The organism is Streptomyces sp. NPDC002671 (assembly GCF_053592475.1).
Genome location: NZ_JBSFVU010000005.1, coordinates 54048 through 110419 on the forward strand (window position 1 = coordinate 54048; position 56372 = coordinate 110419).

General features: G+C 71.0%; 52 protein-coding genes, 1 tRNA gene and 1 pseudogene (2 of these 54 cut by a window edge). 35 read left to right on the plus strand and 19 right to left on the minus strand.

Features of this window, described 5'->3' with window-relative positions; genetic code table 11:
- Positions 1 to 449 carry the 3' end of a CAF17-like 4Fe-4S cluster assembly/insertion protein YgfZ gene (ygfZ, locus tag ACWD35_RS09000; RefSeq protein ID WP_451350494.1) on the plus strand. Its footprint begins 517 nt before the window's first position, so only the last 449 of its 966 coding nucleotides appear in the window; the start codon falls outside the window, past its left edge; it ends in the stop codon at positions 447 to 449.
- Positions 450 to 495: 46 nt separating this feature from the next.
- Here ygfZ and dtd read toward each other — a convergent pair whose 3' ends face one another.
- Positions 496 to 921 (minus strand): D-aminoacyl-tRNA deacylase, encoded by a 426-nt coding sequence (gene dtd / locus ACWD35_RS09005; RefSeq protein ID WP_451350495.1) that lies wholly within the window; start codon positions 919 to 921, stop codon positions 496 to 498.
- A gap of 159 nt (positions 922 to 1080) precedes the next feature.
- Between dtd and ACWD35_RS09010 the strand changes: the two genes are divergently transcribed.
- The 12 genes from ACWD35_RS09010 (at position 1081) to ACWD35_RS09065 (ending at position 13781) form a co-directional block, all read left to right on the plus strand.
- Positions 1081 to 1695 (plus strand): RsiG family protein, encoded by a 615-nt coding sequence (locus ACWD35_RS09010; RefSeq protein ID WP_451350496.1) that lies wholly within the window; start codon positions 1081 to 1083, stop codon positions 1693 to 1695.
- A gap of 77 nt (positions 1696 to 1772) precedes the next feature.
- Positions 1773 to 3023: a GNAT family N-acetyltransferase gene (locus ACWD35_RS09015; RefSeq protein WP_451350497.1), complete on the plus strand. Its 1251-nt coding sequence runs from the start codon at positions 1773 to 1775 to the stop codon at positions 3021 to 3023.
- A gap of 365 nt (positions 3024 to 3388) precedes the next feature.
- A complete protein-coding gene (locus tag ACWD35_RS09020) occupies positions 3389 to 4297 on the plus strand; it encodes a winged helix-turn-helix domain-containing protein (RefSeq protein WP_451350498.1) in 909 nt (302 codons plus the stop codon).
- 191 nt (positions 4298 to 4488) lie between these two features.
- Positions 4489 to 5340 (plus strand): GntR family transcriptional regulator, encoded by an 852-nt coding sequence (locus ACWD35_RS09025; protein WP_451350807.1) that lies wholly within the window; start codon positions 4489 to 4491, stop codon positions 5338 to 5340.
- Positions 5340 to 6053, plus strand: coding sequence for an HAD family hydrolase (locus tag ACWD35_RS09030; RefSeq protein ID WP_451350499.1), 714 nt, complete (start codon positions 5340 to 5342; stop codon positions 6051 to 6053). Before ACWD35_RS09025 ends, ACWD35_RS09030 begins: the two co-directional genes overlap by 1 nt.
- 279 nt (positions 6054 to 6332) lie before the next feature.
- Positions 6333 to 8579, plus strand: coding sequence for a phosphotransferase (locus ACWD35_RS09035; RefSeq protein WP_451350500.1), 2247 nt, complete (start codon positions 6333 to 6335; stop codon positions 8577 to 8579).
- A gap of 9 nt (positions 8580 to 8588) precedes the next feature.
- The gene (locus ACWD35_RS09040) at positions 8589 to 9203 is read left to right on the plus strand and encodes a TetR family transcriptional regulator (RefSeq protein ID WP_451350501.1); all 615 of its coding nucleotides are present in this window, start codon (positions 8589 to 8591) and stop codon (positions 9201 to 9203) included.
- A gap of 83 nt (positions 9204 to 9286) precedes the next feature.
- The gene (locus ACWD35_RS09045) at positions 9287 to 11320 is read left to right on the plus strand and encodes a HelD family protein (protein ID WP_451350502.1); all 2034 of its coding nucleotides are present in this window, start codon (positions 9287 to 9289) and stop codon (positions 11318 to 11320) included.
- A 285-nt stretch (positions 11321 to 11605) separates the two neighbouring features.
- A complete protein-coding gene (locus ACWD35_RS09050) occupies positions 11606 to 12091 on the plus strand; it encodes an HAD domain-containing protein (RefSeq protein WP_451350503.1) in 486 nt (161 codons plus the stop codon).
- Between the two features lie 70 nt (positions 12092 to 12161).
- Positions 12162 to 12662 carry a helix-turn-helix domain-containing protein gene (locus tag ACWD35_RS09055; protein WP_451350504.1) on the plus strand — a complete coding sequence of 167 codons (501 nt, stop codon included), beginning with the start codon at positions 12162 to 12164 and terminating at the stop codon, positions 12660 to 12662.
- Positions 12663 to 12749: 87 nt separating this feature from the next.
- Complete coding sequence (locus ACWD35_RS09060; RefSeq protein WP_451350505.1) at positions 12750 to 13346, plus strand: hypothetical protein; 597 nt, start codon at positions 12750 to 12752, stop codon at positions 13344 to 13346.
- Between the two features lie 108 nt (positions 13347 to 13454).
- On the plus strand, positions 13455 to 13781 hold the full coding sequence (locus ACWD35_RS09065) for a DUF2516 family protein (protein ID WP_451350506.1): 327 nt from the start codon (positions 13455 to 13457) through the stop codon (positions 13779 to 13781).
- Positions 13782 to 13823: 42 nt separating this feature from the next.
- On the opposite strand, the gene ACWD35_RS09070 is transcribed toward ACWD35_RS09065, so the two are convergent.
- From ACWD35_RS09070 to ACWD35_RS09080, 3 genes are all read right to left on the minus strand, one after another.
- Positions 13824 to 15125: a SpoIIE family protein phosphatase gene (locus tag ACWD35_RS09070; RefSeq protein ID WP_451350507.1), complete on the minus strand. Its 1302-nt coding sequence runs from the start codon at positions 15123 to 15125 to the stop codon at positions 13824 to 13826.
- Between the two features lie 323 nt (positions 15126 to 15448).
- Complete coding sequence (locus ACWD35_RS09075) at positions 15449 to 16573, minus strand: NlpC/P60 family protein (RefSeq protein WP_451350508.1); 1125 nt, start codon at positions 16571 to 16573, stop codon at positions 15449 to 15451.
- 177 nt (positions 16574 to 16750) lie between these two features.
- Positions 16751 to 17539: a class I SAM-dependent methyltransferase gene (locus tag ACWD35_RS09080; protein ID WP_451350509.1), complete on the minus strand. Its 789-nt coding sequence runs from the start codon at positions 17537 to 17539 to the stop codon at positions 16751 to 16753.
- Positions 17540 to 17792: 253 nt separating this feature from the next.
- Here ACWD35_RS09080 and mshA point away from each other — a divergent pair, with 253 nt between their 5' ends.
- On the plus strand, positions 17793 to 19130 hold the full coding sequence (gene mshA, locus ACWD35_RS09085; protein ID WP_451350510.1) for a D-inositol-3-phosphate glycosyltransferase: 1338 nt from the start codon (positions 17793 to 17795) through the stop codon (positions 19128 to 19130).
- Positions 19123 to 19623 (plus strand): YbjN domain-containing protein, encoded by a 501-nt coding sequence (locus tag ACWD35_RS09090; RefSeq protein ID WP_451350511.1) that lies wholly within the window; start codon positions 19123 to 19125, stop codon positions 19621 to 19623. Before mshA ends, ACWD35_RS09090 begins: the two co-directional genes overlap by 8 nt.
- A gap of 266 nt (positions 19624 to 19889) precedes the next feature.
- On the opposite strand, the gene ACWD35_RS09095 is transcribed toward ACWD35_RS09090, so the two are convergent.
- A complete protein-coding gene (locus ACWD35_RS09095) occupies positions 19890 to 21149 on the minus strand; it encodes an MDR family MFS transporter (protein WP_451350512.1) in 1260 nt (419 codons plus the stop codon).
- Positions 21150 to 21311: 162 nt separating this feature from the next.
- Between ACWD35_RS09095 and ACWD35_RS09100 the strand changes: the two genes are divergently transcribed.
- Positions 21312 to 22073 carry a phosphoglyceromutase gene (locus tag ACWD35_RS09100; protein WP_451350513.1) on the plus strand — a complete coding sequence of 254 codons (762 nt, stop codon included), beginning with the start codon at positions 21312 to 21314 and terminating at the stop codon, positions 22071 to 22073.
- Positions 22074 to 22673: 600 nt separating this feature from the next.
- Here the strand turns inward: ACWD35_RS09100 and ACWD35_RS09105 are convergent.
- Together ACWD35_RS09105 and ACWD35_RS09110 are read right to left on the minus strand one after the other, a co-directional pair.
- Positions 22674 to 22967, minus strand: coding sequence for a YciI family protein (locus ACWD35_RS09105; RefSeq protein ID WP_451350514.1), 294 nt, complete (start codon positions 22965 to 22967; stop codon positions 22674 to 22676).
- 134 nt (positions 22968 to 23101) lie between these two features.
- A complete protein-coding gene (locus tag ACWD35_RS09110) occupies positions 23102 to 24001 on the minus strand; it encodes a Vgb family protein (RefSeq protein WP_451350515.1) in 900 nt (299 codons plus the stop codon).
- 299 nt (positions 24002 to 24300) lie between these two features.
- Between ACWD35_RS09110 and ACWD35_RS09115 the strand changes: the two are divergent.
- Together ACWD35_RS09115 and ACWD35_RS09120 are read left to right on the plus strand one after the other, a co-directional pair.
- A pseudogene (locus ACWD35_RS09115) lies at positions 24301 to 25283 on the plus strand (DUF1152 domain-containing protein); the annotation flags it as partial.
- Between the two features lie 949 nt (positions 25284 to 26232).
- Positions 26233 to 27579 carry a vanadium-dependent haloperoxidase gene (locus ACWD35_RS09120; RefSeq protein WP_451350516.1) on the plus strand — a complete coding sequence of 449 codons (1347 nt, stop codon included), beginning with the start codon at positions 26233 to 26235 and terminating at the stop codon, positions 27577 to 27579.
- Positions 27580 to 28033: 454 nt separating this feature from the next.
- On the opposite strand, the gene ACWD35_RS09125 is transcribed toward ACWD35_RS09120, so the two are convergent.
- Positions 28034 to 29542, minus strand: coding sequence for an FAD-binding oxidoreductase (locus ACWD35_RS09125; RefSeq protein WP_451350517.1), 1509 nt, complete (start codon positions 29540 to 29542; stop codon positions 28034 to 28036).
- Positions 29543 to 30011: 469 nt separating this feature from the next.
- Here ACWD35_RS09125 and ACWD35_RS09130 point away from each other — a divergent pair, with 469 nt between their 5' ends.
- Entirely contained in the window at positions 30012 to 30956 is a 945-nt protein-coding gene (locus ACWD35_RS09130; RefSeq protein ID WP_451350518.1) for a hypothetical protein, read from the plus strand.
- On the opposite strand, the gene ACWD35_RS09135 is transcribed toward ACWD35_RS09130, so the two are convergent.
- From ACWD35_RS09135 to phoU, 4 genes are all read right to left on the minus strand, one after another.
- The gene (locus ACWD35_RS09135) at positions 30922 to 31707 is read right to left on the minus strand and encodes a calcium-binding protein (RefSeq protein WP_451350519.1); all 786 of its coding nucleotides are present in this window, start codon (positions 31705 to 31707) and stop codon (positions 30922 to 30924) included. The two genes, ACWD35_RS09130 and ACWD35_RS09135, sit on opposite strands and share 35 nt — an antisense overlap.
- 106 nt (positions 31708 to 31813) lie before the next feature.
- Entirely contained in the window at positions 31814 to 32062 is a 249-nt protein-coding gene (locus tag ACWD35_RS09140; RefSeq protein ID WP_451350520.1) for an SCO4226 family nickel-binding protein, read from the minus strand.
- Between the two features lie 167 nt (positions 32063 to 32229).
- Entirely contained in the window at positions 32230 to 32385 is a 156-nt protein-coding gene (locus ACWD35_RS09145) for a hypothetical protein (protein WP_451350521.1), read from the minus strand.
- 98 nt (positions 32386 to 32483) lie between these two features.
- Positions 32484 to 33173, minus strand: a complete 690-nt coding sequence (phoU, locus tag ACWD35_RS09150) for a phosphate signaling complex protein PhoU (RefSeq protein ID WP_451350522.1) — start codon at positions 33171 to 33173, stop codon at positions 32484 to 32486.
- Positions 33174 to 33404: 231 nt separating this feature from the next.
- On the opposite strand from phoU, the gene ACWD35_RS09155 reads away from it, so the two are divergent.
- Entirely contained in the window at positions 33405 to 34664 is a 1260-nt protein-coding gene (locus ACWD35_RS09155; protein ID WP_451350523.1) for a sensor histidine kinase, read from the plus strand.
- Positions 34661 to 35341 carry a response regulator transcription factor gene (locus ACWD35_RS09160; RefSeq protein WP_010358452.1) on the plus strand — a complete coding sequence of 227 codons (681 nt, stop codon included), beginning with the start codon at positions 34661 to 34663 and terminating at the stop codon, positions 35339 to 35341. The genes ACWD35_RS09155 and ACWD35_RS09160 overlap by 4 nt, the downstream gene beginning before the upstream one ends.
- Positions 35342 to 35447: 106 nt before the next feature.
- On the opposite strand, the gene ACWD35_RS09165 is transcribed toward ACWD35_RS09160, so the two are convergent.
- The gene (locus ACWD35_RS09165; protein ID WP_451350524.1) at positions 35448 to 36143 is read right to left on the minus strand and encodes a DUF461 domain-containing protein; all 696 of its coding nucleotides are present in this window, start codon (positions 36141 to 36143) and stop codon (positions 35448 to 35450) included.
- Between the two features lie 635 nt (positions 36144 to 36778).
- Here ACWD35_RS09165 and ACWD35_RS09170 point away from each other — a divergent pair.
- The 7 genes from ACWD35_RS09170 (at position 36779) to ACWD35_RS09200 (ending at position 43768) form a co-directional block, all read left to right on the plus strand.
- Positions 36779 to 37261, plus strand: coding sequence for a CarD family transcriptional regulator (locus ACWD35_RS09170; protein WP_003953493.1), 483 nt, complete (start codon positions 36779 to 36781; stop codon positions 37259 to 37261).
- A gap of 365 nt (positions 37262 to 37626) precedes the next feature.
- Complete coding sequence (gene ispD, locus ACWD35_RS09175) at positions 37627 to 38415, plus strand: 2-C-methyl-D-erythritol 4-phosphate cytidylyltransferase (protein WP_451350525.1); 789 nt, start codon at positions 37627 to 37629, stop codon at positions 38413 to 38415.
- Positions 38405 to 38902, plus strand: coding sequence for a 2-C-methyl-D-erythritol 2,4-cyclodiphosphate synthase (ispF, locus tag ACWD35_RS09180; RefSeq protein ID WP_451350526.1), 498 nt, complete (start codon positions 38405 to 38407; stop codon positions 38900 to 38902). The genes ispD and ispF overlap by 11 nt, the downstream gene beginning before the upstream one ends.
- Before the next feature lie 130 nt (positions 38903 to 39032).
- A complete protein-coding gene (locus tag ACWD35_RS09185; RefSeq protein WP_451350527.1) occupies positions 39033 to 39437 on the plus strand; it encodes a PPOX class F420-dependent oxidoreductase in 405 nt (134 codons plus the stop codon).
- Positions 39438 to 39482: 45 nt separating this feature from the next.
- A complete protein-coding gene (gene cysS, locus ACWD35_RS09190) occupies positions 39483 to 40886 on the plus strand; it encodes a cysteine--tRNA ligase (RefSeq protein ID WP_451350528.1) in 1404 nt (467 codons plus the stop codon).
- An 86-nt stretch (positions 40887 to 40972) separates the two neighbouring features.
- Positions 40973 to 41926 (plus strand): 23S rRNA (guanosine(2251)-2'-O)-methyltransferase RlmB, encoded by a 954-nt coding sequence (rlmB, locus tag ACWD35_RS09195; RefSeq protein ID WP_451350529.1) that lies wholly within the window; start codon positions 40973 to 40975, stop codon positions 41924 to 41926.
- A gap of 129 nt (positions 41927 to 42055) precedes the next feature.
- Positions 42056 to 43768 carry a DoxX family protein gene (locus tag ACWD35_RS09200; RefSeq protein WP_451350530.1) on the plus strand — a complete coding sequence of 571 codons (1713 nt, stop codon included), beginning with the start codon at positions 42056 to 42058 and terminating at the stop codon, positions 43766 to 43768.
- A 139-nt stretch (positions 43769 to 43907) separates the two neighbouring features.
- Here the strand turns inward: ACWD35_RS09200 and ACWD35_RS09205 are convergent, their stop codons facing one another.
- The 3 genes from ACWD35_RS09205 to ACWD35_RS09215 form a co-directional block, all read right to left on the minus strand.
- A complete protein-coding gene (locus ACWD35_RS09205; protein ID WP_451350531.1) occupies positions 43908 to 44639 on the minus strand; it encodes a nucleotidyltransferase family protein in 732 nt (243 codons plus the stop codon).
- A gap of 133 nt (positions 44640 to 44772) precedes the next feature.
- Positions 44773 to 45234, minus strand: coding sequence for a hypothetical protein (locus tag ACWD35_RS09210; protein WP_451350532.1), 462 nt, complete (start codon positions 45232 to 45234; stop codon positions 44773 to 44775).
- 172 nt (positions 45235 to 45406) lie between these two features.
- Entirely contained in the window at positions 45407 to 46543 is a 1137-nt protein-coding gene (locus tag ACWD35_RS09215; protein WP_451350533.1) for an ABC transporter ATP-binding protein, read from the minus strand.
- 216 nt (positions 46544 to 46759) lie between these two features.
- On the opposite strand from ACWD35_RS09215, the gene ACWD35_RS09220 reads away from it, so the two are divergent.
- A tRNA-Thr gene (locus ACWD35_RS09220) sits at positions 46760 to 46833 on the plus strand.
- 71 nt (positions 46834 to 46904) lie between these two features.
- Here ACWD35_RS09220 and ACWD35_RS09225 read toward each other — a convergent pair.
- Positions 46905 to 49319: an N-acetylmuramoyl-L-alanine amidase gene (locus ACWD35_RS09225; RefSeq protein ID WP_451350534.1), complete on the minus strand. Its 2415-nt coding sequence runs from the start codon at positions 49317 to 49319 to the stop codon at positions 46905 to 46907.
- Between the two features lie 289 nt (positions 49320 to 49608).
- On the opposite strand from ACWD35_RS09225, the gene ACWD35_RS09230 reads away from it, so the two are divergent.
- Genes ACWD35_RS09230 through ACWD35_RS09250 form a run of 5 tightly spaced genes read left to right on the plus strand, consistent with a single transcriptional unit; the run spans position 49609 to position 53581 of the window.
- A complete protein-coding gene (locus ACWD35_RS09230; protein ID WP_451350535.1) occupies positions 49609 to 49821 on the plus strand; it encodes a hypothetical protein in 213 nt (70 codons plus the stop codon).
- Between the two features lie 24 nt (positions 49822 to 49845).
- Complete coding sequence (locus tag ACWD35_RS09235) at positions 49846 to 51012, plus strand: site-2 protease family protein (RefSeq protein WP_451350536.1); 1167 nt, start codon at positions 49846 to 49848, stop codon at positions 51010 to 51012.
- A 16-nt stretch (positions 51013 to 51028) separates the two neighbouring features.
- A complete protein-coding gene (locus ACWD35_RS09240) occupies positions 51029 to 51502 on the plus strand; it encodes a hypothetical protein (RefSeq protein WP_451350537.1) in 474 nt (157 codons plus the stop codon).
- Positions 51503 to 51510: 8 nt separating this feature from the next.
- Entirely contained in the window at positions 51511 to 52164 is a 654-nt protein-coding gene (locus ACWD35_RS09245) for a rhomboid-like protein (RefSeq protein ID WP_451350538.1), read from the plus strand.
- Positions 52165 to 52174: 10 nt separating this feature from the next.
- On the plus strand, positions 52175 to 53581 hold the full coding sequence (locus ACWD35_RS09250; protein ID WP_451350539.1) for an NAD(P)/FAD-dependent oxidoreductase: 1407 nt from the start codon (positions 52175 to 52177) through the stop codon (positions 53579 to 53581).
- A 58-nt stretch (positions 53582 to 53639) separates the two neighbouring features.
- Here ACWD35_RS09250 and ACWD35_RS09255 read toward each other — a convergent pair whose 3' ends face one another.
- Positions 53640 to 55190 carry an MFS transporter gene (locus tag ACWD35_RS09255; protein WP_451350540.1) on the minus strand — a complete coding sequence of 517 codons (1551 nt, stop codon included), beginning with the start codon at positions 55188 to 55190 and terminating at the stop codon, positions 53640 to 53642.
- A complete protein-coding gene (locus ACWD35_RS09260; protein ID WP_451350541.1) occupies positions 55187 to 56185 on the minus strand; it encodes a zinc-binding dehydrogenase in 999 nt (332 codons plus the stop codon). The genes ACWD35_RS09255 and ACWD35_RS09260 overlap by 4 nt, the downstream gene beginning before the upstream one ends.
- A 157-nt stretch (positions 56186 to 56342) precedes the next feature.
- Between ACWD35_RS09260 and ACWD35_RS09265 the strand changes: the two genes are divergently transcribed.
- Positions 56343 to 56372, plus strand: the start of a protein-coding gene (locus ACWD35_RS09265; protein WP_451350542.1) for a pentapeptide repeat-containing protein. The gene runs 648 nt beyond the window's last position; the window shows 30 of its 678 coding nt (coding positions 1–30); the start codon lies at positions 56343 to 56345; the stop codon falls past the right edge of the window.

Genomic DNA, 56372 nt, shown 5'->3' on the forward strand with positions numbered 1-56372 from the left:
ACTTCGCCGCCGCGCACGGCCCGGCCGCCGGTCTCCTCGCCCACGAGGCGCTGCGCGTCGAGCAGCACCGGCCCCGCCTCGGCTTCGAGACCGACCACCGGACCATCCCGCACGAGCTGGGCTGGATCGGCACCGCCGTCCATCTCCAGAAGGGCTGCTACCGGGGGCAGGAGACCGTCGCCCGCGTGCAGAACCTGGGCAAGCCGCCCCGGCGGCTCGTCTTCCTGCACCTCGACGGCAGCGAGGTGCACCTGCCGGTGCACGGCACCGAGATCCGGCTCGCGGACGAGGGCCCCGACGGCCGCAAGATCGGCTTCGTGACGACGTCCGTACGCCACCACGAGCTGGGCCCGATCGCCCTCGCCCTGGTGAAGCGGAACGTGCCGGTCGACGCCCGGCTGATCGCCGGGGACACGGCCGCCGCCCAGGAGACGATCGTCGAGCCCTGAGGCACCTGGGAGTGCCTGGATCTTCAACGATCTTCAACAGCAGTGCCTAGATCTCCAACAGCACCGTGAACGGGCCGTCGTTCGTCAGCGACACCCGCATCTGTGCGCCGAAGCGCCCCGTCGCCACCGTCGCGCCCAGCGCGCGCAGTTGTGCGACCACCTCGTTCACCAGCGGCTCGGCGACTTCGCCGGGCGCGGCGGCGTTCCAGGTGGGGCGGCGGCCCTTGCGTGCGTCGCCGTACAGGGTGAACTGGCTGATGACGAGCAGCGGGGCGTCGATGTCGCTGCACGACCTCTCGTCGTGCAGCATCCGGATCGACCAGAGTTTGCGGGCCAGTTGGGCCGCCTTCTCCTTGGTGTCCTCATGGGTCACGCCGACGAGGACGCAGAGCCCCTCGCCCTCGATCGCGCCCACCGTCTCGCCGTCCACGACGACGCTCGCGCCGTCCACTCTCTGCACCACCGCACGCATGCGGACCATCATGCCGGGTGCTCCGGGCGCGGCCGGCGGGGGCCCACTATTGATCCTTAACACCCTATCTGGGGCCGTTCGGGGGCACTCGGTCACATAGTGGCCACTTGGGGTGGCACGATGCTGTCACACGCCGGGTCGAGGGGACGTCACACGCACATGAGCACACCGAGTGCCGGGCAGCCGTTGCAGGGGATCTACCGGACGCCCGCGCAGCGCGGCGACAGCCTGCCGGCTCCGTCGGCTCCGCCGGCGCCGGCGCTGCCCGCCGAGTCTCCCGAGCCCCAGCTGGCCCCGCTGAGCCTGCCCGAGCTGCGCGCCCTGCGCCGTGACGCCCAGCGCGACGAGGCCGACCTCAGCTATGTGCGGCGGCTGCTGCAGGGCCGGATCGACATCCTGCGCGCGGAGCTGGCCCGGCGCGGCCGGGCGTCCGTGCCGGCCCCGGCGGACGGCTCGGTCGTGGACCGGCTCCCGGAGATCCTCAAGGACGCCCCGGCCCGGCACCGCTCCTCGGCCCGCCATGTCACCCTCGGCACCCCGCACAACGAGGAGTACCGGCAGCTGGCCGCCGAGATGCTCGCCGAGGTCGAGCTGTCGGACCTCCAGGCGCGCACGGATCTCGAACTCACCACCGCCATGGGCCGGCTCGTCCGCTACGAGCAGGAGGTCTCCCGGCGCCGCCAGTGCCTGCAGCGCACGACCGACGACTGCAGCGGGGAGATCGCGCGCCGGTACCGGGTGGGCGAGGCGCAGGTCGACGACCTGCTGGAGTGAGGCCTGCCGGCCGGGTGTGAAGTGCGCCGGGTGAAATTGAGGCGACATCCGGCGTGCCGCGTGCCTACCGTGTGCCCATGATCGAAGTCCGAGCCGTGAATCCCGTCGACGAGGCCGATTTCGCGGACTGGCGGCGCGCCATGAGTACCGGTTTCACGCGCTCCACGAGGCTGGCCCCGGAGCAAGTGGAGGCCCGGCGGCGGCAGTGCCTCGGTGACCGGCTGCTCGGCGCCTTCGACGGCGACGGCTGTGTGGCGACGTATCGTTCCTTCGCCCAGGAAGTGACCGCGGTGGGCGGCGCGCTCGTCGCCTCGAACGCGATCTCCCACGTCAGTGTCAGCCCCACCCACCGGCGGCGGGGCCTGCTGACCCGGATGATGAGCCGGGATCTGGCGGCGGCGCGGGAGCGTGGCGACGTCGTCGCCGCCCTCGTCGCGGCGGAGTACCCGATCTACGGCCGGTTCGGCTTCGGGCCGGCGGTCTCGGCGGCCGAGTGGACCGTCGACGTCCTGCGGTCCGGGCTCGATCCGCGCTCGTCGGGCCCGGCGGACGGCGCCCGGATCGACCTGGTGGACGGCGCGGAGGTCCGCAGGCTGGGCCCCGGACTGTTCGAGCGCTTCCGCCGCGCGCGGCACGGCGTGGTCAGCCGTGACGAGCTGTGGTGGCAGGTGTACACCGGCACCCTCGACCTGGGGTACCAGCCGTGGACCGAGCCGTTCCACGCCGTGTACCGGTCGGCCGCCGGGACGGTCGAGGGCCTGGTGACGTACGAGATCGACGGCAACTGGAACGGCCGGCAGCCGGACCAGACCGCCGAGGTCAGGGGGCTGATCGCCACGACTCCGGCGGCCGAGCGCGCCCTGTGGCAGTTCGTGTGCTCGGTCGACTGGGTCACCAAGGTCAAGAGCGGCCGGCGCGGGCCGGACGACCTGCTTCCCCTCTATCTGCCCGACCCGCGCGCCGCCCGGATCACCAGCCAGGGCGACTGGCTGTGGCTGCGCGTCCTGGACGTCGTACGGGCCCTGGAGGCGCGGACGTACGAGGGGACGGGCGCGCTGGTGCTGGAGGTTGTGGACCCAGGCGGGCTCACGGGCGGGCGGTTCCGGCTGGAGGCGTCCCCGGAGGGGGTGTCCTGCACGCCCACGTCGACCGAGGGTGCCGATCTGACGCTGGGGGTGGGCGAGTTGGCGCGGGTGTGGCTGGGGGACGAGTCCCTGGTCCGGCTCGCGGCGCTGGGCCGGGTGCAGGAAGAACGAGAGGGCGTCGCCCGGAAGGCCGACGCCCTGTTGCGCGTGTCCGGGCGGCCGTACTGCCCGGACATGTTCTGACGTTCTGGCGCTCTGGCGCTTTTTCCGGCGCTCCTCTCCTGCGACGACGGGTGCCTGATCACTCGTTTCATCCGTAGCGAGCTGTTCAGTTGTGGCTGTGCTCCGTGCTGCGTGTCTGCGCTGCACGTGTTCAGTTGTGGCTGTGCGCGCTGGTGTTCAGTTGTGACTGTGCGTTCCGGTGGCCGTCCCCTGTCCGGGCTCCCGGCTCCCCTCCGGAAGGAAGCCCGATCGGCCAACCACTGGGAAGCTCGACCATGTTGTGCGAGTTGGCTACCAACTCACTCTGCTTATCTCCGCTAGAGAGCGGCTCATAACCACCTTTCACTGAACTGCCGCAAGATGGCGGGAAGTTGTACCGTAGAACGGTGGAGCCGGAACACGCTTCCGCCAGTGGACCGACGAGGTCCCGGCCGCCCCGCACGTCACATCACGAGGTGGCCGACGAACTGCGCGCCCGGATCCGGTCCGGTGAGCTGCGCCCGGGCCAGCGCATGCCGACGCAGGCCAAGCTGGCCGACGAGTTCGGGGTCGAGCGCGGGGCCGTACGGCAGGCGCTGCGCATACTGCAGTCGGAGCGGCTGCTGACCAACATCTCCAAGGGTGCCCCGGCCACGGTGGCCGACGCTCCGGTGCTGGTCAGGCCCGCGGCCGGGCCCGCCGTGCCGCCGCAGCCGACCATGGTGGCCCTCGCGCCGCGCATCGCGACCGCCTTCGCGGCCCCGCAGGTCGAGATCGACGCGCTCTGTCTGACCTCGGTCTCGCTCACGATGGCGATCGGCGAGCCGCTGCGGCAGATCCACGCGGGGCGGCTGAAACCGGCCAAGATCGACGTCCGGGTGCTGCTGCCCAGCCGGGACATCGACCTCGCCTTCCCGGCGCCGGTGGACCCCGCCGACGGCCAGCTGCTGCACCGGCGCTGGCTGGCCCAGCGCAACGCACAGGGCCTGGTGCTGCGGCAGAACCTGCTGGCGCTGCGCACCACCCACGGCATCGACGTGCACGTCTCGTTCCGCGCGCTGCCGCTCACCCCGCCGGTCAAGCTGTACCTGCTCAACGCGGCCGAGGCGCTGTTCGCGTACTACACGCTCCGGCGCCGCGAGCGGGAGATCGAGCACGAGCACGTGCAGACGTACGACACGGACGGCACGCGCTCGATGCTGTTCTCCTTCGCGCAGGGGGCCGACCAGCGGGACACCACGTTCGTGGAGCAGTCCCACCTGTGGTTCAACGCGCTGTGGGAGACGATCAGTTCGGAACTGGTGCTGACGTCGTAGACAGCGCCGACGTCATGGCGCGGTGCCCGCGAGGGCGGGCATGGTGGTTCCCCCTTTCAGCCTGCCAACTGGAGGAAGGTGGCGACCAACTCTGCTGGGGTCTCGTACAACTCCCACTAGATGGATCAGAGTTGTAGCGTTTGGTCGTGACCCAGGAAAGCGTGGCGGTGAACGTGTCGGAGAACGCGGCAGTGAACGGGGGCAGAAGACTCACGCCCCAGGAGATCGCCGACACCCTGCGCGCGCGCATCCGTACCGGCGACCTCAAGGCGGGCGACCGGCTGCCCACCCAGGCCGAGCTGGCCGAGGAGTTCGGCGTGGAGCGCGGTGCCGTACGCCAGGCCCTGCGGGCCCTGCAGGCGGACGGCCTGCTCGCCGACGTCAGCAAGGGCAGCCCGCCGCGCGTCGCCGGACCGCGGCCGGTCCGGGACGAACCGCAGCCGACCATGGTGGGCCTCGCCCCCCGGCTGACCCAGGCGTTCTCCGCGCCGCACGTGCGCATCGACGCGGTCTGCCTGACCGCGCAGACCCTGCTGCCCGCCCTCGGTGAACCGCTGCGCCTGATCCACGAGGGCCGCATCCGCCCCGAACGCATCGACGCCCGCATCCTGCTGCCGTCCCAGGACATCAACCTCGCCTTCCCGGTGCCGGTCGACCGGCACGGCGACGACGACGCCGTCCACGAGCGCTGGCTGGGCATGCGCAACGCCCAGGGCCAGGTACTCCAGTACAACCTGTGGGCCCTGCGCGGCACTCATGACATCGACGTGCACGTCACCTTCCGCGCCCTGCCCTTCACCCCGCCGGCCAAGCTGTACCTGCTCAACGGCGCGGAGGCGCTGTACGCGTACTACATGGTCTCGCGCCGCGAGGAGCCGACGGACAGCGGAACGCTGGAGATGTACGACACCCTCGGTTCGGAATCCCTCCTGTTCTGCTTCGAGGAGCGGGCCGGTCAGCGGGACGCGGCGTTTGTGGAGCAATCGCAGAAGTGGTTCGACGCCCTCTGGGAAACCATCTCTACGGACCTGACACTCTCCTAGTGACTTCTGAGACGACGACGCAGACCGATCCGCTGCTGGAACTGATCACTTCCGCCCGGGTCGTGCTGTGGGACTTCGACGGGCCGATCTGCCGCCTGTTCGCCGGGCACAAGGCGGAACGGGTGGCGACCGAGCTGGTGGAGTGGCTGGCCGGACGTGGCCTGCACGGCCTGCTGACCGACTCCGAGCGCGACTCCCTGGACCCGCACGTGGTGCTCCGCGCGGTGGACCGCCGGCACCCCGGCAGCGACCTGGTCACGGAACTGGAGGAACGCCTCACCCAGGAGGAGTTGCGGGCCGCGTACTCCGCGCTGCCCACCGAATACGCCGACCCCCTGATACGCACCTGGACCGCCGTCGGCTCCCGCCTGGCCATCACCACCAACAACTCCCCCCGGGTGGTCCGCGCCTACCTCGACGACCGCGGCCTCACCCCCTGCTTCGCCCCCCACATCTACGGCCGCACCCCCGACCTGCACCTCCTCAAGCCCGACCCGCACTGCCTCAACCGCGCCCTGAACGCGATGGGTGCCGCCCCCTCGGCCGCTCTGATGATCGGCGACTCCCCCTCGGACCTCGCCGCCGCACAACGCGCCGGCGTCCCGTTCCTCGGCTACGCGCGTAACGAAGAGAAGGCAGAGCTTTTGCGGGAGGCCGGAGCCGGGGTCGTGGTCGCGTCGTTGGAGCCGTTGCTGAAGATGCTGCGCGGCTGACGACAGGCGGGTCCGGTGAAGTCGAGGCGGTGTGGGAACTGGTGACCGAAGAGGGTCGCGCTGCGCGGGTGCAGGGCGTGGCGTGCGATAGCATCCGCCCAACCGGCTGAGCGACCGCTCGGATCCGTGCGTGAGGGATGGCGAACCAGCCGGTCCCGGCCGACCGTCACATGAGTGGCCGACCACCTGTTGGGCGACTCCACTGGCCTCGGGTCCTCCCTTCCGCTCCACCCTTTCTCCTTCCCTTTCCCCTTCCATGCGAGAACCCCGGAGCGGCCAGTGGGCGCACCACCCGTCCCCCGCCGCGCGGCCGGACCGCACGCTGTTATCCAGGCGTTCGTGGGACATGCCGTCAGGGCCGGGCAGGCGAGCCGGGGTTTCCACAACCAGAACCACGTGCTCCCGCTGCCCGAACCGGTGGCCCGGCTGCTCGGCCGTGAGCCCGGTACCGCCGTGATCGTGCGGGTGCCGCGCCGGGGCGTGCTGCCCGTGGTGATCCGTACCTGGCCGAACGAGGCCGAGATCCTGCGGGCCCTCAAGGGCGTCCTCGGCGGCGTGCCCGAGTGCCTTGCCGAGGGGGACGGCTTCGCCATCCACAGCTATGTGGAAGGCGTTCCGCTCTCCAGCGTCTGCGGCAACGGCAAGCCGGTGGACGCCCTGTTGATAACGGCACTGGCGGGCCGGCTCGCCGCGAGCGCCCAGGTGCGCAGCAGCGCCGCGCTGCCGTCCCTGCCCGCCCTGTGGCCCCGGAACTTCACCGACAGCCAGGGCTTCCTCCAGGCCCTGGCCCGCATGGCCGACGTACAGATCAGACAGCCCAACTGGGCTTGTTTCGGCGGCCTGTTCACCGCGCTCGGCGTGCCCGAGGACGCTCTCGTGCGGCTGGCCGAACGGGTCCCGGCGATGTCCCGCCGGCCCTACAGCCTGCTCCACGCCGACCTGCACCGCGACAACCTGATCATGTCGTACGGCGGTGACCCGCCCCTGATCTGCGTCGACTGGGAGCTGGCCAGTTACGGCGACCCGCTGCACGACCTGGCCACCCATCTGGTCCGGATGCACTACCCCGACCACCAGTGGGACGAGGTCGTCGAGGCGTGGGTGCGCGCCATGCGCGAGGTCCGGCCGGAGGCCGTGAACGGCGTGGCGCGGGACCTGCGGCACTACGTCTCCTTCGAGCGCGCCCAGTCGGTGTATCCCGACGTGATGCGGGCGGCGAAGTCCCTGGAGGAGTCCTTCGACCAGAGCAGCCTGGACGAGGCGACGGCCTGGGTGCGCCGTGCCTTGGAGGCGGCGGCGGAGCCCTTGCGACTGCCCCAGGTGCCGGGGGAGCGGGAGATCGGGCGGATCCTCTTCCGCTGGGCGTCCGCCCGGCCGGGCGGCCCGGTGTGGCGCGGCGGGGGAGCGCGGCGCGGCCCGGAGGCCCGGGCGATCGACTGGAAGCCGGACCGGCGCGTCCCGGAACGCCGCGACTTCCCGCACGCCGCCGTCCACGACGCCCTGATCCTGGAGGGGGCGGCCCCCGCCGACCGGGTGTTCAAGGGCACCGCGCACCTCAACTCGGTGCTGTGGGTGCCCGGTACTCCCTTCCCGGTGGTGGTCCGCCGCATGGTCGCGGGTGTCACCCGGCGCGAGCGCAGCTTCCTCAGCGAGCACGCCGTGCTCGGGGCGATCGAGCGGTCCGGGGTGCCGGTGGCCGCGCCCCGCGTGCTGGCGCTGGGCGAGAGCCACGCTAGGGACGTCGGCCACACGTACTCCGGCGACCGCTTCGCCATCCACACCTACGAGGGCCCGCGAGGCCCCGGCAGCAGGCCCGACCACCCGGTCAACGGCCTGCTCCCGCACGAGGCGGACGGCCTGGTCGACCAGCTGGCCGCGCTCACCGGGGTCGACTACATCCAGGTCGACCCGGTCGCCGGCCGGCTCGGCTTCTACGCCTGGCTCAGCGAACAGCTGGTGACGCTGGTGGCCGGACTGCCGAAGGAGTCCCAGCAACTGGCCCGCCTCCTCGGCCTGCCCGACGCCCACCGGCTGCGCGAGATCCTCGCCCGGCACCAGGTCACCCACCGCACCCTCACCCTGCTCCACGGCGACCTCAACCCCTGGAACCTGGTGCGCCGGGACGACCGCCGGGCGCTGACCCTGATCGACTGGGAGATGGCCCTGGTCGGCGACCCGCTCTACGACCTGGTCCGGCACATGCACCTCACCCCGACCCGGCCGGAGATCCGGGACCGCATGTTCCGCCGCTGGGAGGGCCGCCTGCCCGTGGAGTACACCCGGGACTGGCCGCGGGACTGGCGCGTGTACCGGAGCATCGAGATCGTGCGCTCCGCCTACGTCGACCTCGACCGCCTGGTCACCGGGGCGAGCCTGGACGCCCCCAATGTGCGCCGGGCCCTGGACTCGTACGCGATGACCCTGGCGGCGGCCACCGGTTCGCTGGGCCTGACGGCGCCGCGCCGGGCCAACCCGTACCTGGCCCGGGCCCTGGCCTGGCTCATCCGTTCCGGTGGCGCTGCGTAGGCTCGCCCCATGGGAGAGATGGGCCTGCGTGAGCGCAAGAAGCTGCGGATGTACCAGGAGGTGTCGGACACCGCCGTGCGGCTGTTCCTGGAGCGGGGGTTCGACGCGGTGTCCGTGGCGGAGATCGCCGCCGCGGCCGGGATCTCCAAGCCGACGCTCTTCCGGTACTTCCCGGCCAAGGAGGACCTGGTCCTGCACCGGATCGCGGACCACGAGACGGAGGCCGCGCGCATCGTCGCCGGGGCCGGTGATCCGGTGGACGCGCTGAGGCGGCACTTCCTCGACGGGCTGGAGCGGCGCGATCCGGTCACCGGGCTGAACGACCATCCCCAGGTGCTCGCCTTCCACACCCTGCTCTACGGCACCCCGTCCCTGGTGGCGCGGGCGTACGCCCATCAGGAGCGGTCGGAGGCGGCGCTCGCCGAGGCGCTCGGGGGCGGCCTGGACGCGCGGCTGGCCGCCGGGCAGATCATCGCCGTCCAGCGGATCCTCGCGCTGGAGAACTGGCGGCGGATCGCGGCCGGGGAGCCGGTCGAGGAGGTCGCGCCGGACGCCGTACGGGCGGCCGAGCGGGCGTTTTGGCGGCTGGCGGAGGCGTTGCCGGAGCTGAAGTCCGGCGGATGAGACCCGGGCGGACCCCGGCGAGATTTTCGTGAGACTCAGTTAAAAACTTAACTCGGTAACGCTTGGCGGGTACGCTGTGCGTCATGACGCCACTCGAAACCGCCCTCACGGACACCCTCCACATCGAGCGCGCCTACCACGACACCTGCCGTGCCGCCCTCACCGCGATGGTCGAAGGCGCCGCCGAACAGGTCGTCATCGGCGAAGACGCCTCCGCCTCCGGAGCCGACGCCGAGGTCCTCGGCTACCAGCTGCGCAGCCAGGCCAAGGCGCTGCGCGAACTGCCGCCGGGGCCGCTGTTCTTCGGCCGCCTGGACTTCGCCCGCAGCGACCCCGAGCACGGCGGGCAGAACTACCACGTCGGCCGGATACGGATCACCGAGGACCCGGCCGCCCCGCCCCTCGTGGTCGACTGGCGGGCCCCCGTCTCCCGCGCCTTCTACCAGGCGAGCGCCCGCGATCCACAGGGTGTGGACGTACGGCGCCGGTTCGGCTGGGCTCCGGGCAGCACCGGCGGCTCCGCCGACCTGACCGGGCTGGAGGACGAGCGGCTGAGCCAGGGCGAGTCGCGGACCAGCGACATCGTGGCCCGCGAGATCGAACGGCCCCGCGTCGGCCCCATGCGGGACATCGCCGCCACCATCCAGCCCGAGCAGGACGACCTGGTCCGCGCCGCCCTCACCGACTCGGTGTGCGTGCAGGGCGCGCCCGGCACCGGCAAGACCGCCGTCGGCCTGCACCGCGCCGCGTACCTGCTCTACACCCACCCCAGGCGGCTCCAGCGCTCCGGCCTGCTCATCCTCGGCCCCAACCGCACCTTCCTCCACTACATCGCCGAGGTGCTGCCCGCGCTCGGCGAGACCGGCGTGCGCCAGGCCACCCTCCAGGACGAGATCGCCGGGGGCCGCCCGGTCACCGGCACCGACCCCACCCCCGCGGCTGTCGTCAAGCACGACGCCCGGATGGCCGAGGTGCTGCGCCGGGCGCTGTACGGGCGCGTGAGCGCCGCCGGGGTGACCGACCTCGCCGTACCGGACGGCTCCTACCGGTGGCGGGTGCCCGCCGCCGAACTCGCCGCGATCGTGGCGGAGGTGCGTGCCGAGGAACCGCCGTACGCCGTCGGCCGGGAGCGGGTGCGCGCCCGGGTGGTACGGCAGCTGCACGAGCGGGCCGAACGGCGAGCGGGAGTACTGCCCGCCTCCTGGGTGCGCCGCATCGAACGGGCCCGGCCGCTCACCGCGCACCTCGACGCGGTCTGGCCCAAGGTCCGCCCCGAGGAGATCCTCGCCGAACTCCTCACCGACAGCGCGGCGCTGGCCCGGGCCGCCGACGGCCTGCTGGACCCCGACGAGCAGGCGGCGCTGCTGTGGCCCCGCCCGCCGCGCTCGTACAAGTCCGCCCGCTGGTCGGCCGCCGACCTCGTCCTCCTGGACGAACTCTCCGGGCTGATCGAACACCCCGAGGGGCAGGGCCACATCGTCGTGGACGAGGCGCAGGACCTGTCGCCCATGGAGTGCCGGGCGATCGCCCGCCGGGCCGCCTTCGGCTCGCTGACCGTCCTCGGCGACCTGGCCCAGGGCACCACCCCGTGGGCCGCCCGCGACTGGTCCGTCCAGCTGCGCCACCTCGGCAAGCCGGACGCGGCGGTGGTGGCACTCACCACCGGGTTCCGGGTGCCGGCGGCGGTCCTGGAGCTGGCCAACCGCCTCCTGGACCGGCTCCCGGTGACCGTGCCCCCCGCCACCTCCCTCCGCTCCGACGGCGAACTGACCCTGCGGCCCACCGATGACGTCCTCGGCACGACCGTGACGGCCGTACGGGAGGCGCTGGCCCGGGAGGGCTCGGTCGGGGTCGTCACCGCGGACGCGGACACGGACGCGGTACGGCAGGCCCTCACCGCCGCCGGCCTCGCACCGTCCGGCCCCGACGAACTCGGCGCCCGCGTCTCCGTCGTCCCCGCGAGCCGGGTCAAGGGCCTGGAGTACGACCACGTCGTCGCCGTCGAACCGGCCGCCGTCACGGAGGCGGAGCCCCGCGGCGCGAACCGCCTGTACGTGGTCCTGACCCGGGCGGTCTCCCGCCTGGACGTCGTACACGGCCGGCCGCTGCCGTTCTAGGCCCTGTCGTCAAATTCCCGCCTGCCTCGCGGCGTCTGGCACGCACTCCCCCACTGCCTTAAGGGCGTGGGGGGACCCCCAGCCGCGTTGCCGGAGCGCCCACGTGACTCCGCCACGCGGACGCTCCGGCGCCTTGCGATCGCACGCTCCCCCACGCTCGAATCCGCTCGCGCGGGGGGACCCCCATCGCCGCCGCGCGGCCCGCCCTGCGGGCGGACGACGGGAATTTGACGACAGGACCTAGTACTGGCCGCGCGGGGCCCGGATGCCCGACCCTGGACGGTGATGCTGCTGTTCCTCGACGTCGACGGCCCGATCGTCCCTTTCGGAGCGCCGGACCCCGCGTACCCGGTGTACGAGGGCTCGCCGCTGAGCACCGCCGGCCACCCGCTGCTCGGCCGGGTCGACCCGGCTCTCGGCCCGCGCCTCACGGCGCTGGGCTGCGAGCTGGTGTGGGCCACGACCTGGATGGACGACGCCAACGCCTGCCTGGCGCCCCGGCTGGGCCTGTCCGAGCTGCCGGTCGTGCGGTGGCCTGACGAGGACGAGCCGTCGGACCTGCTGCACTGGAAGACCCGGCCGCTGGTCGCCTGGGCGGACGGCCGCCCCTTCATCTGGGTGGACGACGAGATCACCGAGGCCGACCGCGCCTGGACCGCCGTCCACCACCCGGGCCCGGCCCTGCTCCACCGCGTAGACCACCGCTACGGCCTGACCGAGTCCGACTTCACGACCCTGGCCGGGTGGCTGCGCGTGGCGCGCGCCTCCTGAACGACACGCGCGACACACTATTGCAAGCGGGTGCTTGCAATTGTTAGCGAGGCTGCGGCAAGGTGGGGGCATGGCATCGCTCAACGTCGGCAATCTCGGTGAGTACCTGCGCGAGCAGCGGCGCAACGCCCAGCTGTCGCTCAGGCAGCTCGCCGATGCCGCCGGGGTGTCCAACCCCTACCTGAGCCAGATCGAGCGCGGGCTGCGCAAGCCCAGCGCGGAGGTGCTCCAGCAGGTCGCCAAGGCGCTGCGCATCTCCGCCGAGACGCTGTACGTCCGCGCCGGGATTCTTGACGCCGAACGGGACCGGGACGAGGTGGAGACCCGGGCGGTCATCCTCGCCGATCCCACGCTCAACGAGCGGCAGAAGCAGGTGCTGCTCCAGATCTACGAGTCCTTCCGGAAAGAGAACGGATTCGGGACCGGCGAGCCCGCGGCGGAAGAGGACGGCGACGGCGAGGGCGGCACGGACGCACAGCCCGACGGCACCGACGACACGGGCGACACCGTCGTACGCGGCACCCGCACGGCCGGTGGCAGTGATGCCGGTCCGCCGCGGACGGCCGGATAGAGCGGGACCCCGACAAGGCAGCCGCCGGCCGCCATACCGCGGACCACACCAACATCAGCCGAACGCGAATCCGGGAGGACAATCACCATGGCCATCACCGACGACCTGCGCAAGACCCTCAAGGACCCCACCCCTCTCTACTTCGCCGCCGGCACCGCCGACCTCGCCTACCAGCAGGCCAAGAAGGTGCCCGGGCTGGTCGAGCAGCTGCGCGCCGAGGCCCCGGCCCGGATCGAGGCCGTGCGCAACGCCGACCCGAAGGCCGTACAGGAGAAGGCCGCCACGCGGGCCAAGGAGGCGCAGGCGACCCTGCAGACCAAGGTCAACGAGTTCATGGGGACTCTCGACGTCGACCTGAAGAAGTTCGGCGAGACCGCCCAGGACCTCGCGCTGCGCGGTGTCGGCGTGGCCGCCGAGTACGCCGTCAAGGCCCGCGAGACCTACGAGAAGGTCGCCGAGCACGGCGAGCAGGCGGTCAAGAACTGGCGCGGTGAGGCCGCCGACGAGATCGAGGAACTCGCCGTCGTCGTCGAGGGCAAGCCCGTGCCCGCCCAGGCCAAGGAAGAGCCGAAGGCCGCCGAGGGGCAGGACGACGCCGCTCCGGCCAGGAAGCCCGTGGCCAAGAAGGCCCCCGCCGCCCGCAAGACCGCCACCGCGAAGAAGACGACCCCGCCGGCCAAGTGAGCCGAACGGGGGACCGCGCGCGGGCCGGGCACCTCTGGGGTGTCCGGCCCGTTGTATGGGTACCGTGGCCGTATTAGCGAGCCGAATCGGGTGGTGGACGTTGTGCTGATGCAGGGGTTCCAGGGGTTCATGTGGCTGCTCTACCTCGCCATGCTGGCGATGGCAGTGGTGGCGTTCGTGATGGCCGCACTGTTCCGTGAGGACGCGTACCGCGCGGCCGACAAGCAGAACAAGGGCTTCTGGCTGATCATCCTCGGCATCGCGGTCGCGGTGAACCTGCTGGTGCCGATGCTCTTTCTGCAGATCGCGGGGCTCATCGCCTCGATCGTCTTCTTCGTGGACGTACGCCCGGCCCTCCACCAGGTCTCGGGCCGCCGCCGGGGCCGCGGCTCCAGCAGCGACGGCCCCTACGGCCCCTACAACGGGGGCCGCTGAACCCGCTGCGACGGGGGCCGCTGAACCCGCGGACCGCTGCCGCTACGGCGTGCGGTCCAGCAGGACCACCGCCACGTCGTCGGTCAGCTCGCCCCCGTTGAGGCGGCGCACCTCGTGCACGGCAGCCCGCAGCAGCTCCTCGCCGCGCTTCCCCTCGGAGAGCTGGCGGCGGATCATCTCCACCATGCCCTCCTGGCCCAGGCGCTCCCTGCCCGTGCCGATGCGGCCCTCGATCAGGCCGTCGGTGTAGAGCATCAGGCTCCAGGCATCACCCAGCTCCACCTCCATCCGGGGCCAGCGGGCGCCGGGGAGCAGGCCGAGGGCGGGGCCGTTCTTGTCGTACGGCAGCAGCTGGGCGGGCAGGCCGGGGCGGGCGACCAGCGGGGCCGGGTGACCGGCCAGGCACAGGCCCGCGCTCCGGCCGTCCGGGGCGATGTCCACCGTGCACAGCGTCGCGAAGATCTCCTCGTCCCCGCGCTCGTGCTCAAGGACCTGCTGGAGCGTGCCCAGCAGCTCGTCCCCGCACAGCCCGGCCAGGGTCAGCGCCCGCCAGGCGATGCGCAGCTCCACGCCGAGCGCGGCCTCGTCCGGGCCGTGGCCGCAGACGTCGCCGATCATGGCGTGCACGGTCCCGTCAGGGGTGCGCACACAGTCGTAGAAGTCGCCGCCGAGGAGCGCGCGCGAGCGGCCGGGGCGGTAGCGGGCGGCGAAGCGCAGCGCGGAGCCGTCCAGCAGGGGCGTGGGCAGCAGGCCCCGCTCCAGCCGGCGGTTCTCCTGCGCGCGCAGCCGGCCCTCGGCCAGCTTCCGCTCGGCGGTGTCGGAACGTTTCCGCTCGACCGCGTACCGGATGGCACGGCCGAGCAGCCGGCCGTCCAGTTCGTCCCGGAAGAGGTAGTCCTGGGCGCCGACGCGCACGGCCTCGGCGCCGCCCTCGGAGTCGCCGGAGGCGGTCAGCGCGAGCACGGCGTGCCGCGGTGCGAGCTTCAGGACGTGCTTGAGCACGGCCAGCTCGCCGTCCTCGTCGTTGCCGCCCGGCGCCGGGAGCGCCAGGTCCAGCAGGATGCAGTGGACGTCGTCGGTCAGCAGCCGCTCGGCCTCGGTGAGGTTGCGGGCGGTGCGGACGCGGATCGGCTTGCCGGAGGAGTCCAGCAGTTCGGGCACGATCGGCGAACCCGCCGGATCGTCCTCGATCAGCAGCAGGGTGAGCGTGGCGCCGTTCGTGCCGGTGGGAGTGGCCGTGCGGTGCGCCTCTTCCTTGAGGGGGCCGCCGCTTGTGGTGGCAGCCTGCGCCTGACCACTCTCCACGACCGGGATCGCTCTCTGTCGCGGTACGGGTACGGGCATCTTCTTGGTTTCCTTCCCTCCCCCCGAGGGCACGGCGGGGCGAGGGACCTCGACCTACCGACCGGTGACCATAGCGGTACTGCCCACCCGGATGGAATGGTGTGAGCCGCGTCGCCCACACGCAGACCACTGTCATATGCCGCGTTCCGTAACGCAGTTGGACAGGCCGCCCGGGGCACGGGGATGACGAAGCTCACGTACCGTCCGGGTTTGTGCGGGGGTTGGGCGTGCGGTGGGTCACACGGTGCAGGCGTTGTGAAGGAATGATGCAGGTCACAGCGGGATATGGGCCACATGACGTGGTTCACGCGCCATGATCCGGTTCACGCGTCCGGTCGCACGACGCCCAGTATCGGCATCGAACCGGCGCCCGCGACCGTCACCCACCGCCCCGGCCGCGGGGCGTGGATGATCGCGCCGTCGCCGACGTACATCGCTACATGGCTGGCGTCGCCGAAGTAGATGATGAGGTCGCCGGGGCGCATGTCCTTGACGTCGACATGCTTGAGCTGTCTCCACTGCTCCTGCGAGGTGCGCGGGATGGGGTGGCCGGCCTTCGCCCAGGCCTGGGAGGTCAGGCCCGAGCAGTCGTACGACCTGGGACCCTGGGCGCCCCAGACGTACGGCTTGCCGAGCTGGGCGGTGGCGAACTCCACCGCCTCTCTGCCCGGCGCGGACGCCTTGCCCTTGATGTCCTTGAGGATGCCGGTGTCCAGCCAGGCGGTCTGCGCCTTGAGGGCGGCCTGCTGCTCCAGCTGGGCCAGCCGCTCCTGCTGCTTCTTCGCCAGCTTCGACTCGAGCTTCTTGGCGGCCGAGATCTGCTGCTCGATCTTCTTCTTGGCGGCGGCCTTGGCCTTGCGGCCCGCCTCCAGCTTCTGCCACTGCGTGGAGGCGTCGGCGGCGTACTGCTTCAAGTCCTTCTGGGTGCGGGTCATTTCGGTGATCAGGTTCTTCGTGGCCCGCTGGCCGTTGAGCAGCGACCCGGCCCCGTCCAGCACCTGACCGGGGTCGTCGCTGAGCAGGAACTGGGCCGCGGGCGGGATCCCGCCGGTGCGGTACTGGGCGCGGGCCGCCGCGCCCGCCTGGTCCTTCAGCTCGTCCAGCTTCTGCTGACCCTGGACGATCTTCTTGGCCAGCTCGACGATCTGGGCGGACTGCGTCTTCGCCTTCTCCTCGGCCGCGTTGTAGGCGTCGGTGGCCACGGCCGCGTCGTGGTAGAGCTTGTCGAGCTTCTCGCGGACCTGCTCAAGGTCCTTGTCGGCCGGGGGAGTCGGGGCGGCGGGGGAGCCGCTCGCGCCGGGCGCGGGTGTGCGCTTGCCGGCCTTGGGGGTGGGCGTGCGTACCGCCGAGTTGGCGAAGGCCGTGCCGGGTGCCGCGAGCGCGGTCACCGTCACCGCGCAGACCACGGTCATGGCGGCCCTGAGCAGGCCCCGCTTGCCCGTACCCATAGGTGTTCCCCCAAACTGATTTACCGTCAGTAACTTATGGTCGTCTGAGGGATCGTGCCACGGTGGCGCGCAAAACGACAGGGGCCATCCGTGGGCTGAGTGACGATCACTCCGCCGATGGGACGAACGGCCCCCAAGGATCGTTCCCCGCAGGTCACCCGTTGGGAGGAGGCGTCTTCAGCGGGCGCGCGGCGCCAACGCCTCCCACGCCACCGTCACTTCCCCCTGCCGCCAGCGTGCCGCCGAGTCCGTCACCGGCCAGTCGGCCGTGAGGTCCCGCACCGCGCGGATCCAGCGCTGGCGGGCGCCGTAGGAGGCGTAGGGCGCGGCGGCGGCCCAGGCGCGGTCGAAGTCGCGCAGGAAAGCGTGCACGGGCTCGCCCGGGACGTTCCGGTGGATCAGCGCCTTCGGCAGCCGCTCGGCGAGGTCGGACGGCCGCTCCAGCGAGCCCAGCCGGGCCGCGAAGGTGACGGTCCGGGGCCCCTCCGGGCCGAGCGCCACCCACACGTGCCGCCGCCCGATCTCGTCGCACGTCCCCTCGACCAGCAGCCCCCCGCGCGAGGCGCCGTCCGCCGGGGCGAGCCGCGCGCACAGCCGTTCCCAGACGGCGGCGACCTGGTCCTCGTCGTACTGCCGCAGCACGTTCGCGGCCCGGACGAGCACCGGGCGCCCCGGGACCGGGATCTCGAACCCGCCGTGCCGGAAGGTGAGCCCCTCCCGCTCGTACGGCTTGGCCGCCGCGACCCGCTCCGGCTCGATCTCGACGCCGACCACACGCGCGCGGGGCGCGGCGGTGCGCAGCCGGCCGAGCAGCTCGACGGCGGTCCAGGGCGCGGCGCCGTAGCCCAGGTCGATCGCCACCGGATCCTGGGCGCGGCGCAGCTCCGCGCCGTGTGTGGCCGCGATCCAGCGGTCCATGCGGCGCAACCGGTTGGGATTGGTGGTCCCGCGCGTCACCGTTCCCACGATGGGGGTCCCCCCGCTCGAGCGAAGCCGAGAGTGGGGGAGGGACGTCGTGCGGGTTGCCATACGTACGAGGGTATGGGCGCCGGGACGCCACCGTCACCTCGAACGGTTGATCGATTCAAGGGGTAATGATTCGGCAAAGAGCCCCGCCGGAGACCCGCCGGGGAATGGTGTCCGCCCCCGGCACTGTTGCACCCCGTTGGAGGGCGAGCCGGGTCCTCCGGCAGGCATGCCGCAGCGAGGAGGACGCCACGTGAGCAAGTACGCCAGCAGGCTCGGGCGTCGCTCGGCGGCCCCGTCCCCGCGGCTCAGGCTGCACCGCAGGCCCCGCCGCGTCGCCATGCTCTCCGTGCACACCTCACCGCTCCACCAGCCCGGCACCGGCGACGCCGGCGGCATGAACGTCTACATCGTGGAGCTGGCCCAGCGCCTCGCGGCCATCAACATCGAGGTCGAGATCTTCACCCGGGCCACGACCGGCAACCTCCCGCCCAGCGTCGAACTGGCCCCCGGCGTCCTCGTCCGGCACGTCGACGCGGGGCCGTACGAGGGCCTGGCCAAGGAGGACCTGCCCGCCCAGCTCTGCGCCTTCACGCACGGCGTGATGCAGGCCTGGGCCGGCCATCGCCCCGGCCACTACGACCTCGTCCACTCCCACTACTGGCTCTCCGGACACGTCGGCTGGCTCGCCGCCCAGCGCTGGGGTGTCCCCCTGGTGCATGCCATGCACACCATGGCCAAGGTCAAGAACGCCAGCCTGGCCGACGGCGACACCCCCGAGCCCGCCGCCCGGGTCATCGGCGAGACCCAGATCGTCGCCGCCGCGGACCGGCTCATCGCCAACACCGCCGAGGAGGCCGGCGAACTCGTCCGGCACTACTCGGCCGACCGCGCCAAGGTCGCCGTCGTCCACCCCGGCGTGAACCTGGACCGCTTCCGCCCCGCCGACGGCCGTGCCGCCGCCCGCGCCCGCCTCGGCCTCCCGCAGGACGCCCTGATCCCGCTCTTCGCGGGCCGCATACAGCCCCTGAAGGCTCCCGACGTGCTGCTGCGCGCGGTGGCCGTCCTGCTGGACCAGCGCCCGGAGCTGCGCTCCCGGATCGTCGTACCGGTCGTCGGCGGCCCCAGCGGCAGTGGTCTGGCGAAGCCCGAGGGCCTGCAGAAGCTCGCCGCCCGGCTCGGCGTGGCCGACGTCGTGCGGTTCTGCCCGCCGGTCGGCCAGGAACAGCTGGCGGACTGGTTCCGGGCGGCCTCCGTCCTCGTCATGCCCTCCTACAGCGAGTCCTTCGGCCTGGTCGCGATAGAGGCGCAGGCGGCCGGCACCCCGGTGCTCGCGGCCTCGGTCGGTGGGCTCCCGGTGGCCGTACGGGACGGCGCCACCGGCTTCCTCGTCCAGGGCCACGACCCGGCCGCCTACGCGCGCGTGCTGCGCCGTTTCGCCGACGACCCGGCCCTCTCGCCGGCCATGGGCGAGGCCGCCGCCCGGCACGCGCGGTCCTTCGGCTGGGACGCCGCGGCGACCGCCACGGCCGACGTGTACACGGCCGCGACCCAGTACCACCGCCGTCGCGTACGCTCCCACCATGGGTGATGCGGAGAAGGCGGGGCAGATCCTCGAAGGTGTCTTCAAGGACGCCGAACTGGAGTGGGAGAGCCCCGAGCCCGGGAACTACGTGGTCAAGCTCCCCGGCACGCGCAAGCTCTCCACGACGGTGTCGCTCCTCGTCGGCCGCCACTCCCTCTCCGTCAACGCCTTCGTCGTCCGTCACCCCGACGAGAACGAGGCGGGCGTCCACCGCTGGCTCCTGGAGCGCAACCTCAAGCTGTTCGGCGTGAGTTACGCCGTCGACCGGCTCGGCGACATCTACGTCACCGCCCGCCTCCCCCTCGCCTGCGTCACCCCCGACGACATCGACCGCCTCCTCGGCCAGATCCTCGACGCGGCGGACGGCGCCTTCAACACCCTCCTGGAACTGGGCTTCGCCTCCTCGATCCGCAAGGAGTACGCCTGGCGGGTCTCCCGCGGGGAGCCGACGCGGAACCTGGAGGCGTTCATGCACCTGATCGAGCGCCCGGCGGACTGACGGTACGACATGCATCCGTGAGGCAGGGACCGGCCTGTCTGCACGCGCCCACACAATTGCCACGCGTATAGCGTCACCACCTGGCTGCTGTTGTTCCTGCCTCCCCAACGCCAGTCCCTGGGCTGGCCGTTGCCCGCGCCGCCTTCCTGCGCGGCAGCAAGTCCCGTACCGTCGGCGGCCAGTGCGGTGACCGTCAGGACGGGGCATCCCCCGGGCAGCCCAAGCAGAATCGTTACCGCCCGGCCGTAGCCGTACCGGAACAGGTTCTAGGCCGTACGGACCTCAGCCCCCGCGTCGGCCCGGTTCGTGGCCGCAGTGGGCTGTTCCGGGGGAAGGCGCCGCATGAGCACGGCGTACCCGGCCCCCGCCGCCGTGCCCACCACGGCACAGATCCCCCACAGCCACTCCGCGCCGAAACCGTCGATGACCGCGCCGGACATCAGCGGGGCAACCAGGGCGGCGACAGACCAGGACAGGGTGTACATGCCCTGGTAGCGCCCGCGTCCATGGACCGGCGAGAGCCGGACGACGAGCCCGGTCTGCGTGGGCGCGTTGACGATCTCCGCGAGGGTCCACACGCACACGGTGAGCGCGAAGACGCCGACCGACCCGGCGAAGGCGGTGAGCCCGAAGCCGTAGCCCGCGAGGAGCGAGGAGGCGACGAGCAGGGTGCGCGGATCGCGGTGCTCGATGAAGCGGGTGACGGGGATCTGGAGGGCGACGATCAGGATGCCGTTGACGGCGATGGCGAGGCCGTAGTCGGCGGGCGAGAAGCCGGCCCGGCCCATGGCCACCGGTAGTCCGACGGACCCCTGCTGGAAGACGACCGCGACGAGGAAGGACAGCCCGACGACGGCCATGTACCGCCCGTCGCGCAGCACGGTGCCGAGGCTGACCTCGGCCCCCGCCTGCCTGGCGCCGTCCGTGGGCGCGGGCCGCGACTCGGGCAGCTTGAGGAAGACGACGACCGCGCAGGCCAGCGTCATCCCGGCCTCGATCAGGAACCCGGCGAGATAGCTGAACTCGGCGATGAAGCCGGCGGCGGCGGAGGAGACGGCGAACCCGAGGTTGATGGCCCAGTAGTTGAGGGAGAAGGCCCGCACCCGGTCTTCCGGGCGCACGATGTCGGCCAGCATCGCCTGCACGGCCGGCCGGGAGGCGTTGGAGGCCATGCCGACGAGGAAGGCGACGGCGGCGATGGCGACGGGGCCGGTCATGAACCCGAGCAGCGCGACCGAGCCTGCGGTGGCGGTCTGCGCGATGAGCAGCGTCGGCCGCCGCCCGATCCGGTCGGCCATCACCCCGGCCCCCAGCGAGGAGACGACCCCGCCCAGCCCGTGGAGGGAGGCGACGAGACCGGCGTACGAGGCGGAGTACCCGCGGTCGATGGTGAGGTACAGCGCCATGAAGGTGGCGACGAAGGCACCGAGCCGGTTGACGAGCGTGCTGGTCCACAGCCACCAGAACTCGCGGGGAAGCCCGGAGACGCTCTCCCGGGCGGCACGTCTGAGACTGGCTACGGACACGAAGGGACCCCCCGGAGATACGGCTTAGTAAGCGGCTCAACCCGCATACGCAACTTACAAGCGCGCGCTTCGTCGGGGCCACCCAATTAACAGATGCCGTCAACTGTCCGCCTGCCGGGCAGGGCGCCCGGGGGGCCGAATGCGTGGATTACGCTCTGAGGCATGGCCGACGCACCGTACAAGCTGATCCTCCTCCGCCACGGCGAGAGCGAGTGGAACGCGAAGAACCTGTTCACCGGCTGGGTGGACGTCAACCTCAACGAGAAGGGCGAGAAGGAGGCAGTCCGCGGCGGCGAGCTCCTGAAGGACGCCGATCTCCTCCCCGACGTGGTCCACACGTCCCTCCAGAAGCGTGCGATCCGCACGGCCCAGCTCGCGCTGGAGGCCGCGGACCGCCACTGGATCCCGGTCCACCGCACCTGGCGCCTGAACGAGCGCCACTACGGCGCCCTGCAGGGCAAGGACAAGGCGGCGACGCTGGCCGAGTTCGGCGAGGAGCAGTTCATGCTCTGGCGCCGCTCGTACGACACCCCGCCGCCCCCGCTCCCGGACGACTCCGAGTTCTCCCAGGCGAACGACGCCCGCTACGCCTCCATCCCGCCGGAGCTGCGCCCGAACACGGAGTGCCTCAAGGACGTCGTCGTCCGCATGCTCCCGTACTGGTACGACGGCATCGTCCCCGACCTCCTGGCCGGCCGCACGGTCCTGGTCGCCGCCCACGGCAACAGCCTGCGCGCCCTGGTCAAGCACCTGGACGGCATCTCGGACGCCGACATCGCGGGCCTGAACATCCCGACGGGCATCCCGCTCTACTACGAGCTGGACGCCGACTTCAAGCCGGTCACCCCCGGCGGCAAGTACCTCGACCCCGAGGCGGCAGCGGCAGCCATCGAGGCGGTCAAGAACCAGGGCAAGAAGAAGTAGTTTTTACGATCATGCTCCTGACCTGCGCTTTCGGCGCAAGTCAGGAGCATTTTCACGGCCTGGGCCCTCTCTGGGCCCTCAAGCCCCCGGGGCCGGCGGCCGGAGTGCTCGCCCGAGAGCCTTCCGGGCCCTGTCCCGGCTGCTCGGCATGAGGTGGGCGTACACCTTTCAGACGGGGTCAGGGAGAGCCGACGGACGCTGCGGACGCTAATTTCCCTCAACTTCTCCAGGACGGCAGGGACGGCTTTTCATTGAGGGCGGGGTCGCGGTGGGCACAGCCGTCTGCCCCGCCTGAAAAGCCGTGGGAAACCTCCAGAACGGATGAGGCCCGGCGGCGCCTGCCCGCGTCTGCCGCCTGCCCCTTGGAAGGCCCGCCGAACGGCAATCCAGGGTCGGCGTCCCCGGCAGGTACAGGCTCCTTGCACAAGCAAGAGGAGCACGTCACGCCCATGGGTGCTCCTCTTACCCGTGCAAGGCGGTCGTAGCGCCCTCTGGACGCCTTCCAAGCGGGGGGCGACTCGTTCCCCGCCCCTGGACTCTCGGCACCGTGACCGCAGCCGCGCTCCTCATCTGGCTCCGCTCGTAGCCCGGAGGATTTGCTCACTCCTGGGTCTTGAGGTCCTCCAATCCGGCCGCGACCAGCAGCGGGGTGAACTCCACGACGCTGTGCGTGGCGACGCCGTTGAGGACGTACGGATCGGTGGCGAGAAGGCGGTCAAGTTCTTCGGCGGGCATCCGGGGGGCGAGGTAGACACCACCGACCAGAGGCACCTGGCGCCCGGCAACCAGAAGCAATTTCCGGGATATGAGCTGATTCAGCCAGTCGCCGTGGGCCGGCCTCCATCGGTCCACTTCATCCAGCGGTGCCGTGTAGGTCACTGTGACAACGAACATGCCCGGACCGTAGCGGAACACCAAGGACTGCAGCCATCACATTCCATGATCCGGGAGACAGGCTCTAGGTTGCGTGGCAAAAGCGGCTGTGTCGATGAACGTGTGCAGGTCGCGCCGACCAGGGAAGTTCGGTCTCAGCGTGGTGTGAGTCGGGCGACCGTTCCGATCTCCAGGGCTGTCCAGATTGCGCCGTCCGGTCCCAGGGTGATGCCGTGTGGTTCGGAGGATGGGCTGGGGAGGTCGTGTTCGTCGATTCGGCCGTCGGGGGTGATCCGGCCGATGCGGTTGGCTCCCCATTCGGTGAACCAGCAGTTTCCGTCGGCGTCGGCTGCGATGGCGTGCGGGCGTGACGCAGGGTCGGGCAGGGCGAATTCGTCGATCTTCCCGTCGGGCGTGATCCGTCCGATCTGACCGGCGCCGATCTCGACGAACCATATGGCTCCGTCGGCACCGGCGGCGATACCGACTGGGGCGGCGGCCGGTGTGGGTACCGGGTGGATGCTGGTGTGACCGTCGAGTCCGATGGCGCCGATAGCGTTCGCCTGGTTCATCGTGAACCACAGCCGGCCGTCCGGGCCGTTGGCGATGGCTGACGGGAAGGCTTCCGAGAGCGGGAGAGGGAACTCGGTGACGTCACCGTCGGGTGTGATGCGGCCGATGCGGTCGGCGCTTGCTTCGGTGAACCACAGTGCTCCGTCGGGGCCGGCGGTGATGCCGAACGGCCCGGCATCCGGCGTCGGCAGCGGGAACGAGGTGATGTTTCCGGTCGTGGTGATGCGGCCGATCCGGTGGCTGCGGAATTCGGTGAACCACAGAGCGCCGTCGGGTCCTGTGGCGATGATCGACGGTCCGCTGGAGGCGGGTTCGAGCTGGTAGGAGGTGACGTCGCCGTCGGTGGTGACCCGGCCGATCCGTCCGTGGTGGACCATGGTGAACCACAGTGCGCTGTCGGGGCCGCAGGTGATTCCGTAGGGGCCGGCGTCGCTGCCGGACACGGGGAATTCTGCGATCGGAGCGGTCGGACGGCGCGGCATAGGGCGGGTTCCTTCATCGGTGGGTGGTGGAGTTCAGCGACTGCGGATGCTATCCAGAGCGCTCCGTGACCGCCTCTGGTTAATCCTGCTGCGCGATACGGTCTCGGCTCAGACGGTCAGGGCCTCGGCGTAAGGACGCGTGGCCGTAGGCCGCTCCTTCTTGCTCCTCTTTCCGCAGCCGTCGCCCGCTCCGCCGGCGCCCGCTTGTCGCCCGCAGGACAAGGGCGCTTCCGTGCCTGTCGTGGGAACGGAAAACCGCGTCTGACCCGGGAGTCGATAAGCGACAAGACAAGACAAGTGATCGACTGCTCGTGGACCCGGTACCGGGCCCGCGAGGAGCCCGTGACTTCACCAGCCTCACCCAGATCACCCCGGCCGTCTCGGCAGTGTCGGCCGAGGCCCGCCCGATCGCTCCGGCAGGCTCCACCCTGCCCCGACTCGCGGCAGAGCTTCCGCACACGTTCGCGCTGATCGACCCCCACCACGGCGCCGAAGGCGTTACGCGCCAACTCGAAGAGTGGTGAATCACTTGGAGCCCGAGTCGATCGACCTCCTGGACGCCGGAGGCGACATCCTGGCCAGAGGCGACGAGCCGACACTCAAGAGCCCACTTGCCGACGCCCTCACCCTGGCCGCGCGCTGCCAGGTGAACGCGCCCATCCGTCTCCTGGTCGCCGGCCCCGGCCTGGACGGTGAACTCCCGCTGGAAGACCTGCGCGGCTTGCTCGGCCCCCTCGTCCACACCTTCACCGCGAAAGACACGGAGTCGATCAGCTCGGTCCTGGAGTGGCACCCGTCCGAGGCGACCGGGATGCTCGCGGCGACGGCACGAGGAGTACGAGGCACCTGCGAAGTGCGCGACGCCGGGCTTCCCGTACCGCTCACGGACGAGGGGCCGACGGTCCACGAGGCCGACATGGACGAGGCGTTGAGCCGCAACCGTTTGGCCCGCGCCATCATGACCACGGCGCACCTCGATGAGGTGGAGGCGTACAGCCGCGAAATCTGCGGCTACTCGGAGATCGACTACGAGCGCAACAAGGCCGCGTGGCTCAGCGAGCGGCCACAGTTGAAGCTGGACCCGGAGGCGGTCTTGGCTCAGCTGGACCACTTCGAGGCCGAAGCCCGAAACCGCGGGGTCACCCACACGACGTTCCGCCACATCACCGAGGCCCTGAACTTCAGCGGCAATCAGCGCCAGGACCTGCGCGAGCTGCTCATCAACAGCCGTCCGGAGCAGTACGACGCGCCCCTGTGGCGCATCACGACGCAACCTGAGTAACAACTTTCTTCACGGGTTCAAGCTACGGCTGCGCTCCGCTCCGCCGGGCGCGCTCCTGGCTCCGCTGCGGGCGACGCTCCTGCCTCCGGCCCGCTCCGCCCGCGCTGCGCCGACGCGCGCCCACATGTGGATAGGGCCGACGGCCATGAGTCGAGTACCGCACAGTGCGGCGTGTCGGCCGCGACGAGGCTGATGCGCCGGCTCGGGACGCCATCGTGCGCGTCGTCGCGCTGCTGAGGGCCATGGGAATGGCATGGTGAGGACAGTCGGTTCCACGGCTCCCGCAAATCACGTGGTCGGGTTCTCGCCCGCCACGTCCCTCTAAAGGACGGTCACATCATGCGTCCTCCGCCCGCACCTGATACGACCCTTGGGAGTCGGTGTGCCCACCCTGACGGGGATACGCAGCCCGCTCGGCTGCCGGCCGTGTCGGGGGCTGAAGCGGACGCTGGTGCCCACCCATCGGGTGAGGTTGCGCGGAGGGTCCGAGGCGGCCGGAACACTGGTGCGCCTCGCGCTGGATCCATCTGTCACTCCACCACGTGTACGGGTCAGACGCAACGCGCGGCGGAGCAGCCATATTCAAGCTGGGACTTGAACAGGCCGCGGCAGCGGGCTTGAGGGCCTCCGGTCACCGCTGCGGCTCGGCGGAGGCTCGCGGCGCCGCAGCGCAGATCGCAGGCGGTCTGACCGAACCGGCCATCAGCTGGTGGAACCGGCCTGCTGTATCGGGAGGGGAGAAGATTCTTGGGGTCCTGGAAGGAATTCAACCGTGAGAACACAGTTCTCATTCACCCGCGTCTTTCCCGCCGTCGGTCTTGTCCTGCTGAGCTTCCTGTCCCCTGGACTGGCGGCGGCCGGCACCAAGGCGGCTCAGCCCGACAACATCGTGCTTCAGTGGAACGCAGCCGTCCTACAGGCGGTGCGACACTCCACGCTGGGACCGCCCATGGTGTCCCGCGCCCTGGCCATCGTGCACACGTGCATGTATGACGCGTGGGCCGCCTACGATCGCACGGCTGTGAGCACTCGACTCGGGGGAACTCTGCGGCGCCCTCCCGGGCAGCGCACGCTGGCGAACAAGAACGAGGCGGTCAGCTTCGCCGCCTACCGCGCCGCCGCCGACCTGTTTCCCGGCCGAGTCGCCGCAGACTTCGATCCGCTGTTGGAAAGCCTCGGCTACGATCCGGCGGACACCACGACGAACCTCAACTCACCCGCCGGAGTGGGCAACGTGGCCTGCAGGGCCGTGCTGGACTTCCGGCACACGGACGGGTCCAACCAACTCGGCAACGAGCCCGGCGGGAACGGCAAGCCCTACTCCGACTACACCGGCTACCGTCCGGTCAACGACGCAATGGACCTGACCCCGGGCGGATCGTTCGACCCTGCGACGGTGCACGATCCCGACCGCTGGCAGCCCCTGCGCTACGTCAACACCGCAGGAGCCACCGTAACACCGCCCTTCCTCGCCTCGTTCTGGGGGATGGTAACGCCGTTCGCATTGAAGAGCGGCGATGCCCTGCGCTCACGCACCGGGCCCGTGCGCTACGCCAGTAACCCGGCCGCCTGCCGTGCCCAGGCCCGGGCTTTGCTCGACATCAGCGCGAACCTGACCGACAGACAGAAGGCCATTGCCGAGTACTGGGCCGACGGGCCGAATTCGGAAACGCCACCCGGACACTGGAACCTCTTCGCTGAGGGAGTCTCGCGCCGGGAGCACCACGGCCCCGACGCCGCAGGGCTGAAAGCCGATGTCAAGATGTTCTTCGCCCTCAACAACGCCCTCCTCGATGCCGGCATCGTCGCCTGGGACAACAAACGGGCTTTCGACTCGGTGCGCCCTATCACTGCCATCCGCTACCTCTTCCACGGCCGGCCGGTACGAGCCTGGGGCGGCCCTGGCCAGGGCACGAAGATCATCGACGGCGGCACGTGGCTGCCGTACCAGCCCTCGACCTTCCCGACCCCGCCGTTCGCCGAGTACTCCTCCGGACACAGCAACTTCAGCGCCGCCGGCGCCACAATCCTGCGCCTGGCCACTGGCAGCGACAAGTTCGGCGCCTCGGCGACGATCGCGGCCGGCTCCTCGAAGGTCGAACCCGGGCTGGTACCGGCCCGGAACATCACTCTTACCTGGCGGACATTCACCGACGCCGCCAACCAGGCGGGCATGTCCCGCCGGTACGGTGGCATCCACTTCACACAGGGTGACCTCGATGCGCGGGAAACGGGGCGCACTGTTGGCGAACTCACCTGGCGTCTCGCCCAGCGTTATTTCAACGACACTGTGTAGGTCCACCTGCTCCTCGCCGCCCACTGGCATCGCCACGTGGGCGGCGAGGAGCAGGTCGCCAAATCGGACGGCGCCGCGAACGCAGCAGGCCAGCCCGGCAACGAGCCCTAGATCACCTCAGCTTCCCAAGCTGAGAGCTCAGGCGTTGTTGTCACGGGCCGACCGTCGTGGCTTGCTCTGGATCGACGACATTGGCAGCGTGGCTGAGGCCGCTGGGGGTACAGCGAGGCATACGCGTGCGTGGTAGGGCGGCGCGCCCGCCGTCGTGGCTGAGTGTCGTCGGCTGAGGTTCAGACGGGGCGCATCGAAGGTGCCGGCCGTCAGCCGGGGACGGCAAAGTTGGGCCGTCTCTGGGCCGTCCGACGGCGCTCGACAGTGGCCAATGACGGCCAACGACGACCATCAAGAGCGCCAGATGGCCGTGTTCGGGCCGTCACGACGGCGCTGTGCTCGGTCACTGGGACGCGGGCGGGATGCTCTGGTCGTACTGGAAGACGTTGTGCGGGTCGTACTTCGCCTTGATCTTGCGCAGTCGGTCGAAGTTGGATCCCCAGTAGGCGGTCTCCCAGTCCTGCATGCCGATGTTCGGCACGTTGGCGTAGGCGCCGTCCACGTAGGGGCGCAGTGCCTGGCTGAATTCGGCGATCCAAGCCTGGGCCTCGGGGGTGCGCGGGTCGCAGATGCCCGGCTGGTCGGAACGGGTCCCCCAGCCGGCGCCGGGCTCGGAGTAGAAGAGCGCGTCGCGGTGCGGGAACGCCGTGCCGCCGCGGGGGCTCCTCCTGACCGCCCCGCCGAACGCCTGAGTGAAGAAGTTGCTGTCGTCGGTGGGTGCGTCCCGCATGAACGAGGAGACCACGTCGATCGCCTTGACCGGGAACGGCTTCCTGGTGAACTGCGAGTAGAACTTCCAGTTCGCGGGTTCGTCCTTGGCCGGTACCTGGAATCCCGAGTACACGTCGCCCCAGTTGCCTTCCTGCACCGAGACCTGCGGGCTGCCGATCGACAGGATCGGGGCCAGCAGCTTCTTCGCCTCCGCGGGTGTTCCTTCCGCGAGGACCGCGAACAGCAGGGTCTTCTTCCGGTGAATTTCGAGCTGGGTGCCGAGGCGGTCGTCAGCGTACGGCGCAGAGCGCTGCCAGGCGTCGAAGACCCTGCGCAGGTCGCCGGTTCCGCCCCAGGTGGCCTGCACATACGTGACGCTCTTCAGCGGGGCCACTTTGTAGGTGAGGGAGGTGACGGCCCCGAAGTTGCCGTTGCCCGCTCCGCGCAGCGCCCAGAGCAGATCCGGGTTGTGGTTCAGATCGGTCTTGATCACCTTGGCGCACTCGGAGCCTTCCGCGACGACGACCTCGGCGCCGATCAGGTTGTCGCAGGCCATGCCGAGCCAGCGGGTGAGGAAGCCGAAGCCGCCGCCGAGCGTGGCGCCGGCCAGACCCACGCTGCCTTCGGTACCTGTCGTCACCGCGAAGTTCTGCTTCGCGAGCGTGGTCACCGCTTCCAGCTGGTTGAGTCCGGAGCCGACCGTCGCGACACGAGCGGCGCTGTCGACGTGGACCGACTTCAGCTCACTGATGTCGATCACGAGGCCGCTGTCGACGTTCGACCAGCCCTCAAGGCCGTGGCGTCCGCTCCGGATCCGCAGCGCGACGTCGTTCTGCCGCGCCCACGTCAGGGCGTTGACCACGTCCTGGGTGTTCTGGGCGAAGACGATCACCAGCGGATAGTGAGAGAAGAGCTGGTCCCAGCCGAGGCGCGCGTCCGTGTACCCGGGGTCGTTGGGGCGGACGATTCGGCCGGTCAGCTTCGCCGGCGCGCACTCCGCCCCGGACGCCTCGCTCCCGGACGTCTCGGTCGCGGCGCTCGCACCGGGGGCTGCGGCGACCGCGACGCCCGGCACGACGACCGCACCGGCACCGGCGATCGCCGTCGCTTTGAGCAGTCCCCGACGGGAAAAGTCGTTCATGGTCCGTGTCCTCTCGGCCATCAGAGGGCGCAAATCTGTCTTTCATGGACAATTTGCGCGACATGGGCAGTAGCTGGGACGATCACGGTGGACTGTCTCGACGCGCTCGCAACCCCCGACCGAGGCGCCCGACGCCGTAGCTGCGGCACGAGCTACGTCTCATGGGCATGAACCCAGGTGAACAGCCCCGGACACAGTCGGCAACTCGGCGTCGGCGGCGAGGGCATGGAGTTCACCAAGGTGCAAAGACTGCTCAACCATGGCGTAGTTGAGGAGCGGTGGGTTCTGTTTCGTGCCGGGTGACCGTGCGAGGATGCCGGGCGTGGTCGGGTATGCGCTGAGTTTCCTGGTTGGCCTCGGGGTGGGCGGACTGTACCCGTTGTGGTGTCGTCGCCGGGGTGTTGCAGCGGGGCTGCATGGCGTGCGGGAGTTGCCGCCCGGAGGGTTTCAGGAGGAACTGCCTGCGGCCGTGGTGGAGTCGGTGACCTCCTTCGGGGAGGAGGTGGCCGGCCTGGAGTTCGAGGTCGACGGTGCCGATGCCACCTCCGCCGTACTGAAGGAGTACCGGGCGGCGTTGGGGGCGTACGACCGGGCCAGTGCGGCCCGCACGGAGCCCGATGCGCTGGCCGCTCTGCGGGACGGCCGTGCCGCCGTGATCCGGCTCGACGCCCGGCGCCGTGGGCGGCCCGTTCCGATCGACGCCCTGCCGCCGGCCGCCGGTCCGGTCCGTCCCCAGCCGCTCACCGGTACCGGCGAACGGCATGTGTCCACCGGCGAGGGGGACGGTAAGACCGAGGTGCTCATCGACCGTCCCGAGCCCGGCCGCCCGGCCCTCGTGGAGGTTGATGTCACCGGCGACGGCAACTTCCATCTGCAGACCGTGATCCGTACGGAGGACCTGACCGACACGGGGGAGAGCCTGGCTCTGGTCATCGGTGAGCACCACGGGCGTCGGTACCTGGCCGCGGACGCCACCCACCTGCGCGTCATCACCGCCAACGGCGGGAACGGCCACCGTTGGTCGATCCGCGTCGCTCCGCTGTCGGCCGCGACCGAGCTCGCCCCCGAGCACCAGGGCCACGGCGACGAGGTGCTGCGGTACACCGGAGGCCCGGTGCTGCTCACCGTCCAGTTCCAGACCGACCGCAGCTGGAAGGTCAGCTACGTGTGCCAGTGCGGTCGGTCCGGTTCCGCCTGCCGTTGCCGCCGGCCCGCATGGCCCAAGGGCACCCCCGGCGACGACTTGCCCAGCGTGCACGGCTGGGGCGACGGGCGCCGTACGCTGCGTCTGCCCCGCCCTGGTTTTCTGATCGTCCACGACGGCGACGGCGGGGGCTCCTGGTACCTGACCACCCAGCCGGTGGACTTTCCGCAGCGGGCTAGCGCACGTCCACGTAGTCGCCGGCCGCGCTGACCGCCGGGGTGCTGGAGTTGCCCGCGAAGCTCCAGCGCCAGTAGCCGTCCACGGAGGCGGGGACCGTGGTCGTCAGGGTGCCTGTGCTGGAGGTGTTCACGGTCTTGACGGTGGTGTACGTCGTCGTACCGGCCTTGCGGAACTGGAGTCTGACCGGCTGGCCGGTGTAGGCCCGGTAGTCGAGCGTGTCCCAGTTGGCCCGGGTGAGCTTGCCGGTGACCGTCAGGGTGCCGCCCTTGGCGACCGGCTCCGGACCGGCGTCGACCGTCAGCTTGGCCTGCCGCTGGAGGCGGGTGGTGGTGTAGGCCCACCGGTCGGTCTGGCTGTCGTCGTTGGCGCCCACCTGGACCTGGACCTTCCAGGTGCCGGCGTGGGCGTTCGTGAGCCACCAGTTCGGTTCGAAGGTGAAGGTCTTCGAGCAGGTGGACGTCGTACTGCTGGAGGCGACACAGTCCGCCGGGGTATCGGTCTGGTCCGGCACGATCTTGTCTTCGATGTAGTACGGGTCGGAGCCGTCCGGCCCCCGCCACAGGGAGAAGTCCGCGTCCCAGATGCCCGACGGGTCGGTGGCCGTCACCGAGACCGTGATCGTCTTGTCGGCCGTGTCGACCACGATGCTCTTGCCGCCGTTGACGACGACGCTGTCCACCTGGATGTCGCCGACGTTGTCGTCCGCGTAGGCACCTGGGACGGCGAGGCCGGCCAGCGCGGTGACGGTGGTGAGCAGGGCAAAGGCAGCGCGCTTGCGCATGTATCTCCTTCACGGAGCGATGAAGCCCACGAGGGGTACCCGCCGAACGGCGGCATCGCTTTACCCAGCGCGCCTGCGTGATCAAACGTCACCAAGTCGGATCGGGTCAGACCGAGAGCGGGACGGGGTGCACCTCGTCCGCGCGGTGCCCGGCACGTTCGTGGATGCGCTGGACCGCGTCGGCCGAGGGGGCCTCGGAGAGGCAGTAGACGGTGCCGGACTTCGGGTCCGCCCATGCATGCTCGAAGGTGACGCCCTCGTCCCTCTCTATGGCTTGGTCGGCCCGGTGGACCTGCCTGAGTTGCTCAGCCGTGATGCCCTGCATCCCGTGGTGGACGTCCATGAACTTGGGCATGGCCTCACACCTCCTTCTCCTCCTTCTCACTTCCATGCTGCGCCCCGGCGCCCGGACGGGCATCCGGTACGACGAAGGGAGCGGGGATACGACGAAGGGGCGGTGGGCGTCCGGTTCACCACCGGTACACCCACCGCCCCTCGGTGTCGTTCAGCGCAGGGCGTCGCTCAGCCGCACTGGCAGGGCGCGCCCGACTGGCAGCCGCAGCCGCAGCCCGAGCTGCAGCCGCACGCGCCGATCAGCGGGAGGCTCCTGATCTCGGCGGGCTGTTCGGTCTCGCGGTCCTGCGTGGGAGTGGGCGTGGTGCTGGGGGATTCGGCCATGGTCCCTCCTAGACGCTGGGGCATGAGTGCCCTGTTCATTGCATGCCCGTCCTAATGGGCGCATCAACGGCGCATCGAGGCGGAGCGCCCCCGCGCGGCTACGCCCCCTCGCCCCCCGTCACCTGCTGGATGTCCTGCTGCAGCTCGTCCGCGTACTCGCCCGTGACCAGGTAGACGACGCGCTTGGCGACGGCCACGGCGTGGTCGGCGTACCGCTCGTAGTAGCGGCCGAGCAGGGTGACGTCCACCGCCGTCTCGATGCCGTGCTTCCAGCGCTCGTCGATCAGGTGCTGGAAGAGGGTGCGGTGCAGGAGGTCCATCTCGTCGTCGTCCTGCTCCAGCTGGAGCGCGAGGTCGACGTCCTTCGTGATGATCACCTCGGCGGCCTTCGCCATCAGGCGCTGCGCGAGCTGGCCCATCTCCAGGATCGTCGCGTGCAGGTCCTGCGGGACCGCGCGCGCCGGGAAGCGCAGCCGGGCCAGCTTCGCCACGTGCTGGGCGAGGTCGCCGGAGCGCTCCAGGTCGGCGGACATGCGCAGGGACGTGACGACGATACGGAGGTCCGTCGCCACCGGCTGCTGGCGCGCGAGCAAAGCTATCGCCCGCGCCTCCAGGTCGTGCTGGAGCTCGTCGACCTTCGCGTCGGCCTCGATCACGTTCTCGGCCAGCTTCAGGTCGGCGTCGAGCATGGCGGTCGTCGCGCGCCCGATCGCCGACCCGACCAGCCGGGCCATCTCGACCAGACTGTCGCTGATCGAGTCAAGTTCCTCGTGGTACGCGTCCCGCATCAGGGTTCCCTCTCCTACGTTGTGCCTGGGGGTTCCGGGGGCTGTGCCAGCACGTGCCCGTGGCGAAACCGACGTGCGAACCCCACGCTCCCACGTTCTGCCCCGTACGCGTCCGTTTCTTCCACCCCAAATGAACCAATACTGGCTCCTGGGTGAACTCTGGGCGACGAGTGTTGGAGGTCATCCCTTCATGGCTGTGGGTATGTCTGAGGGCATGCCTAACCTGGAGGCATGGACGTGAACGCGGCGGTCGCCGCAGCGGCAGCGATCGCCGGGGTGCTCACCGGTGTCATCGCCATGCTGGCGTTCCGCTGGAGCGAACGCGACCAGAAGCGACCGACCAGGACCTCATTGCACACCGATCCCGTACTCCCGCCCGGCGTGGACACCGTGTTGTCCGTGCTCCGCTCCTCGGCCGTCGTCCTCGACGAGGCCGACGCCGTCGTCAAGGCCAGCTCCGCCGCCTACGCCCTCGGGCTGGTCCGCGGCGGCAAGCTCTCCATCGAGCCCATGCTCCAGATGGCCCGTGACACCAGACGGGACGGCGAGATACGTCAGGTCGAGCTGGACCTTCCCCGACGCGGAACCGGACGGGGCGACGCCCTCGCCGTCTCCGCACGCGTGGCCCCGCTCGGCTCCCGCCTGGTCCTGCTGCTGGTCGAGGACCTCACCGAGGCCCGCCGGATCGAGGCCGTACGGCGTGACTTCGTGGCCAACGTGAGCCACGAGCTGAAGACACCCGTCGGCGCGCTCTCGCTGCTCTCCGAGGCCGTCATGGACGCCTCCGACGACCCCGAGGCCGTACAGCGCTTCGCGGGCCGCATGCAGATCGAGGCGACCCGGCTGACCAACCTGGTCCAGGAACTGATCGACCTGTCGAGGGTCCAGAACGACGACCCGCTGGAGGACGCCGAGCCCGTCCGCGTGGACGAGCTGGTCGCCGAGGCCATCGACCGCTGCCGCCACCAGGCGGGCACGAAGCAGATCACCATGGCCGCCGGCGGCACCGCCGACCTGCATGTCTGGGGCAACCGCGGCCAGCTCGCCGCCGCCCTCGGCAACCTGGTCGAGAACGCGGTCAACTACTCGCCCGCCCGTACTCGGGTCGGCATCGCCGCCCGCCGGGTGTCCGCACCCGGCGGCGACCTGATCGAGCTTGCCGTGACCGACCAGGGCATCGGCATCTCCGAGAAGGACAAGGAGCGCGTCTTCGAGCGCTTCTACCGCGTCGACCCGGCGCGCTCCCGGGCCACCGGAGGCACCGGTCTGGGTCTCGCGATCGTCAAGCACGTGGCCGCCTCGCACGGCGGGGAGGTCACGGTGTGGAGCGCCGAGGGTCAGGGCTCCACGTTCACTCTCAGGCTGCCGGAGGCGGGTGCGGCCCGTGACCGCGCTCAGCAGCACCCCGACCTCGACAACGAGGCCGAGGCCGGTGGCCCCTCCGACTCATCCCCGTACGAACCGCTTCCCGCCCCGGAGGTCCTTCCGTGACCCGAGTGCTCGTCGTCGAGGACGAGGAGTCCTTCTCCGACGCCCTGTCGTACATGCTCCGCAAGGAGGGCTTCGAGGTCGCCGTGGCGGCGACCGGCCCCGACGGACTCGACGAGTTCGAGCGCAACGGCGCCGACCTCGTCCTCCTCGACCTGATGCTGCCGGGGCTGCCCGGCACGGAGGTGTGCCGCCAGCTGCGTGGCCGCTCCAACGTCCCCGTGATCATGGTGACCGCCAAGGACAGCGAGATCGACAAGGTCGTGGGCCTCGAAATAGGAGCCGACGACTACGTCACCAAGCCCTTCTCCTCCCGCGAGCTGGTCGCCCGCATCCGCGCGGTGCTGCGCCGCCGCGGCGAGCCGGAGGAGGTCACCCCGGCCGCGCTGGAGGCCGGCCCGGTCCGCATGGACGTCGACCGCCACGTGGTCACCGTCAGCGGCTCCAAGGTCGACCTCCCGCTGAAGGAGTTCGACCTCCTGGAGATGCTCCTGCGCAACGCCGGCCGCGTCCTCACCCGCATGCAGCTCATCGACCGGGTCTGGGGCGCCGACTACGTGGGCGACACCAAGACCCTGGACGTCCACGTCAAGCGCCTCCGCGCCAAGATCGAGCCGGACCCGGGCGCGCCGCGGTACCTGGTGACGGTGCGCGGCCTGGGCTACAAGTTCGAGCCGTAAACCGTGAGCCGGGAGCCGTAGGCCTACGACTCCGACGTGCGCTGTGACGAAGGGCGGCACCCCGTGTGGGGTGCCGCCCTTCGTCATGCTGGGTGCCCGCGGTGGCTCAGTGACCCGCGGCCGACTGGGACGCCGAGCCGCTCGGGACCGCGCCGGTGCCGGCCTTGTCGCTCGCGGTGGCCGAGGGGCTGTTCTTGCCGTTCTTCGCCGGCTTGCCGCTGGCGGACGCGGTCGCGCCCGGAGCCCCGGTGGCCGAGGCGGTGGCGGTGGCGGAGGCGGAGGCCGGGGCGGACGGGATGTTGCTCGGGCCCCACTTGCTGAAGTAGCTGGTGGCGGGGACGACGAAGGCCTGCAGATTCACCGCGCCCGAGGTGCTGAGGGTGAAGGTGACCTTCTGGACGTTGCCGTCCTGGACCGCCTCGCGCCCGCTGGCCAGCACCGCGGAGGCGTTGCCCTGGCCGCCGATGATCAGGGAGCCGTGCGCCGGGATGCTCAGGCTCTGGCCCTTGGCGGCCTTGAGCTCGGCGCTCGTGGAGCCGACGCTGATCGACTGGAGGGTCTCGGGGTCCTTGCCGCTGTTGAAGATCGTCGCGGAGATCACGGCCGGGCCGGTCGACTTCAGGTCCGGCTGGGTGATGACCAGGGCGTTCTGGATCTTGATGTTCCCGATGCTGACCGCCGCGTTGTCCGGCTTGATCTCCAGCGTCTGGGAGTCGGAGCCGGCGCCGCAGGCGGCGAGCGAGGCGATCGAGAAGACGATGGCGGAGGCGGCGAGGGCGCCGCGTCGAAGGCTGCTGCTCACGGCGGCGGCAACTCCTAGAACGCAGGGGCGGCTCCGGATAAAGCCGCTCTAAGTGTCTGTCAGCGGCCTTAGGTTACCGAGCCGTTCTCTCGGGGCCGCACCCGACCCTCCCCCAAGGCTCACGCTTCCCTCCGGCTGGGGGTACCCCAGGCGTCACAAGTGACTCATCGGTCACTTTGGCGGCGCAGTCATCGGCCATTCCCATAGGTCCCATAGCGCACTCGCAACACCACTGTGGACAGCCCCGCAACACGTCTCGCAAATTTCAGGTGAAGGAATGCGGGATCACCTCGGATATTGATCAGCCGCTGCCCTTCCGGCCGCCTGTGATCAATTCCGGAATCGTCTCGTACCCGACTCATGTCACCGAACGGAGTAGCGGAAGTCGTACGCTTGGAAGCGGACAAATCGGGATGTTCATCCACTTGGAGACAGCGCCGGAAGTGTGTAACGTACGCGTTTCACCCCGCCCGAAGAGCCCCTCCGACCTGCGAATTCCCGCCTCCGCAGGGCCCTCGCAGCACGTTCCGGTTGCTGTTGTCAAGCCCCGAGATATGCCCTGACCTGCGAAAACGCCATTCAGAAGACGCCGTATCCGTGTTACCCTGGATAGCCACGGAAGGGGTACCTGTCACATGACGTTCAAGGTTGGCGACACCGTGGTCTATCCCCATCACGGGGCCGCGCTGATCGAGGCCATCGAAACTCGCCAGATCAAAGGCGTGGACAAGACCTACTTGGTGCTGAAGGTCGCCCAGGGTGACCTGACGGTGCGTGTGCCAGCGGACAATGCAGAGTTCGTCGGTGTGCGTGACGTGGTCGGTCAGGACGGGCTGGACCGGGTCTTCGAGGTGCTGCGCGCGCCGTACGCCGAGGAGCCCACGAACTGGTCTCGTCGTTACAAGGCAAACCTGGAGAAGCTCGCCTCCGGCGATGTCATCAAGGTCGCCGAAGTCGTGCGTGACCTGTGGCGTCGCGAGCGCGAGCGCGGTCTCTCCGCCGGTGAGAAGCGCATGCTGGCCAAGGCCCGCCAGATCCTGGTGAGCGAGCTGGCTCTCGCGGAGAACACGAACGAGGACAAGGCCGAGGCCCTGCTCGACGAGGTGCTCGCCTCCTGACGCGCTGTCGCTGACGCGCGCCCAGCACTGTGAAATGCCGCGGTGCCCGATGACACTGAACCTGTCGCCGGGCGCTGCGGCATCTTCGTCCCCGGATACTCCCCCCGGTTTCGCTCCTGGACCCGATGGCTCCCGCCGGACCGGTTTCGCTCCGGAGAGCCCCGGCCGCCGAGACGGGTCGTGTTCACCCGGGCGGGTGAACACCTGCCGTACCTCTCGGGGGAAGGAACCCCCCGATACTTGACGTGCCGGGCCCGGGCAGATGGCTCGACCAGGGTCACGGAAGGGTCCGGTCAAGGCGTCGCGCCCGGCACTCCTCCAGGCCATACCCACCTAGGTCGAGCACACAAACCTGACAGGAACCGATGTCTGACGTTTCGCGCCCCACGCCCGCCCCGGCTCGTACGCCAGCGGGCGTCGCCGCCGTGATTCCCGCCGCCGGCCGGGGTGTACGCCTCGGCCCGGGCGCCCCCAAGGCGCTCCGGCCGCTGAACGGCACGCCCATGCTCATCCACGCGGTCCGCGCGCTGGCCGCGTCCCGCCATGTCTCCCTGGTCGTCGTCGTGGCCCCGTCCGACGGCGCCGCCGAGGTCAAGTCGCTGCTCGACGCGCATGCTCTGCCTGGGGGCACCCCCAGCGGTAGCTGGGGGAGTACCGACTTCCTGGTCGTCCCCGGCGGGGACAGCCGCCAGGAATCGGTCAGGCTCGGCCTGGACGCCCTGCCGCCCGAGTACGGCATCGTCCTCGTCCATGACGCGGCCCGCCCGCTCGTCCCCGTGGACACCGTCGACGCGGTCATCGACGCCGTACGCGAGGGCGCCCCCGCCGTCGTGCCCGCGCTGCCGCTCGCCGACACCGTCAAGGAGGTCGAGCCCGCGGCCGAGGCCGGGGCCCCCGAGCCGGTCGTCGCCACACCCGAGCGGGCGCGGCTGCGCGCGGTGCAGACGCCGCAGGGCTTCGACCGGGAGACCCTGGTCCGCGCCCACGAGACCGTCACCGACAACGTCACGGACGACGCGAGCATGGTCGAGCAGCTGGGGCTCACGGTCGTCGCCGTCCCCGGGCACGAGGAGGCCTTCAAGGTCACCCGGCCACTCGACCTGGTCCTGGCCGAGGCGGTCCTGGCACGCCGGAGGCTGAACGATGGCTTCTGACCGCTTCCCCCTGCTGCCCCAGGTCGGCATCGGCACCGACATCCACGCCTTCGAGGAGGGCCGGGAGCTGTGGTGCGCCGGCCTGAAGTGGGAGGGCGAGGGGCCGGGCCTGGCCGGGCACTCCGACGCGGACGTCGTCGCCCACGCGGCCTGCAACGCGCTGTTCTCCGCGGCCGGGCTCGGTGACCTCGGGCAGCACTTCGGCACCGGCCGCCCCGAGTGGTCCGGCGCCTCCGGCGTCACCTTGCTGACGGAGGCCGCCCGCATCGTCCGCGAGGCCGGCTTCACCATCGGCAACATCGCCGTCCAGGTGATCGGCCCCCGCCCCAAGATCGGCAAGCGCCGCGACGAGGCCCAGAACCTCCTCTCCGAAGCAGCCGGCGCCCCCGTCTCGGTCTCCGGGGCCACGACGGACGGCCTGGGCTTCCCCGGCCGCGAGGAGGGCCTGATGGCGGTGGCTACGGCACTGGTGGTGCGGGCGGGCTGACGGCGGGGGGCAGAGTGTGCTCGCGGTGCGGGCTGGCTGGGAGCGTGCGAGGGTACCCGCAGAGTGACCGCGTAGTCACCGCGGAGTCATCACAGAGTCACCGCTGACCGAGGCCTTCGGAGGTACCCCCATGTCCGCCGCCCTGTCCGACCGGCTCAAGTCCCTGCTCGACGGTCCCGTCTTCATCGTGGTCGGCACGATCCAGCCCGACGGCAGTCCGCAGCTGTCCCCTGTGTGGGTGAAGCGGGACGGGGACCAGATTCTGTTCTCCACCACCGTCGACCGCCGTAAGAAGAAGAACCTCGACCGCGACCCCCGCGTGAGCGTCGTCGTCCAGGACCCCGGGATGCCGTACGTCTACGGCGAGATCCGGGGCACCGCGGAGGTCAGCACGGCCGGCGCCAGAGAACTGATCGACGAACTCTCGATGAAGTACACCGGCAAGAAGTACGCGGAGTTCAACCCGGCCTCCGCCGCCGACGCCGACCGCGTGATCGTCAGGATCACGCCGGAGAAGGTCGTGGGCATGTTCTGAGGCGAGCGGCGCGAGGCACCACCCGGCGCCCACTACCCTGGAGTGGTGACTATTCGCCTGTACGACACCAGCGCCCGGCAGATCCGTGACTTCACCCCGCTCAAGCAGGGCTGTGTCTCGATCTACCTCTGTGGCGCCACCGTGCAGGCGCCGCCGCACATCGGGCACGTCCGCTCGTATCTGAACTTCGACATCATGCGCCGCTGGTTCCAGTACCGCGGCTACGACGTCACGTTCGTCCGCAACGTCACCGACATCGACGACAAGATCATCGCCAAGGCCCAGGAGCAGAACCGGCCCTGGTGGTCGATCGGGTACGAGAACGAGCGCGGGTTCAACGACGGCTACGACGCCCTCGGCTGCCTGCCCCCGACCTACGAGCCCCGCGCCACCGGCCATGTCACCGAGATGGTCGAGATGATGCAGGGCCTCATCGAGCGCGGGCACGCCTACGAGGCCGACGGCAACGTCTACTTCGACGTACGGTCCTTCCCGCAGTACCTGGAGCTGTCCCGGCAGGAGCTGGACAACCTGCTCCAGCCCTCCGGCGAGGGCGAGACCGGCAAGCGGGACCCGCGCGACTTCGCCATGTGGAAGTCCGCCAAGCCGGGCGAGCCCACCTGGCCGACCCCGTGGGGAGAGGGCCGCCCCGGCTGGCACCTGGAGTGCTCGGCGATGGCCCACAAGTACCTGGGCTCCGCCTTCGACATCCACGGCGGCGGCATCGACCTGATCTTCCCGCACCACGAGAACGAGATCGCCCAGGCCAAGGCCTACGGCGACGAGTTCGCCCGGTACTGGCTGCACAACGCCTGGGTCACCATCGCCGGCGACAAGATGTCCAAGTCGCTCGGCAACAGCGTGCTGGTCTCCGAGATGACGAAGCAGTGGCGGCCCATCGTCCTGCGCTACTACCTCGGCGCCCCGCACTACCGCTCGATGATCGAGTACAGCGAGGAGTCCCTGCGCGAGGCCGAGTCCGCGTTCGCGCGGATCGAGGGCTTCGTGCAGCGCGTCACCGAGCTGGCCGGGAAGACCGTGGAGCCGGCGGCCGAGGTCCCGTCCGCCTTCGCCGAGGCGATGGACGACGACTTCGGTGTGCCGCAGGCGCTCGCTGTCGTGCACAACACCGTCCGCCAGGGCAACAGCGCACTGGCCGCCGACGACAAGGACGGCGCGGTCGCCCGCCTCGCCGAGGTGCGGGCCATGCTGGGCGTGCTCGGCCTCGACCCGCTCGACCCGCACTGGGCCGGCGAGGACGCGGGCCGCGGCGAGGAGCTGAACGGCGTGGTCGACAGCCTCGTCCGGCTCGTCCTGGACCAGCGCGAGTCCGCCCGCGCCCGCAAGGACTGGGCCACCGCCGACGCCATCCGCGATCAGCTGAACCAGTCCGGTCTGGTCATCGAGGACGGTCCGCAGGGCCCGCGCTGGACCCTCGGCGCCCGCTAGCCCCGCATGATCGACTGTGCCGCCCGGCCCGCCGGGCGGCACACTGCATACACGTACGTACGACGCTCAACGGAGACGAGTAACTCATGGCCGCGAACAACCGCCGCATGTCCGGCAAGAAGGGCGCGCAGGTCGGCAGTGGCGGCCAGCGGCGCCGGGGCTTGGAGGGCAAGGGTCCGACCCCGCCCGCCGAGATGCGCAAGGGTCACGTCAAGCAGCGCGCCGCCGCGGCCAAGGTCCGCCGCGCGCAGGGCAGCGCGCAGGGCCGCCCGCAGCAGCGCCGGGGCGGCGGCAGGTCGACGTCCGAGCTGGTGGTCGGCCGTAACCCGGTCGTCGAGGCACTGCGCGAGGGCGTGCCCGCCTCCACCCTCTACGTCCAGCAGTTCATCGACAACGACGAGCGCGTCCGCGAGGCCCTCCAGCTCGCCGCCGAGCGCGGTGGCATCAACCTGATGGAGGCCCCGCGCCCCGAGCTGGACCGCATGACGAACGGCCTCAACCACCAGGGCCTGGTCCTCCAGGTCCCGCCGTACGAGTACGCGCACCCCGAGGACCTCGCCGACGCCGCCTACGACGAGGGCGCCGACCCGCTGATCGTCGCGCTCGACGGCGTCACCGACCCGCGCAACCTCGGTGCGGTCGTCCGCTCCGTCTCCGCCTTCGGCGGCCACGGCGTCGTCGTCCCCGAGCGCCGCTCGGCCGGTATGACGGCCGGTGCCTGGAAGACGTCCGCCGGTGCGGCCGCCCGCACCCCGGTCGCCCGCGCCACCAACCTGACGCGGACCCTGGAGGCGTACAAGAAGGCCGGGATGACGATCGTCGGCCTGGCCGCCGACGGCGAGGTCGAACTCGGCGACCTGGAGGCCCTCGAGGGCCCGGTCGTCATCGTGGTCGGCAGCGAGGGCAAGGGCCTGTCCCGCCTGGTCGGCGAGACCTGCGACTTCCGGGTGCGCATCCCGATGCCGGGTGGTGCCGAGTCGCTGAACGCCGGTGTGGCGGCGGGGATCGTGCTGTACGAGGCGGCGAGTCGGCGCGCCTGAACAGGCGTCCGCAACTTCACCCGTAGGGGGTAATTCTGGCGTCCAACCGGCGTTCGGGGCGAGCTTGACGGAGTCCGGACACATCCGGGCGGACCGCGGCAGTGTCCTAACTCCGCATCACTCGGTTAGATGAGTGTGGACACCAGAACACCCCGCACACCCACGGGGGACCGCTCGTCGGGCTTCAAGTCCGGGCTCGACGACGCTCCCGCGCTGAGCATGGTGAAGGTGCCGAGCGATCCGGCGCAGGTCATCGTCAATCACGCCAGCTTCCGCGTGCAGCTGGGCGCCTCGGCCAAGCGCAGCCAATACCCGCGGATCGCCCGGCCCCTGAGCGCCGGCCAGGACACCGCGCGCATCCCCGTCGTGGGCGGCGCGGGCCGGGCGGGCGCCGCCTCCGGCCGCCGTCGCCCCGTCGTCTGGAGCGGCAAGTCCGCCCCCGACGACACCGGTGCACACCGGCTGCTCCAGGCCGTGCGGGGCAGCAGCGTCCGTCACCCCGACGACCCCGCCACCGAGGCCGGAGCCACCCGGGTCATCCCGCGCGTCGGGACCGGCTACGCCGACACCGGCTACACCGACACCTACGGCCACCTCGACCAGAGCGTCGAGACCCCGGTCCTCGGCCGCCAGCGCACCGCCCCCGACGACGGCACCCGCCTCCTGCCGCGCATGCGCACGGTCGGCAGCGCCTACGACGAACCGCCCTACGATGAGCCGCCCTACGGCGAACCCCCGTACGGCGACGACGAGTTCGACGAGTACGACGACTATCCGCCGGACCCCGGCGACACCGGCGCCCCCCGCCACACCAGGCGCCAGAGCGACGACCCGTCCCGGCACGCCTACTACCCCGGGCGCCGCATGAACCTGGGCGTCGTCCTCCTCCCGCTGCGCATCTTCCTCGGCTTCATCTCCATCTACGCCGGCATGGGCAAGCTCTGCGACCCCGTCTACTTCGACGGCGGCAAACGCGGCTCCATGGTCAAGTGGCTCAACACCCTGCACCCCTGGGACGTCGCCGAGCCGCTGCGCCAGTTCGCCCTGCACCACCCGGTCGGCTCCGGCCTGGTGATCGCCTTCCTCCAGGTGGTCGTGGGCGTTCTCACCATCCTCGGCTGCTGGCAGCGCGTGGCCGCCGTGCTCGGCGCCCTGCTCTCCGCCGCCCTGATCGTCACCGTCAGCTGGAAGACGGTCCCGGCGTACGACGCCCCCGACATCATCTACCTCGCTGCCTGGTCCCCGCTGATCATCGCGGGCGCCCCCGTCTACTCCGTGGACGGCCGCCTCGCGGGCAGCGCCTGGCGGCGGCTCGGCCCCCGCGCCGACATCTGGGAGCTGCGCCGCTACGTCCTGCGCCGCGGCGCCCTGATCACGGCCGTCACGGTCGGCCTCACCCTGCTCCTCGGCTCCCTGCTCGGCGGCGCCGTCCGCGACTCCAGCCGCGTGGTCGTCCCCGGCCCCGGCGAGGCCCCGCGCAACAACCTGCCGGGCTCCCCGCTCCCGGAGGAGCCGGGCAAGCGGCACCGCAGTACCCCGTCGGCCCCCGCCTCGCCCACGGACGGCGCGACGACGGCCGGTGCGAGCCCCTCCGGCGCGGCGGCGACCCCGGGTGCGACCCGCACCACCGGCGGTACGACCACGCCCCCCAGCCAGACGCAGGGCACCACGGGCCAGATCCCGCGCCGCAACTCCGCCCCGTCCGGCGGCGGCGGCGCCCCCAGCACCACGACAGGCCCCACAGGCGGCTCCACCGGCTCCCCCGCGGGCGGCAGCCCGACCAGCACCGGCGGCAGCTCCTCCACGGGTCAGCCGGGGTTGGTGGGCGGTCTGCTGGGCTGATCCCAGGAAACAAAGCTGATCCAGGAAACAAAGCTGATCCAGGAAACAAAGCTGATCCAGGAAACAAAGCTGATCCAGGAGACAACAGGAAACAAAGGGGCCCCGTACCAGGAGAGGTACGGGGCCCTTCTGACGTCGCTCACCGACCCAGGGCAGTCAATTCCTTGGCCGCTTCCGTCAGATCCTTGGCCGTGTCGATGGCCCGCCAGTAAGCCCCCTGCGGAATGGGGAACCCGGCCAGCTTCCGCTCCCGAGCCAGCCGGGGAAACGTGGTCCGCTCGTGATCCCCGCGCTCCGGCAGCATCGAGGCGAACTCGGGCGAGAAGACGTACACACCGGCGTTGATCTCGAACGTCGACGGCGGCGCCTCGATGAAGTCGGTGATGTGCCCGAAGCCGTCGGTCTTCACCGCACCCCACGGAATCCGCGGACGTGCCAGCGCCAGGGTCGCGACGGCATCCCGCTCGGTGTGGAAGTCGGCCATGTCCCGCAGGGAGAAGCGGGTCCAGATGTCGCCGTTGGTGGCGAACCACGGCCGGTCGGGGTGGGGAAGATGCGCGGCGGCGTACTTGAGGCCGCCGCCGCGGCCGAGGGGCTCGGTCTCCACCACGGTGGTGACGGACACGGGCAGGTCGGCCGTGTCCAGCCACTTCTGCAGGACCTCGGCGAGGTGGCCGCAGGAGACCACCACGTCCGTCACGCCCTCCTCGGCGAGCCAGGTCAGCTGGTGACCGATGATCGGCGTGCCTGTACCGGGGATCTCGACCATCGGCTTGGGCCGGTCATCGGTGTACGGACGCAGCCGTGAGCCCTGGCCACCGGCCAGGATGACGGCTTGAGTGGGGCGGAGGGCGGCGCTCGGATGGGTCATGACGGCACTGTACGTGGCGCCCAGACTGGGTCCGGCGGCAGCAGCGTGCTCCTTAAGGTGCCGTTACCGACTTCCCAACCGCCGCTTGCCCGGCACCGGACCGGCACCGGGCAAGCAGGCGTCGTACCTCGGCTCAGCTGTGCGCGGCCAGCACGCCCGAGGCGAAGGCCGTGTCGCACACCGGGCGGGCGTACGACTGCGCGCGCGAGGCGCCGTAGATGCGCACCGCGGTCCGGCCCAGGGCGCGGGCGATGGACGTGCAGTGCCGGGCCAGCGAGGGGTGGCCGTTGACCGCCTGCTGGAGGTGGGTGAGGACCACCCCCGGGTTCTTGTCCTGGAGCTCGGCGACCAGCTCGTCGCGGAGCACGTCCTGCGGGGCGCGGGCGGCCGACTTGGCGGGGACCACCGTCGCGGAGACGTCCGTGGCGGTGAGCACCGAGCTGGAGGGGCTGCCCGTCCAGTTGACCCGAGTGACCGCGAGGGTCCCGGAGAGCACCAGGACGACGGGCAGGACGAGGGCGAGAGTGCGGCCGATCCGGCGGGCAGGGCCGCCCCGGTGGCCGCGTCGCGTCTGAGGAGTGGTGGAGTGCTTCACGCGTGTGAGGGTAGCGCCCGGTAATGATGTGGCGACATTGAGTCACCCTAATGGGGGATGAGATCGCGCCGCATTCTGGGTAAGGGGTTGACCTTTCCCCCCGCCCGACGGCTGCCCGACGGCAAAGCAAAGGGCCCCGCAGCACTCTGCGGGGCCCTTGCCGTCACTTGCGTCAGTCGGAGAGACGCGCGCCCGTGGAGGTCGAGAACACGTGGATCTCGCCCGGCCGCGGCACGACGTGCAGGGTGGAGCCCTTCTCCGGCACCTGGCGCCCGTTCACGCGGACCACCAGGTCCTTCATCTCGCCGCCGACCTCGGCGGAGCCGTAGACGTAGCCGTCGGCGCCCAGCTCCTCGACGACGTTCACGGAGACGGCGAGGCCGGCCGGCTGGTCGGCGCTGTCCTTGGACAGGGAGGCCGCGGTGGAGCCGTTCAGCTCGACCACGTCGAAGTGCTCGGGGCGGACGCCGACGGTCACCGTGCGGTCACCCTTGTCGGCGGCGGCGGTCAGGGCGTCCCGGTTGACGGGCACGACGCTGTTGCCGAACTTCACGCCGCCGTCGGTGATCGGGACCTCGACCAGGTTCATGGCCGGGGAGCCGATGAAGCCGGCGACGAAGAGGTTCACGGGCTTGTCGTACATGTTCCGCGGCGAGTCGACCTGCTGGAGCAGGCCGTCCTTCAGTACGGCCACCCGGTCGCCCATCGTCATGGCCTCGACCTGGTCGTGGGTGACGTAGACGGTGGTGATGCCGAGACGGCGCTGGAGGGACGCGATCTGCGTACGGGTCGAGACGCGGAGCTTGGCGTCCAGGTTGGACAGCGGCTCGTCCATGAGGAACACCTGCGGCTCGCGCACGATGGCGCGGCCCATGGCGACACGCTGGCGCTGACCGCCGGAGAGCGCCTTCGGCTTGCGGTCCAGGTACTCGGTGAGGTCGAGGATCTTCGCGGCCTCCTCGACCTTCTGCCGGATCTCCGCCTTGTTGACGCCGGCGATCTTGAGCGCGAAGCCCATGTTGTCGGCGACCGTCATGTGCGGGTAGAGCGCGTAGTTCTGGAACACCATGGCGATGTCCCGGTCCTTGGGCGGCAGGTGGGTGACGTCGCGGTCACCGATGCGGATGGCGCCGCCGTTGACGTCCTCCAGGCCCGCGAGCATCCGCAGGGAGGTGGACTTTCCGCAGCCCGACGGGCCGACGAGGACGAGGAACTCGCCGTCCTCGATCGCGATGTCGAGCTGGTCGACGGCGGGCTTGGTGGAACCCGGGTAGATCCGGGTCGCCTTGTCGAACGTGACAGTGGCCATGGTGAATGGGCCCCCTTCTACCGGCAGGAACGTGCCGGACGATCCGTTGTAGGAAGGTGGTTGGTGTAGTCCACGCGAGTGAACTGGATCAGGACGGTACCTGCCGTTCACCCGCTGTGTCAGTACCCGGACCCCTGTGAACTTCGCGGAAATTTTCGACAGGGCCGGGTCGGGACGTGGGTACACTGCACAGGCACACACCCCGGGTGTGTGCAGGCCTCCTTAGCTCAGCTGGTCAGAGCGCCGCTCTTGTAAAGCGAAGGTCGTCGGTTCGAATCCGACAGGGGGCTCTGAAAGAACCCGCTCTGCCCGCGGACTTCCCGCGGGCAGAGCGGGTTTTTCGTGGGGTGCGGCCGACCGGTCAGCCGATGGTCGCGATGCCGTCGGTGGTGATGGCCGGGCGGCCCGAGGTGCCGGCCACGACGATCTTCAGGGTGTGCTTGGCGGAGCTGGACCAGGTCTTGGTCCAGATCGCCTGGCGGTAGAGGGTGGTGGAGGACTTCAGGTCCACCGTGGTGACCTTGGTGCCGTCGACGTAGATGTACGCCTGGCCCGAGGTGGAGGCCCGCGAGACGATCCAGGCCACCGAGCGTCCGGTGAAGGTCCAGCTGATCGAGGCCCCGGCGGACGAGGAACTGTAGGAGTGGCCGCCCAGGTAGCTGGTGCTGCTCCGCTGTGCCCAGGTGCCGGTCCGGGTGGTGGAGGTCTCCTGGACGATGTTCGGCGTCCGGGAGACGGAGGCGCCGCTGGTGTTGCCGGCCACGTCGTACGCCTTCAGGGCGAACAGGTCCGAGGTGCCGGGCTTGGCGCTGGTCGCCCAGGAGGTCACCGTCGGGCCGAAGGTGGCCGAGGACGGCGAGGTCGCCATGACCTTGGCGAGCGCCGCGTTGTCGGCGGCCTTCCAGGTCACCGTGACCGGGACCGCGGTGGAGTTCACCGTGCCGGTGCGCACCTGCACGCCGGGAGCGGTCGGGAAGGTGGGACCGGTCGGGTCACCGACCAGGGTGACCGAGCCGGACAGCGTGGTCGCCCCACGGACGTGGGTGGCGCGCACCTGGACGGTGTGGCTGCCGGAGGCGACCGAGACCGAGGCGGAGCGGGCGGAGCCGGAGGCGTGCGCCACGGCCTTGCCGTCGACCAGGACGTCGAAGCCGGAGATCACCGCGGACGGTGTGACGGTCGTCCAGCTCACCGTGGCCGCGCCCTTGGTGTAGTAGCTCGTCCCGGACTTGGCCGCCCCGCCGGACATTCCGGTGACGGAGACCGCGCCGACCGGGCCGGCCGCGTAGGAGCGGATCGTGCTCAGGGCGTTGTAGAGCTGGTTGCCGGGGCAGTCGGTGGCGAAGCCGTTGCGGTGCCCGGAGATCGCGTTGAAGTTGTAGCTGTTGCCCAGAGTGAAGCCGTAGCTGTCGGAGGCGCCCTCGGGCAGCGACGCGGTACCGGTGCCCGGGTTCACGCCGGTCATGCCGAACTTCCAGGCCGCGATGCGGGCGATGGAGGCCAGCATCGCCTGGCTCGGCGTGGCCCCGGGGAAGGTGCTGGCCGTGGAGTCGCCGCCGCTGAGGTCGGTGTACGTGCCGATGGCGGCCACGCCCATGCTGTTGGTGTTGAAGCCGTAGGTCTGGGCGCCCACGAGCGGCAGCGCCATCCCGCCGAAGCGGCCCTCGAAGACGGTGCCGCACTTGTCGACGAGGAAGTTGTAACCGAGGTCGCGCCAGCCCTGGTTGAGGTGCTCGGCGTAGATGCCGCGCACGATCGCCGGGGAGTCGGCGCAGGAGTAGTTGTTGGTGGTGTCCGTGTGGTGGACGAACATCACCTTCACCGCCGAGCCGTACAGCGGGTAACCCGATTCCCGCGCGCACTCGTCCGCGCCCCAGCCGGCCCGGGTGACGACGGTGGGCGGCGCCACCGTCGAGGTGGTCGCGGCCGGCATCGGGTCCGGCGGGGTCGGCGACGCCGACGCGGAGGGGCTGCTGGAGGAGGTCGGGCAGGACGGGTACGCCTCGGACAGCGACGGGAGCTGGCTGGGCCAGGGCGTCGGGGACGCGCTCGGCGAGGTGGAAGCGGTGGCGGGGGCGGAGGTCCCGGTGGACGGCGCGACGGATGCCGAGTCCGTGGCCGTGGGGGTGTCCGTGGGCGAGGCGGAGTCCGTCGCGGTCGGGGAGCCCGAAGCGTCGCTGCCTGCCGTGGCCGTCGTGGTGTCGGTCGGGGCGACGCTGTCCGTCGGGGTCGCGGTGTCGGTGGCTGCCGTGCCCATGGCGTATCCCGCCAGGCCCATGCCGGAGTCCTGCGTCCCGCCGGTGGCGGGCTTGCCCGGGTCGACCAGGTCCACCCGCAGCCCGGCGGGCAGCGCGGTCGTCCTGCCCGCGCCGGTCGCGCGGACCTGGATTCCGTTCGACGGCCCGGACCACATGGGCGACATTCCGCCCCGCACACCGGGACGGTTCAGCTCGGCGGCGTCGGGGATGTCGTCCGGCTGCTGCATCTTCAGCCACGGGGTCCAGTGGCCGCTGGCGGCGGAACGGGTCCGCACCTCCACCGTGCCGCGCAGCTTGGCGTGCGCGCCGTTCCAGGTGACACCCACCATGCTGAACGGAGCCGTGGACCGGGCTCCCAGCGCCTTGAGCGACGCGCTGGCCCCGGGCAGGGAAAGCGAGTGGACATGCGTCTTGACCGGTCCCGGTGCGGCCGACGCTCCGGGATGGCCTTTCGACCCGGCCATGGCGACGGTTGCCACAGCCACGCCGCCGCCGGCGACGACCGCCCCCAGCGCCATCCACGTGCGTGTCTTCAGACTGACTCGACGACGACCGCGCCGAACCCTCTGTTCAGTTCTCATGCCCCACCTTGAAGCTCCGTTGCAGTCGTCTGTTGTCGTCTGTAGTCGTCGTCATCACAGCCATCGCAGGGCACAGCTGTCACAGGAGTGCCCAGGAATACCAGCGCGCGCGAACGTTGAAGCGTCACCGGCTTCACATAGATACACGCAAATGGGTACACAAGGGATGAAACTGTTCCCTGTAGGACGCCGTACGGGGGCTCTCCGAGAGCTGTGCGGGGGCGTCATGAAAGTCGAACTGCTCCAGCAGGCCGCCGATGTGCTCTATGACGTGCCGGACGAGACACACCAGGAGATCCTCGCGCTCATCGGCGCGGTCTCCCACGACACCACGACACAGGAAGCGGACCTGTCCGCGGTCTTCGGCGAGTGGTGCTGGCTGGTCTACACCGTGCACGGCGACGTCATCGAGGTGCTGGACGTCGGCTGCGTGCGGTGAGCGCGCGGTAGGGAGGTGTCTGCCGTGGGGGCGACCTTGGGGGCGACCTTCTCGCTGGGACGCGTGGCGGGCATCCGCGTCGGCGTGCACTGGAGTGTCCTGGTCATCTTCCTGCTGATCGCCTTCGGGCTCGCCGAGGGGCGGCTGCCCCGCGCCCATCCGGGCAGTGCCGGCTGGGCCTACTGGCTGGCGGGCGTGACGACGGCGGTGGTGTTCCTGCTGTCCCTGCTGGCCCACGAACTCGCCCACATGCTGGTGGCCCGCCGCAACGGGGTCGCCGGCGACGAGATCACCCTGTGGCTGCTGGGCGGGGCGGCACGCCTGCGCAGCGAGGCGCCCGGTCCGGCCGCGGAGCTGCGCATCGCCGGTGTCGGGCCGCTGGTCAGCTTCCTGCTGGGCGGGGTGTTCGCCCTGCTCACCTGGTGGACGCACGCGCTGCGCGGCCCGGCGCTGCTCGTGGAGTCGCTCGCCTGGCTGGCCGGGATCAACATCCTGCTGGCGGTGTTCAACGTGCTGCCCGCCGCGCCCCTGGACGGCGGGCGGCTGCTGCGCGCCCTGGTGTGGTGGCGCACCGGCGACCGGCTGCGAGCCACCGCGGTCGCCACGGCCGCCGGACGCACGCTGGGCTGGCTGCTGGTCGCCGCCGGCCTGTACATCGCGATGACCCGCGAGTTCGTCGACGGGCTGTGGCTGCTGCTCATCGGCTGGTTCATGGTCGCCATGGCGACGCTGGAGGGCAGCCAGGCCAAGCTCCGCGAGCTGCTGGCCTCCGTACGCGTCCGGCAGGCGATGAGCGCCGATCCGGTGACCGTGGTCGCCGGGACGACCGTGGGGGAGTTCCTCGGCGGTCCGTCGTGGCGCTACCGGCACTCGGCCTTCCCGGTCGTCGATCCGGAGGGGCATCCGCTGGGGCTGGTCAGTGTGCGGCAGGCGGGCCAGGTGCCGGAGGCCGACCGCGGCTCGACCACCCTGGAGGCGGTGATGGTGCCGCTCGCCGACGTCCCGGTCGCCGGCCCCGACGACTCCCTGGCCCAGCTGCTGCCGAACCTGGAGGCCGGCCCCGCCCGCCGGGCCCTGGTCGTCACGGACGGCCGTGTCGTCGGCATCGTCTCCAGCTCCGACGTCAGCCGGATCATCACCTGGCTCTCCTCCAGTGCGCCGCCGGGCGCGGGCCTGAGGGCGGCTCACTAGCAAGGGACCCGGGGCGATGGCGTGGATGGCCGCCGACGGCGACGAGCTGGTCGTACGACTGACGTGGCGGGAGCGGCTGGCCGCGCGGCGCGGTGAGGTGCGGGTGCCGCTGGCGGCGGTGTGCCGGGTGACCGTCGAGCCGGACTGGTGGCGCGCCCTGCGCGGGGATCCGGTGCGCGGGTTGTGGATCCCCGGGGTCCGGTGCATCGGCACGCGCTGCCACCTGGGCGGTGCGGATTTCGTCGTCCTGCGGCCGGGCAGGCCCGCCGTCTGCGCCGAGCTGTGGCCCTCCGCGCCGTTCCGTCTCCTCGCCGTCTGCGTGCCGACCCGTGCGGAGGCGGAGGCGACGGCCCGCTCGCTGGCCGGGGCCGCACCGCACCTCGACACGTCCACGCCGTGCCGGCAGCCGCTCCCGGTCCCCGGGGAGGACACCCGTCGGCCCGCCCTCCGGGGATGTCGGTCACGCCCGGGACGGCACCGGCGTGCGTGAATCGGCTCATGCGAATCAACCGGGGCCTGAGTGCGGTGGGGGCGTTCTTCCGCAGTTCTCCCGGCACGTACGTGTGGCTGGCGGTCCTGTTCGTCACGACCGTCGCCCTGCACCGCATGTCGCCGGAGTTCGAGGAGCACTTCCTGCGGCAGCGTTCGACGAACATCCACGAGCTGTCGCGCAATCCGGTGCGGGTGCTGGTGGCGAGCGCGATGTGGGTCGACACCGGGCACTGGTTTCCGTACGCCTTCCTGTACACCGTCTTCCATGCGCAGGTGGAGCGCTGGCTGGGCACGGCCCGCTGGATGGGGGTGTGTGCGCTGGCGCATGTGCTGGCCTCGCTGCTCAGCGAGGGCATCCTGCTGAAGGCGATCCGGGACGGGATCGCCCCGCACTCGGCGGTCAACACCCTGGACATCGGGGTGAGTTACGCGCTGGCCGGGGTGATCGGGGTGCTGGCGTACCGGATCGCGCCGCCCTGGCGGTACGGGTACGTGCTGCTGGTGCTGGCGGTCTTCGGGCTGCCGCTGACCGATGGGGCGACCTTCACCGACTTCGGGCACTTCTTCTCGGTGCTCATCGGGCTTGCGTGTCAGCCGCTGGTCAGAGGCCGTGGAAAAGCATGGAATCCGAAGGAGACACTGGCCGCCCTGAGGGGTTAACGTCCCGCGCATGAGCAGCTCGGCAAGCAGTGCCGTCAACGGCGGCATCTCCTTCTGGTACGCGGACGACGGCCTTCCGGCGATGCGGGAGCCGCTGACCGGGGACGCCTCGGCGGACGTGGTGATCGTCGGCGGCGGGTACACGGGCCTGTGGACGGCGTACTACCTGAAGAAGGCCGCCCCCTTCCTGCGGATCACCGTCCTGGAGCAGAAGTTCTGCGGTTACGGCGCCTCCGGCCGCAACGGCGGCTGGCTGTACAACGGCATCGCGGGCCGCGACCGGTACGCGAAGCTGCACGGCCACGAGGCCGCCGTACGGCTGCAGAAGGCGATGAACGACACCGTGGACGAGGTCGTCCGGGTCGCCCGGGACGAGGGCATCGAGGCCGACGTCCATCAGGGCGGGGTGCTCGAAGTAGCCACCACGCCCGCCCAGTTGGCGCGGCTCAAGGCGTTCCACGAGCACGAGCTGTCGTACGGCGAGAAGGACCGCGAGCTGTACGGCGCCCGGCAGACCGCCGAGCGGATCAGGATCGCGGACGCGGTCGGCTCCACCTGGACCCCGCACGGGGCCCGGCTGCACCCGGTGAAGCTGGTCAAGGGGCTGGCGGCGGCCGTGGAGGCCCTCGGCGTCACCATCCACGAGGCGACCCCGGTGACGGAGCTCCGCCCCAAGCACGCCGTCACCCCGTACGGCACCGTCCGCGCGCCCTACGTCCTGCGCTGCACCGAGGGCTTCACGGCGTCCCTGAAGGGGCAGCGGCGGACCTGGCTGCCGATGAACTCCTCGATGATCGCCACCGAGCCGCTGACGGACGAGCAGTGGGCGGCGATCGGCTGGGAGGGCCGGGAGACCCTCGGCGACATGGCGCACGCCTACATGTACGCGCAGCGCACCGCCGACGGCCGGATCGCGCTCGGCGGGCGCGGGGTGCCGTACCGCTTCGGCTCGCGGACGGACAACGACGGCCGTACGCAGGAGGCGACGATCGAGGCGCTGCACGAGATCCTCGTCCGCTTCTTCCCGGCGCTGGCCGGGGTGCGGGTGGAGCACGCCTGGTCGGGTGTGCTGGGGGTGCCGCGCGACTGGTGCGCGACCGTCACCCTGGACCGTTCGACGGGCCTGGGCTGGGCGGGCGGTTACGTCGGCTCGGGCGTCGCCACCGCCAACCTGGCCGCCCGCACGCTGCGCGACCTGGTCCAGCAGGACTCGGGGCAGGCCGGCCGCACCGAGCTGACCGACCTGCCGTGGGTGAACCACAAGGTCCGCAAGTGGGAGCCGGAGCCCTTCCGCTGGCTCGGCGTGCAGGGCATGTACGCCACCTACCGCACCGCCGACCAGCGCGAACGCCTGCGGCCCGGCACGGAGTCGTCGCGCCTTGCGCGGGTGGCGGACAAGGTGGCCGGCCGGCACTGAGGTGCTAGGCCCTGTGGGGCCGACCGGCCCGGCTGGGACGGGCAGGGCAGGCGGCGGGTCAGGTGGCCGGCTCCGCGACCGGTGCGTCGGCCGGTGCCCGGTTCCTGGGGGCCTTGGCCGTCACGAACAGGCCCGCGACCACAGAAGCCGACAGCATCACGCCGACCGCCCACCAGATGGCCACGGTGTAGCCGTGCACCAGGCCCGCCCGGACCACGGCGGCCTTCTGGGCGGGGTGGTGCAGGTGGGCGGTGACGTAGCGGTCGCTGGCCGTGGTGGCGATGGTGTTGAGCAGGGCCGTACCGATCGAACCGCCCACCTGCTGCGCGGTGTTGACCGTGGCCGAGGTGACGCCCGCGTCACGCGGCAGGACGCCGGCGGTGGCGGTGGCGAAGATCGCCATGAACGTCATGCCGACGCCGACGCCCATGGGCAGCAGGGCGGGCAGGACCTCGGTGGCGTACGAGGAGTGCACGGTCAGCCGGGTCAGCAGCAGCAGGCCGGTCGTGGCGAGGAGTGTGCCGGGCACCATCAGCAGGCGCGGGGCGACGAGCGTGAGCAGGCGTGCCGAGATCTGGGTGGAACCGGCGAGGATCGCGGCGGTCAGCGGCAGGAAGGCCAGGCCCGCCTTGACCGGCGAGTAGCCGAGGACGACCTGGAGGTAGTAGGTCATGAACAGGAACAGCGCGAACTGGCCGATGATCGCGAGCATCATCGTCAGGACGCTGCCCGCGCGGTTGCGGTCCTTGATGATGTGCAGCGGGAGCAGCGGGCTGGCCGCCCGCTGCTGCCACGCGACGAACAGCCCGAGCAGCAGCACCCCGCCCGCGAACAGGCCGAGGACCAGGGAGTCGGTCCAGCCGCGCGCGTCGGCCTCGCTGAAGCCGTAGACGAGCGCGACGAGCCCGCCGCAGCCGAGCAGTACGCCGAGCACGTCCAGCCGGGCCCCCGCGCTCGCGGTGCCGGGGCGCTCGCGCAGGAGGGCGAAGGCGCCGAGCACCGCGACGGCGGCGATGGGCACGTTGACGTACAGGCACCAGCGCCAGTTGAGGTACTCGGCGGTCAGTCCGCCCACGACGAATCCGACCGCGGTGCCGCTGCCGCCGAGGGCGCCGACGATGCCGAACGCCTTGGCGCGCTCTCGTGGGTCGGTGAACGTCGTGGTCACCAGGCTGAGCGTGGCAGGCGCGAGGATCGCGGCGAAGACGCCCTGAAGGGCGCGGGCGCAGAAGAGCATGCCGGAGGAGGCAGCCGCGCCCCCGAGGGCGGAGGCGGCAGCGAACCCGATCAGACCGATGACGAAGCTGCGCTTGCGGCCGACGAGGTCGGCGATCCGGCCGCCCAGCAGCAGGAGCCCGCCGAAGGCGAGGGCGTAGGCGGTGATGACCCATTGCCGGTTGCCGTCGGACATGTGCAGGTCGCGCTGGGCGGAGGGGAGCGCGATGTTCACGATGGTCCCGTCCAGGATCACCATGAGCTGGGCGAGGCCGACGACGACCAGGCCCCACCAGCGGTAGGGGTCGGCTCCGTCGGGTATGCCGGGAACGGCTGCGCCAGGTTCACCTGTTCGGCCGACAGCCGAGGGGCCGGCCTTCATGGCTCTTTTCATGGTTCCAGCACCACCTTTCCGATCGTGCCGCGGTTCTCCAGCGCCCGGTGGGCGGCGGCTGCTTCGGCGAGCGGGAAACGGGTGACGGCCGGGCGCAGCCGGTCCTCGGCGGCCTCGACGAGGGCGCGCAGTTCGAGGGCGCGCAGCCCTCCTGCCTTCTGGAGCATGGCCGGTCCGAGGACGGACTCGGAGAGGCCCTCGACGTGGTGCCCCTGGCCCGGCCCGATGCCCTCCGCCGACCAGCCGAAGACGAGGTGCCGCCCGCCCGGCCCGAGCAGGGCGACGGCTTCCCGGGCGACCTCGCCGCCGACGCCGTCGTACACGACAGTTGCCGGCCCCTCTTGATGCGCGGTTCGGCTCGCGAGTCCGCCCAGGTGGGCGCGGACCTTCGCGGGCCAGTCGGGGTCGGTGTAGTCGACGGCGAGATCGGCGCCCTCGGCCCGGACGCGGGCGGTCTTCTCGGCCCCGCCCGCGAGCCCGATCACCACGGCTCCGGCGTTCTTGGCGTACTGCACGAGCAGCGTGCCGATGCCGCCGGCCGCGGCCGGTACGACGACCACGTCGTCCGGTCCCAGCTCGGTGAACTGCACGATCCCCAGGGCGGTGCGGCCCGTGCCGATCATGGCGACGGCAGCGGCGAAGTCCAGGTTCCCGGGGATCTCGTGCAGGCGCTCGACGTCGGTGACGGCGAGTTCGGCGTAGCCCCCGGGCGCGAAGCCGAGGTGGGCCACCACCCGCTTGCCCAGCCACAACGCGTCGACGCCGTCGCCGAGCGCGTCGACCACGCCCGCGACCTCCCGGCCGGGCACGGTCGGCAGGGCGGGCAGTTCGGGCAGCGGGCCCTGGTGGCCCTCCCGCAGGGCCGTGTCGAGCAGGTGCACGCCCGCCGCACGCACCGCGATACGCACCTGCCCCGGGCCGGGCACGGGATCCGCGACCTCTTCGAGGACGAGGTTCTCGGCCGGACCGAAGGCGTGCAGGCGGACGGCGTGCATGGGCTCCCCCAGGGCTGTGCCGGCTGTGCGGCTGCGTGTCTGCCGCTGCGTCTTTGCCGCGGCTGGTGCCCGTCCACTCTTCAACCCCAACCAAGCTTTAGGTCAAGGGGGAATCGGCCGAGGGGGACTGTCAGTGGCGGGGTGCAGCATGGAGGCCATGACGAGGAAAGTGACGGGCGGGGTGAAG

Coding starts and splice junctions, on each gene's coding strand:
- dtd (WP_451350495.1), bottom strand. CDS start 921: ATGCGTGCGGTGGTGCAGAGAGTGGACGGCGCGAGCGTCGTCGTGGAC.
- ACWD35_RS09010 (WP_451350496.1), top strand. CDS start 1,081: ATGAGCACACCGAGTGCCGGGCAGCCGTTGCAGGGGATCTACCGGACG.
- ACWD35_RS09015 (WP_451350497.1), top strand. CDS start 1,773: ATGATCGAAGTCCGAGCCGTGAATCCCGTCGACGAGGCCGATTTCGCG.
- ACWD35_RS09040 (WP_451350501.1), top strand. CDS start 8,589: ATGGGAGAGATGGGCCTGCGTGAGCGCAAGAAGCTGCGGATGTACCAG.
- ACWD35_RS09045 (WP_451350502.1), top strand. CDS start 9,287: ATGACGCCACTCGAAACCGCCCTCACGGACACCCTCCACATCGAGCGC.
- ACWD35_RS09050 (WP_451350503.1), top strand. CDS start 11,606: ATGCTGCTGTTCCTCGACGTCGACGGCCCGATCGTCCCTTTCGGAGCG.
- ACWD35_RS09055 (WP_451350504.1), top strand. CDS start 12,162: ATGGCATCGCTCAACGTCGGCAATCTCGGTGAGTACCTGCGCGAGCAG.
- ACWD35_RS09060 (WP_451350505.1), top strand. CDS start 12,750: ATGGCCATCACCGACGACCTGCGCAAGACCCTCAAGGACCCCACCCCT.
- ACWD35_RS09065 (WP_451350506.1), top strand. CDS start 13,455: ATGCAGGGGTTCCAGGGGTTCATGTGGCTGCTCTACCTCGCCATGCTG.
- ACWD35_RS09070 (WP_451350507.1), bottom strand. CDS start 15,125: ATGCCCGTACCCGTACCGCGACAGAGAGCGATCCCGGTCGTGGAGAGT.
- ACWD35_RS09075 (WP_451350508.1), bottom strand. CDS start 16,573: ATGGGTACGGGCAAGCGGGGCCTGCTCAGGGCCGCCATGACCGTGGTC.
- ACWD35_RS09090 (WP_451350511.1), top strand. CDS start 19,123: ATGGGTGATGCGGAGAAGGCGGGGCAGATCCTCGAAGGTGTCTTCAAG.
- ACWD35_RS09100 (WP_451350513.1), top strand. CDS start 21,312: ATGGCCGACGCACCGTACAAGCTGATCCTCCTCCGCCACGGCGAGAGC.
- ACWD35_RS09105 (WP_451350514.1), bottom strand. CDS start 22,967: ATGTTCGTTGTCACAGTGACCTACACGGCACCGCTGGATGAAGTGGAC.
- ACWD35_RS09110 (WP_451350515.1), bottom strand. CDS start 24,001: ATGCCGCGCCGTCCGACCGCTCCGATCGCAGAATTCCCCGTGTCCGGC.
- ACWD35_RS09120 (WP_451350516.1), top strand. CDS start 26,233: ATGGTGTCCCGCGCCCTGGCCATCGTGCACACGTGCATGTATGACGCG.
- ACWD35_RS09125 (WP_451350517.1), bottom strand. CDS start 29,542: ATGAACGACTTTTCCCGTCGGGGACTGCTCAAAGCGACGGCGATCGCC.
- ACWD35_RS09135 (WP_451350519.1), bottom strand. CDS start 31,707: ATGCGCAAGCGCGCTGCCTTTGCCCTGCTCACCACCGTCACCGCGCTG.
- ACWD35_RS09140 (WP_451350520.1), bottom strand. CDS start 32,062: ATGCCCAAGTTCATGGACGTCCACCACGGGATGCAGGGCATCACGGCT.
- ACWD35_RS09145 (WP_451350521.1), bottom strand. CDS start 32,385: ATGGCCGAATCCCCCAGCACCACGCCCACTCCCACGCAGGACCGCGAG.
- phoU (WP_451350522.1), bottom strand. CDS start 33,173: ATGCGGGACGCGTACCACGAGGAACTTGACTCGATCAGCGACAGTCTG.
- ACWD35_RS09155 (WP_451350523.1), top strand. CDS start 33,405: ATGGACGTGAACGCGGCGGTCGCCGCAGCGGCAGCGATCGCCGGGGTG.
- ACWD35_RS09170 (WP_003953493.1), top strand. CDS start 36,779: ATGACGTTCAAGGTTGGCGACACCGTGGTCTATCCCCATCACGGGGCC.
- ispD (WP_451350525.1), top strand. CDS start 37,627: ATGTCTGACGTTTCGCGCCCCACGCCCGCCCCGGCTCGTACGCCAGCG.
- ispF (WP_451350526.1), top strand. CDS start 38,405: ATGGCTTCTGACCGCTTCCCCCTGCTGCCCCAGGTCGGCATCGGCACC.
- ACWD35_RS09185 (WP_451350527.1), top strand. CDS start 39,033: ATGTCCGCCGCCCTGTCCGACCGGCTCAAGTCCCTGCTCGACGGTCCC.
- rlmB (WP_451350529.1), top strand. CDS start 40,973: ATGGCCGCGAACAACCGCCGCATGTCCGGCAAGAAGGGCGCGCAGGTC.
- ACWD35_RS09200 (WP_451350530.1), top strand. CDS start 42,056: ATGAGTGTGGACACCAGAACACCCCGCACACCCACGGGGGACCGCTCG.
- ACWD35_RS09205 (WP_451350531.1), bottom strand. CDS start 44,639: ATGACCCATCCGAGCGCCGCCCTCCGCCCCACTCAAGCCGTCATCCTG.
- ACWD35_RS09215 (WP_451350533.1), bottom strand. CDS start 46,543: ATGGCCACTGTCACGTTCGACAAGGCGACCCGGATCTACCCGGGTTCC.
- ACWD35_RS09225 (WP_451350534.1), bottom strand. CDS start 49,319: ATGGCGCTGGGGGCGGTCGTCGCCGGCGGCGGCGTGGCTGTGGCAACC.
- ACWD35_RS09230 (WP_451350535.1), top strand. CDS start 49,609: ATGAAAGTCGAACTGCTCCAGCAGGCCGCCGATGTGCTCTATGACGTG.
- ACWD35_RS09240 (WP_451350537.1), top strand. CDS start 51,029: ATGGCGTGGATGGCCGCCGACGGCGACGAGCTGGTCGTACGACTGACG.
- ACWD35_RS09245 (WP_451350538.1), top strand. CDS start 51,511: ATGCGAATCAACCGGGGCCTGAGTGCGGTGGGGGCGTTCTTCCGCAGT.
- ACWD35_RS09250 (WP_451350539.1), top strand. CDS start 52,175: ATGAGCAGCTCGGCAAGCAGTGCCGTCAACGGCGGCATCTCCTTCTGG.
- ACWD35_RS09255 (WP_451350540.1), bottom strand. CDS start 55,190: ATGAAAAGAGCCATGAAGGCCGGCCCCTCGGCTGTCGGCCGAACAGGT.
- ACWD35_RS09260 (WP_451350541.1), bottom strand. CDS start 56,185: ATGCACGCCGTCCGCCTGCACGCCTTCGGTCCGGCCGAGAACCTCGTC.